Origin of the sequence: Manganibacter manganicus (genome assembly GCF_002075885.1) — a bacterium.
Lineage (GTDB): Bacteria > Pseudomonadota > Alphaproteobacteria > Rhizobiales > Rhizobiaceae > Mesorhizobium > Mesorhizobium manganicum.
In genome coordinates, this window is sequence record NZ_MDET01000045.1 from 1 (window position 1) to 57,215 (window position 57,215).

Consider the following 57,215-nt stretch of genomic DNA (forward strand, 5'->3'; position numbering starts at 1 on the left):
CCCTTGATGAGGTGGAACGGCCCGCTCCGACAGCATCGAAGTGCTAAAAGGTGGTCGTTGTCGCAAACGCCACAAGGAGGGACCGTTCCGTGAAAGATGTTACCACTATTGGACTGGACTTGGCGAAGCACGTTTTCCAGGCTTTTGGCGCGGATGCCGAGGGCACTCCGCTATTCAACCGGAAGCTTCGTCGCGCCGAGGTGCTGCGTTTCTTCGAGAGATTGCCACGGTGCCTGGTCGGGATGGAAGCCTGCGCCAGTGCGCACTACTGGGCGCGTGAGATCTCGGCCTTCGGCCACGATGTCAGGCTGCTACCGCCTCAATACGTCAAGCCGTTCGTCAAGCGCGGCAAGACCGACGCCGCCGACGCAGAAGCCATCGCTGAGGCGGTGACGCGAAAGACGATGCGGTTCGTCCCGGTTAAGACGGCTGAGCAGCAGGCTGCGGTGATGGTGCTCAAAACGCGGGCCCTACTGGTGCGTCAGAGGACACAAGCGATCAATGCATTGCGCGCCCATTTGGGAGAGCTGGGTATCATCGCTCCGACCGGCATCGCCAACGTCAAAGCATTGGCGCCAATCATCCGGGATGAGGAAGACACCCGACTTCCTCCGGCTGCGCGCTTTGCCCTGACCGAAATCATCAATCAGATCGAGATGCTCGCCACACAGATCGACAAACTCGAACGTGAGATCGTCATCCAGGCCAAGCAGGATGATGAGATGCGGCGCCTCGCGACCATCCCTGGCGTTGGCGCCATTATCGCCATGGCCGTAAAGGCATTCGTTCCCGATCCCGCCGGCTTCAAATCCGCTCGCCACTTTGCAGCCTGGATCGGGCTCACCCCGAAAGCGCATTCCAGCGGCGGCAAAGAACGGTTAGGGCGAATATCGAAGATGGGCAATCCGGTGCTGCGATCATTGCTGACGACGGGGGCGGCATCGGTGCTACGTCATGTGCAGTATCGCGACCGAGTTTGGCCGTGGCTGAAGAACATGCTCACGCGGCGACCCTTCAAGGTCGTGGCGGTGGCGCTCGCCAATAAGATCGCCCGGATGATCTGGGTATTGCTGACCAGAGGTGGAATCTACCGAGATCCAACAGGAATCGAGGCAGGACCTGTCGCCGCATAAGCGCAGGACCGCCGAGACGAGCTGCCCGGCGACCCCCGGCAGGTGAGGTGCACAACAGACGATGAACCACGGGACGAAATCCCGAAACAGGACAGGCCGAAACCCGTGACGCGCACAAAGCGCGCCCCCTTGATCCAGCCACCTGCTTCGCGGACTTCATCGAGGCCAGCGGTCATGACCGCACCAGTAGGCCGGACATATGACCGCACCGTCCTCATGTGGTGAAATCGACTGAAAAGCATCCTTGCACCGCGGGCCGTTCCACATATTACGGGTTGATGGCGTCAGGCCCGCGGCCGGACCAAGGATCAGCGCAATGGGGTGTGGTCGTTTTCGCTTCAGGAGCCGTGGGCGTCCTGACGTGCATGATCAAAGACCGTTTGAGCGAGTTCACGCACAATGTCGCAGGCATCATCCGCAAATCCCGCCGGCCAGGCTCGCGGACCGCCGCGCTGAAATCCGCCGCGCTGAAAATACGGATGAAGCTGATCGACAACGAGCGCGAGTCGGGATGGCAGGTTCAGACCGGCGCGTTCGGCGTATCGGGCTGCCCGATCGAGATTGTGACCGATCTGCGCACGGTTCCAGGCGTCGGTGCTTGCGGTGCGGAGCAGATGAGATTTGAGCAACAACTCGGTGGCGATGGCGATCGAGTGAAGGGCTAGGCTATCGATGGATTTCTTGGCCGCCCAGACGGCGCAGTCGAGTTGAGACATGGCGTTTCGCCGGAACGTCTCGGAGAGATGAAGGTCCGGCGCGAAGTCATCTGGGAATGGTAGAAGGTCCGGCATCGCGCCAAGATGCCAAGATATCAGAAATATCCAACCCGGTTGCTGCGCCTGATTTGCATTGATTTACACGAGGCATGGCGGAGTTCCGACCTTCGGGCACGTCGACGTCGGTTGGAGGCAACAGCCGAGGGCGGCGCTTACGCGCCGCCCGATCCGAACCGATAGACCGGAATACCCAGCTTGCGGGCCTTGTCGGCGAGATTGTCCTGAATGCCCGTTCCGGGGAAGATCACGACGCCGATCGGCATGACGGTCAGCATCTGATCGTTGCGCTTGAAGGGCGCGGCCTTGCCGTGCTTCGTCCAGTCGGGCTTGAAGGCGATCTGCGGCACTTTGCGGCTGTCGGCCCAGCGGGCGGCGATCTTCTCGGCGCCTTTGGGCGTACCGCCGTGCATCAGCACCATGTCGGGGTGCTTGGCGTGGATCTGGTCGAGCTTGGTCCAGATGGCCTGGTGGTCGGTGGTGTCGCCGCCGGAGAAGGCGATCTTCGGCCCGGCCGGAACCAGCAGCTCGGTTTCCGCGCGTCGCTTGGCGGCGAGGAAGTCGCGGCTGTCGATCATCGCGGCGGTGAGATGGCGATGGTTGACCCGTGATCCGGTCCGGGGCGACCACGGCGAGCCGGTGACGCGAAGGTAATGCTCGGCGGCGCTTTCGCGGAAGACTTCCAGGCTGTCGCGGCGTTCGATCAGGCTCTTGCCCATGTCGATCAGGTTCTCGAGCTGCAGCGACTTGACCTCGGATCCGTCCTGTTCGCGCTGGAGGCGCTTCTGGCCCTGTTCGTTGTCGTCGAGCGTATCTTCGACGCGGCTGACGGCGCGGTGGAACATATTGACGGTCGACCAGAGCAGTTCGTTGAGGTCGTGATCGAGGCTGGTGTCGGCCAGGGTGGCGATGAGGGCGTCGAAGATGTCTGCGACGGCTCCTTCGATGACGCGGTCTTCCGGAACCGGGCGGGGATCGGGTTCGTCCTCGGAGGGGCGGTAGCCGTAGAGCTGGAGTTCCTGCAGCATGTCGTTGGTGGGAGACGAGTCGTGGTGCGGTTCGAAGTCGTCGTGCTCGTTCATGGGATGCTCCGTCGGTTGGACCGCGACCGTCGCGGCCTTCATGGCGACGAAGCCGTCGGGCGGGTCGGACCTGCACCCGGAGCAAGGCGCAGGGCCGAAGCGTCAGCGGAGGATCGCGTAGGCCGCCGATTTTGTTTCGCGATGGAAAGGCGCGGGTTCGGGGTCCCCGCGCGGCCTGCCGCGTGGGGTGGACATGCGCCGCCGGAAAATCGTCGGCCGCAGCCATTGCCGATCCGGCCCGGCTGACGGCCGATCGCCCTCTCGAAGGCCGAGGCGTGATCCCTCTGACGGGTCCAGCAGCCAGGGAGCAAGGCGGCGCCGGGCCGCCTCGCTTTCAGATACCGGCTATGCTGCGATCGCCATGAAGCGAGCGACGTCCTGGGGGGCGAGCTGCACGCGGATTCCCGACCGGAGCGCATCGAGTCCAAGCAGGCGCAGATCTTCGTTGCAGTCCCCGAGCACCGGCGAAAGCACGATCGCTTCGATCCCGGCCGCATTGGCGCGTTCGATCAGATTGTCCCGCGCGCCGTCTCCTGCCGGATCGTTGTCGCGGACGATGTAGAGCCTGCGAAGCGTCAACGGGAACAGGATGGCGGCAAGGTGCGCCGCCGAGAGCGCGGGCGCGATCGCCATGTCGGGCATGACCTGACGCAACGACAGCATGGTTTCGATGCCTTCGCCGGCCGCCATCACATCGCCGGGCACGCCGATGCGGACGGCATGACCGAGCAGATCGCCCATTGCCTTGCGCTGCGTGTCGATCGGCGCCTTGTCGGAGCCGTCGGGCGAGAGCCAGGTACGATGGGCTCCGGTGATCGTGCCGCCCAGATCGGTGACCGCGGCGATCATCGCCGGCCAGGTTTCGGTCGGGCCGTCATCCTCGGGCCGGTAATAGCATCTCGGATGAAAGCGCAGGCTGCCGGTTCCGTGCAAAGCCGTAATCCCGCGTTTACGGAGATACGTTTCCACGATGGTGCCCGCGATCGGCTGCGACATGGCGAAGAGGCGGCGCGCCGCCTCAGACGATCCCGATGGGGCTGGCGCTCTGCCCTGTCGTGATGGCGCCGGTCGTGGTTCGGGTTGCGGCATGCTGAGGAAGCTGCGCGCTTCTTCGACGACATCGGTGAAGTCGATGAGGCCGAGCGATTCCCGGATCACGTCGAGCAGGTCGCCATGCTCGTCCGTGGCCGCATCGTTCCATTTGCCCGCTGGGCCCTTCGGCGTATCGCGGAGCCGCACGAACATCGAGCGGCCCTTGGCGTTGCGAACGTCGCCAACCTGCCAATAGCCGCCCTGACGGCGACCGTTGGAAAGGTAGTGGCGGCAGACCGCCTCGGCCTGCCGGCCGAGACGGTGCGCCAGATCGGAGGCGTCGATCCGTGCCATCATGCCGCCTCCCGCTCGGAGATGCGCGACAGCGGATAGGTGTCGAGCAGCTTTCCGAGGATGGTCGGGCCGGTAGCGTCGACGGGCACGAAGAAGCGCAGCTTCCACGAGATGATCTCGCTATACAGCCCGTAGCTCCGCAGCCGGTCGCGCATCGCGTCCGTGAATCCGGAGAGTTCGATGCGGTTCGCGCCCATGACACGGGCACGGCGAAGCTGAAGGCCTTCGGCAAGGTCGAGAATGGTGCGGCCGTCGATCAGGGCCGCATGGGCGTCCTCCACGCCGAGGTTGGTCGCGCCGGTCGAGGCAGCGTTGGCGGCCCAGGCCGGTGAGACGCGTCGGCCGATGATGCGCTCGCCGTCATCGGTCTGAAGGCGATAGACGCGCGTCGACTCGTTGGGCAGGCGCTTCCAGACGGGCAGCAACAGGCCGCTGACCATATGGATCGTGCTCTCGGCGAAAGTCGGGACCTCCGACACCTCGCGCTGCCAGATGGCGGCGAAGGCCTCGCGATCGACCTCCCGCCAGTGGCTGTCGGCCATCATTTTCAGCGAGGCGTGATGCTGCTCCATCGGCCGGATCAGCCGCACGCGGCTTTCAATCTCGCCATCATCGAGCATGAGCGACGGCGCCGGAATCTGTACGGCGGCTCGGCCAGAGCGCTCATTCACGAGCAGCCGGGCATGCGGATCGTCCAGCCAAGCCAGCGCGCTCTCCGTCGACGTCGGCCGATTGCGGCGGCGCTCGACAAGGCTGAGAAGACGCGCTTCCGCCCCCGTCGCGGGATGGGTGTAGATGGTGGTCCGCTTGGTGACGACGAAGCTCTCCGCCGTCAGCGTCTCCAGTCCGATGTCATAGACACCACTGGCGATCGCGCCCGCCACCTTCGCCTCGAGCAGAAGTTCGAAGGCGGTGAACAGGATGCCTTGCAGCTCGATGGTGAGGGCGAGCAGCCGGTTGAGGAAGGTCGTAATCGGCGGCAACTCATCCTTGATGCCGTTGGCATCCATCAGTTTCAGGCCGGTGGCGTCCTCGAAACGCTGGAGCGAGCAGCCCTCGACCTTGCCCCGCACGATCTGGAGATAGAGCTGGCGAAGGGCATCGCGCGCGTAGGTCGATTCCAGATTGTCCTCGGGCCGGAACAGGCCCTGTCCGCCGGTCTGGCGCTGGCCGCGCGTGATCGCGCCCAGCGTGTCGAGGCGGCGGGCGATAGTGGAGAGGAAGCGCTTCTCCGCTTGCACATCCGTGGCGATCGGTCGGAACAGCGGTGGCTGCGCCTGGTTGGTGCGGTTGGTGCGACCGAGGCCCTGAATGGCGGCGTCCGCCTTCCAGCCCGGTTCCAATAGATAGTGAACGCGCAGGCGCTGATTCCGCGCGGAGAGTGCGGCGTGATAGCTACGCCCGGTGCCGCCCGCGTCCGAGAAGACGAGGATGCGCTTCTGATCGTCCATGAAGGCGCTGGTCTCGGCGAGGTTCGCCGATGGCGCGCGGTTCTCGACGACGAGGCGATGGCCCTTGCGCACGATGCGCCGCGATCGGCCCGTCACCTCCGCGACCGTCTCCGTTCCGAAACGCTGCACGATCTGGTCGAGCGCGCCAGGGACTGGCGGGAGCGATGCGAGCCGTTCGATCAGATCGTTGCGACGGGCGACGGCTTCCCTGCTCTCGACAGGCTGGCCATCCCGATAGACGGGACGCGACGACAGATTGCCCTCCGAGTCGGTGAAGGGCTCGTAGAGCTGCACCGGGAAGGAATGGGCGAGATAGTCCAGGACGTATTCCCGCGGCGTGATGTCCACGCGCACGTCGTTCCATTCATCGGTCGGAATCTCCGCCAGCCGACGTTCCATCAAGGCTTCGCCGGTCGAGACGATCTGAATGACGGCAGCATGGCCCGCATCGAGATCGCCTTCGATCGAACGGATTAGCGTCGGCGTCTTCATCGACGTGAGCAGATGGCCGAAGAAGCGCTGCTTGGCGGACTCGAATGCCGAGCGAGCGGCGGACTTGGCCTGCTTGTTCAGCGTGCCGTCGCTGCCGGTGATGTTGGCGGCCTGCATCGCCGCATCGAGATTGTTATGGATGACCGCGAAGGCTCCGGCGTAGGCGTCGTAGATGCCGCGCTGTTCGCCGGTGAGCTGGTGTTCGATCAGCTCGTATTCGACGCCGTCATAGGAGAGCGACCGGGCGGTGTAGAGCCCGAGTGAACGCAGATCGCGCGCGAGCACCTCCATGGCCGCCACGCCGCCGTCCTCGATGGCTTCGACGAATTCGGCGCGGGTGGCGAAGGGGAAGTCCTCGCCGCCCCAGAGGCCGAGGCGCTGCGCATAGGCGAGGTTGTGGACCGTGGTGGCGCCGGTGGCGGAGACATAGGTCACGCGCGCGTTCGGCAAGGCGTGCTGGAGGCGCAAGCCTGCGCGGCCCTGCTGCGAGGCGGCGACATCGCCGCGTTCTCCCTTGCCGCCAGCGGCGTTCTGCATGGCGTGCGCCTCGTCGAAGATGATGGCTCCATCGAAATCGGAGCCCAACCAATCGACGATCTGCCGGACGCGCGAAACCTTCTCGCCGCGGTCGTCGGAGCGTAGCGTGGCGTAGGTCGTAAATAGGATGCCTTCCGACAGGGTGATGGGCTTGCCCTGCGGGAAGCGCGAGAGGGGCGTGACCAGCAGCCGTTCCATGCCGAGCGCTGACCAGTCGCGCTGCGCGTCCTCGATCAGCTTGTCCGATTTCGAGACCCAGACCGCCTTGCGGCGGCCGCGCAGCCAGTTGTCGAGGATGATGCCCGCTGATTGGCGGCCCTTACCGGCGCCGGTCCCGTCGCCGAGCATGTAGCCGCGCCGGAAGCGCAAGGCGTTTTCGGCGTCGGGGGGAGCAGCCTTCACCAGATCGAAGGTCTCATCGACCGTCCATGATCCGGCGAGGAAGTCGGAATGGGCTTCGCCGGCGAAGATGACGGTTTCGAGCTGGGCGTCGGACAGGAGATCGCAGATGTTCGCCGGCAGCATCGGCCGGTAGCTCGGCTTGGGCGGCGCGATGCTGGCCATGGCCGCCGACTGCACGAGCTTGGTCGGATGCGCCTGTGCGCCGGGGATGCGGATCGACTGCAACCCGTATTCTTCGTAGATCGCCTCGGTGAGACGCGCGCCCTCGGGCGGCGTCCAGTCGACGGTCTCATAGGCGAGTTCGGCCCCCTCCGGCTCAATGGCGAGCGACGCGGCTGGGCGAGCCGCCGAGGCGCGCGCGAGATAGCCGCGCACAATGCGCGGTGGAGCGGCCGGACCGGCAGGCGGGGCTGACGGCGTAGCGGCAGCGAGGCGTGAGGGGACCTGAGCCTCGACCCAGCCGAGCAGAGTCGCGACATCGGGCGCAACGCCCGCAGAGGCCGGGAAGACGGCCGGATCGTCAGCCGGGAGCTTGTCGATGACGGTCAGCCGGGTCTCGATCGTCGTGCCGTGCCGAGCGTAGACCGAGCCGTCGATCGCTGCGGTGAAGACGACGCGGCCACACTTCTGGAGCCGCCTGAAAGCGTCGGTCCAGGCCGGGATTTCGGGCCCGAAGTTCGCGCCGGTGATGGCGACCAGCCGGCCGCCGTCGGCGAGACGCGCCAGGGCCGAGGCGACATGCCGATAGGCGGCATCACTCATGCGGCCGGAGACATGGGCCATGGCCGAGAACGGCGGGTTCATGATGACGACGGCGGGCGCGTGGGTCGGCGGGAGATGATCGTCGATCTGGGCCGCGTCGAAACGCGAGACGGCGATGGCTGGGAAGAGAGCGGCGAGCAGATTGGCGCGGGCGTCGGACAGCTCGTTGAGGAGAAGTTCGCCGCCGCTGATCTGGGCGAGGATTGCGAGCAGCCCGGTGCCGGCCGACGGCTCAAGCACGAGGTCGCCCGGCGCAATGGCGGCCGCGGTCACGGCGGCGAGCCCAAGCGGCGTCGGCGTCGAAAATTGCTGCAATGCCTGACTTTCCTCGGAGCGGCGCGTGTGCGTCGGCAGGAGGCCGGTGATTTTCGTGATGGCGGAAAGCCGTGCAGCCGGAGAAGCGGCTTTGCGGAAAAGCGCCTTGCCGTATTTCTGAAGGAAGAGGACGGTCGCAGCCTCGCAGGCGTCATAAGCCGTCTTCCAGATCCAGGCGCCGGTCGTGTCCGACGCGCCGAACGCTGCTTCCATCGCGCTGCGTAGCGCAGCGGCGTCGATGCGCTCGCCTCGCTCGAGGTGGGTCAGAAGACGCAGGGCCGCGCCGAACGCGGCGACCTCTGCTGCAGGAACGGGAACGACAGGAGGGGATGCGGCGGCGTCGGCCGCCGCTGATGTCAAAGCCAGGGTCATGGGAAATGCCTCGGGAGAGCGGATACGGGAAGCCCGCGCGGCGCTCTCTCTCAACCGCCCGGACTCGCCCCGTTCCGGCCGCCCTCTTCCTCTCAAGGGACTCGCAATGGCTGACATGAAAAAAGCGCCCAACCGCGAAGGCTGGGCGCTTTGGGTATCAACCGAACCGGCGACCGGCCTCGGTGAAGGTGTAGTCGTTGGCGGCGATGGATTCGTCGATCGCCTCGTCGGAGGTCAGATGCTCATACTCGCGTTCGAGCTGGCGATAGAGCCACCGGGCGAGATCGCGCAGCGCCTCGGTGACGGCGTCTTCCGCGCCGTCGGTCAGGGGCTGCCAGGTCGGACTGTCGCGCTCCACGGAAACCGACATGCAGTATTCATGGTAGTAGCGCCCGTGATGCGTGGTTTCGGCGCGGAGCTGGAAGAAATTGCGCTGTTGCACGGCTTGCAGCGCGTCGGCGATGCGATGCAGGGTCTCGTCCTGAGGGGCGTAATCGCACAGCGCCTTCGGCGCGCCCTTGCGATAGCGATAATAGGCCTCGAAACAGGCGCCGTCGCCCTGGCTCCAGAAACCGGAAAACCAGATGCGAGGCTCCTGACGGTTGCCGCCACCATAGAGCCGGACCGGCCGGGTCTTGAAGGACAGGCCGAGCAGCTCCCCGATGCGGACGAAATCGTCATAGACGCACTCGAACCAATCGTGCTCGACGCCGTTCTCGCGATACCATGATCGCGCTGTCTCCTTGGCCGGTTCGGAGAGTTCGCCGAGCCGATAGACGGTGGTTTCGATGACCTCAGGCATCGGGATCGCCTCCGTCGAGCACGTCGGCGAGCCAGCCGCTGGTGTAGGTCCAGGCCACCGTCTCGCCGGTGGCGAGGTCGAGCACATGCGCGCCACCGCCGAAGGCGTCGACGCGCGGTCTTGAGCAGGTGTTGGCGTATTGGAAGCCCCAGCGCCCGGTCAGTGTGAACTCGGCGGCGCAGCGCTTCACGAACTGGATCAGGCGTTCGGGATCGCCGGTGACGTCGTCGCGCATCCAGAGCTTGCTCCCGCCATGCTCGGGCTGGATCGAGAGCAGGAAGCCATCGGACGGGGGCTCCTCCGACGCGCCCTCTTCGGAGAGCGTGTTGTAGAGGTCGAGTGCCCGCGCGGCATTGTCGGGGGTGCCGACGTCGAGCAGGCAGGAAAAATGTGTGAAAAAGTCGGCCATGGCAGGCTCCTGAAACGACAAAGCCCGGCGCGAGGCCGGGCTGATTGAAGGAATGGGACGGGGTCAGGCCGCCTGCGGCAGCCGGAGAAGATCGGTGGCGATTTCGCGCCACAGCGGATCGACCAGACGCGCTTCAAGGCGGGAGGCTTGGTAGCGAAGGTCGCGCGCCGATCCGTGATCGCCGCGTCCGGAGGCGGCGAAGGCCAGGCCCCGAATCCGGCTCGCTTCGGCGACGATGCGGCAGGCTTCGCGGTCGCTGGCGACGGGGTGCTGCCAGAGGATGACGCCGGCGCGGATGTCACCGGCGAGGACCAGGCCCAGCGCGTTATCCTGCACGACGATCAACCGTGGCCGGAAATGAAGCGTGTCATCCGGGCCGATAAGGATGTCGTTGCGCGCGACGCGCATGGCGGCAAAGGTCATGGCGTCTTCAGGGGACGCCGCGTCGCCGAGCGGAATGGTCCGGTCACGGCAGTCGGCGTCGGTGGCCCCGGCATAGCTGATCGTGCCGAGGCAGGAGACGCGTAGCGGGAGTTTCTGCGCGCGGTGAAGTGGCGGCAGCACCTTCTCCGCGAGGATCTGACCGATCGAGACAAAGGGGGCAGTACTGGCATGGGTCATCGGGAATACTCCGCGACGGGCGACGGAGGCCTCTCCTCCACCTGCTATCCCGTCACGGCAGACCGGCCCAAACTCTCCCTCTCATCGCCGGTGCTGAAGCCGATCCCGTCAGTAGCCGAAGGACCAGGAGGGCCACGCCTGACCGTCGTCGGAGGCAATGACCGCCGCGGCCAGATAGGTCGCGTCCCCTTCGACGACGGCGGGATCGCGCACCGGGGTTTCGTCGATCACGGTGACGCGGGTGACAAGGCCGTCCTCCACCTCGACATGGACGGGGACGAGATACTGGAACACGACGCGGCGCGTCGTCAGCGCGTTGATAACGGGCATGATGATCTCCTTGAAGAAATACGGGGAGCGGCCGAGACCGCTCCCCGTTGTCGTGTTCACTCGGCTGCGACCAGGCCGGCTTCCTCGTCCTCGGCATCGGCGCCATCGTCCTCCTCGCCATCCTCGGCGAGGAAGTCCGGCAGCGCCGTGTCATCGCCGCCGTCCGTCTGCTCCCCGGCATCGTTGGCCTGTTCGCCGTCGAGCGAGGCGAGCCGCAACGGCTCGGGCAACCAGCCGGTGTCGGCCAGCAGGCGCTCGGCTTCCTTGGCCATGTCGCCCTTCTTCAGGTGGTCGATGAGCTGCGCGGCCCTCTCGCCGGCGCCTTCGCGAACGGCTTCGAGGATACGCGGCTTGGTGACACGGCCGAGATAGTTGCCCACGGTCGGCCGCCAGCCCGCCGCGACCATGTCGAGGCCGGTTTCGCGAGCGAGCCGGTCCGCCTGCGCCATTCGCACGTCGAGGCCATGGCGGCTCACGCCCGAACCTGAATGCGGATTCGGCCGCTCGAAGAGCGCGTTGACGCCGTAGCTGACACACAGGGCCAGCAGGTCCATACGTGATCCATCGTCGAGATGGGTCAGCCAGGCCCACAGCGCCTCGTCGTCGGCCGGGACGTGATCGCCCCAGCGTTCATGCCGCTCGTTGACCGCGCGGGCGGAGTCGCTCTCCTTCAACTCGTCGGATTGAGCCGGAAAGAAGATGTGCCGGACACTGGCCTCGAGGCAGCCCGTTGGCGCGGTGTGGCGGAAGGTGTCGCTGACCAGCTTGTGCAGCAACATGGTCATGGCGACCTGCGGATTTTCCGCCACCGCATTGCGCAGCGCCACCGTGCGATGGGCCGTCAGCTCGATCACGAGGCGTTCGGGCAAGGGTTTGAGGCTGTCGTCGTCGTCCTCCTCGGGCTCGGCGGGCTGGCCTCCGATGGTGATGACCGCGCGCTGGACAGCGGGCGCATTGCTGCCATCGGCGTCGGTCTGATCGTCATCGCCGTCGGACTCGACCGGCGCCTCGTCCTCAGGCCGCACATAGCCGCGCTCGACCAGCAGCGAGCCGTCGCTGTCGAGACTGACGAAAACGCCGGCGATGCGGATATCGGCCGGATCGTAGGTGACGGGCCGCCGTTCGAAGGCTTCCAGTGCCTGCTCGATCTCGCCAAGGCGCTGATCGATGTCGTCGGGCAGCTCGTCGGCCTCGGAATATTCCTCCTCGATCCGATCATACTCGGCTCGCAAGGCTTCGCGGGTTGCGCGCTCCTCTTCGGTCAGATCGACGATCGTGCCAGAAAGTTCGCGAAGGCCATGATCGTGGCCGTAGGGAAAGCTCATGGCCACATCGACCCATTTCCAGCCCTCAGCGGCGATCTCGTCGGCGCAGGTCTTGAGCTTCTCGGCGACGAGTCGATCGAGCAGAACGGGGTCCTGAAGCCAGCCGCCGTCGTCGTCCTGGAACAGGTCGCGCAGGATGCAGCCGCCTGCGGCCTGGTAGGCGTCGATACTGACGAAGACCGCGCGCTTGTCGGAGGCGCGGACCGTGGTCTCGGTCAGCATGCGGCGGATCTGATAGGGTTCCTTCGACCAGCTATGGCTGATCGCTTCCCACACCTGCTCCTGACGCGCGTGGTCTTCCGAGATCGAGAAGGCCATGAGCTGTTCGAGGGTCATGCCGTCTTCGGCATAGACGTCGAGGAGCGCGGGCGAGACGGTGACGAGCCGCAGGCGCTGCTTCACCACCTGGAGCGGGACGAAGAAGGCGGCCGCGATGGCCTCGTCGGTCATGCCCTTGTCGCGCATGGCTTGGAAGGCGCGGAACTGATCGAGCGGATGCAACGGCGCACGCTCGATATTCTCGGCCAACGACACCTCGTCGATCAACACATCGGCCTTGGAGTCAGAGACGACGCAGGGGACCGGTGCGGTTTTGGCGAGGCGCTTCTGCTTCACGAGCAATTCGAGGGCGCGGTAGCGGCGGCCGCCGGCGGGGACTTCGAACATGCCGGTCTCCGCACCTTCGGCGTTCACCACGGGACGGACATGGATGCTCTGGATGAGGCCGCGGCGGACGATGGACTCCGCCAGTTCGTCGATGGAGACGCCGGCTTTCACGCGCCGGACGTTGGACTGACTCAGCACCAGCTTGTTGAAGGGGATGTCGCGTGAGGACGACAAGGTGATCTTCTGAACGGCAGTAGCCATCGGGATGTACTCCGCGACGGGCGGCCGAAAGCCTCTCTCTCGGCCTCCAACCCGTCACGAAAATCCCGTTCCCCCTCTTACTCTCTCACCCCGAACCGCGAACGCTTCAGGAAAGCCTATCGCCGCGTGGAAGCGCAAAGCCTCAAAGCCGACTTCACGCCTTCACGTATTTGCGCGTCAATGGCCGCCGTGCCGTGACCGAGCGGCCTGATAGAGAATGCGCTCTGCCGCCCGGATGCTGCCGGCCTGCCGCGCGGCTTCCACCCAAACGGAGAGCGGGAAATCCCCCGTGAAGAGGATGTCCCGTTCGATCCCCATGCCGAACGGCAGGCGGAGCGACGACATCTCCTGCAGCGAGAAGGAGCCAAGCTCAGGGTTACCGAGATCGGCCAGCCCGAAGAACGTGTCGCCATCCTCGTCCAGTTCGGTGGCGAGCCAGACGCCTTCACCCAGCGGGTTGAAGAATTTTACGAGCGGCACATGGTCGGTATCGCGCCGGCGGCCATTGGCGAGTAGCGGCTTACGCAGTTCGTCGGTCAGGAGGATCATGCCGCCCTCCTGTCGCAATCGGGAATGCTCGCCTCGAGGCGATCTCCGGCGTCCGCTTCGGGAAGGTGTGCGAGCAGCCAGTCGGCGGCCTTGCTCGCCTGACTTGCGGCGCGCACGATGGCGCGATTGTCCTCGCGCAGAACCTCGAGCCAGGAGCCTATATAATCGGCGTGGCGGACGGTCGGGACGATGCCGAGTGAGGCGCAGCAAAAGGCGGCGTTCATCTCGGCGATATATCCTGACAGTCCAGCCTAAAATTCAACGCTGCGTGAATTTATGGACGGTGGAAACTACCTGTTCGGCGGCTCGAACAGTTCGATGGGGTTTCCTGCCGGGTCGTCGACGAGGATTTGTTTGCCACCCACGCCAGTCACGATGTCATTGCGAAATCTGACGCCGGCAGTCCGCAAGCGTTCGACCTGATCTTCAAGGTTGGCGACCTCGATCTGGATGCGATTCCACCCGCCGGGTTCAGGCTTGCGACCATCCGGCATGGGCTGCGACGCTCCGCCTGGTCCCGTCGTTCCGTTGAGCAGAAGGCGCAGATCGCCTCTGGCCAGCATTGCGAAACTCGGAGCCGGATGCATAGAGACGGTGAATCCGAGGGACCGTGTGTAGAATGCAATCGCCGCATCAACATCATCGACGATGTAACGAACGCTGACAGTAGCCATATCAATTCCTCCTTCAGATCAGGCTGAGTGCGGTGGCAGTAGCGGCCAACAGCACGACAACGATCCATGGTGGGGTCTTCCACACGGTGAGCAGCAAGAAGCCGGCAAGCGCGAGCGCGAAGTCGCGCGGTGCGAGGACGGCACTGGTCCACACCGGACTGTAGAGGGCGGCTCCAAGGATACCGACAACAGCCGCGTTAGCTCCCCGCATTGCTGCTTGTGCTACCGGTCGCATGCGGAACATGTCCCAGAAGGGCAATGCGCCGATCAGAAGGAGGAAGCCGGGCAGGAAAATCGCAACGAGCGCGATCGCAGCACCGGCGACGCCGTTCGGTTGCGGCCCCATTACCGTTCCGAGGTATGCAGCAAAGGTGAAAAGCGGCCCCGGCACGGCCTGTGCCGCACCATATCCGGCCAGGAAAGCGTTGTCGCCGACCCAGCCTGAAGGGACGACTTCGGCCTGCAACAGCGGCAGCACGACATGACCTCCGCCGAAAACGAGAGAACCGGCGCGGAAGAATGAATCGAACAGTGCAACCCCTTGCGACGTGCCCGCGAGAATCGGCAGCATCACAAGCAGCACGAAAAACAGCGCAAGCGCAGCGACACCGACAGATTTGGACACTCTGAAACGCAAATGCCCGCCTGTGGGGACGGTTCCTCCTTTGCACAGCCATAATCCGGCGACCCCGCCGGCAACGATCGCCGCAATCTGCCCGATCGAGCCTGCTGCAAAGATCACGATCAGCACCGCCGCCAGAGCGATGCTGGCGCGTTCACGATCGGGCGTAAGTGTTCTTGCCATGCCCCAGACCGCCTGAGCGACGACGGCAACGGCAACTACTTTGAGGCCGTGAAGAAGCCCCGCTCCGGCTGGTCCCGCGAAGGCGGTCGCACCAAACGCGAACAAGACGAGAAGGGCGGCCGACGGTAACGTGAAAGCAGACCATGCCGCGAGCGCTCCGAGTGGACCGCCACGCAGCAGCCCGAGTGCAAACCCAACTTGGCTGCTTGCGGGTCCGGGAAGGAACTGGCAGAGCGCAACGAGATCGGCGTAACCTTCCTCATCGATCCATTTGCGGCGGATGACGAGCTCATCTCGAAAATAGCCAAGATGGGCGATCGGCCCACCAAATGATGTCACGCCGAGTTTGAGAAAGGCGCGAAAGACTTCGCCCGCGGTTCCGCGATGCGCATTCTCATCGACCGTCATCTGCGGATACGACCTCACGAAACAACTCCCGAATCTTGTCTTGCGCAATGGCTAGGGCTTCGACCCCAAAGGCTGTGGCGCGATAGACGCGACGATGCGATCGGCCGGCGCGCTCCGTGCGCGATTCGAGATAGCCCTTGCGCTCCATGGCATGGAGCATCGGATAAAGCGTGCCTGGGCTGACGCGATAACCGTGCCGCGCCAGTTCTTCGATCATCCATTGCCCGTAAAGATCGCCTTCGGCGGCATGATGCAGGACATGCAGTCGTATGAATCCCGACAACAGTTCCTGATGTTCCATGTTCTGGCTGTCCCAAAATCATCTCAAACTCGAACTTCGATATCGGGAACCGATTATATGGTTCATTGGTTAGGTTCACAACCCGCGCCCGATGACGGGCGGGTGAATCGCAACCCAACCAATGGAGCATTCTCATGATCAGTGAACAGGACCGCGATCCCCGCCATCACACCCAGAACATGCAAGCTCGACTTCAGGAAACGATGGACCATCTGCGGGAGGACATTGAAAAAGTGGACGAGCCACAGCTCAAGGCGATGTTCGAAACTGCAGCCGAGGTGTTGGGCGGCCTGAAGAAGGCGTTTGGCGACTACGAAAAGAAAAACGAGGCCGCATGGCAGTAAAGCATCTCGAACGGGGGGATGCTGGTACCCACGAGCAACCCCGCCAACACAAGCGGCACGACGGCTGATCGCTGACTGGATAAGTATCGAGCGCGCTTCCAACTGCCCGAAGAAGCTAGGCGCAGGATGCTGGTCATGCTGCGATCTCCTCACTCTGGGGCTGCTGGGCATGCATCCAGTCGGCTGCCTGTTGTGCTTTGCTGGCGGCGGTAAAGATGGCCTTGGGGTCGTCCTTCAGGACCTTGAGCCACGAGGCGACATACGCGGCATGATCGGGACGCGGATGGTGGGCGATACCCAGATCAGCCAGGACCAGACCGCTAAGAATCTCAACGGAGCATTCTTCGGCGGCATAGGCCGCCGATCCGAAGCGTCCGGAAAGATCGCGGTCGAGCCTGTGCTTGGCGCCACTGGCGTGACCGGTCTCGTGCAGCCAGACACCGTAGAATGACGCAGCGTCGCGGAACAAGGTGAACGGCGGCATGGACACGGTGTCGGTCGACGGGCGGTAATAGGCTTCCGACCCGGCGAACTCAGTCTTGATGCCCAGGTTCGCGATGAAAGCCTCTGCATGAGCGAGGCGTTCGGCCTCGGGCAGCATCGGAGTTACCGGGCGCTCGTAGCCATCAACCTGAGCAACGTTGAAGACGCAAAATGCGCGGGCGAACATCCGCCGATGCCCGTCATCATCGTCTTCGTTGTCGGCTTGCCGGGAAACCTGAATCTCCCTCCACAACACCACTGTGGTGGAGCGTTCTCCTTCACGCACCTGCGCGCCGGCATCCTGCCATTGCTTGTAGGTGCCCCAGAGGCCGTCGCCATATCCGGCTGCGAAGCCCGCGGCCCAGAGCGCCAGCGTGTTTATGCCGCGATAGCGCTTGCCGGATGAGACGTTGGTCGGACGCGCGACGCTGGTGCCGTTGTGGAACCAGGGTGCACGCCATTCGCCGGCGCCTTGCTCGATCGCGGAAATGATCTCGGCCGTGACGCGGGAATAGACGTCGGCGCGCTGGACAGATGTAGATGTGCTGGACATTGGGGAATCTCCGTTGCCGGCGGCGCGAGCTTCTCTCGCCCCTTCAACCGACCCCCCGACTCCAGCCGTCCCCTTCCTCTCCTGCCGCCCGCTCGGGCGGCTGTTGCTGATTTTTTGTCTTGTCATGATCATTGCTCCTTCTCCGCCGGGGCCTGTCCCGGCGTCGGAGCAGCGGATTGCGATGCCTCAGGTGCGGTCGCGCACTCGCAGAGCCGAAGCGTAAGCGGAGGACGGCGATCAGCCGTTGCGCGGATGCGCCGGGCATCGCGCGCTCCGACCACGCCGGGCGGGCCACCGGCGCAGGAGCACACCAGGCTCCCCTCAGGAGCCGCGGGAGGATTGGTCCTTGTCTATGCTGTTGAGGACCTTCCTCGCCCGCTCAAGGTCCTGCTGAAGGATGCTTCGTTGTAGCTGGGACAACCGCTTCTCCTTCAACAGGCTTGCGGCTTCCTGCGCGGAACGAGCCCATGCTGGCCGGTGTCTCGCGGTGATGCAGGCATTTGGACAAAGGGTCGGCTGGCAGAGCGCGGTCAGCGGGCCTTTGGCTCCGGTGGCCCGCTTCAGGCAGGCAGCCGTGCCGGGATCGAAGAAGCAATCGGCCAGCACCCCGACATGGAATGTCCGCGCGAGGCTCGCGAGCATCGTGCGGAGCCGGGCACGATCAGCGATCATGGCCGGAAGCGGACCGAAATCGTCCGATATGTTGTCGAGCGTCTTCGCTATACGCGCCGCTGCAGGTCCGGACAGCGTGGCTCCGGTCTGGCGCTCGTCGAAATAGGTCAACAGATCATCGAGTTGGCCGAGACTACGCTGGTTCTCGACTTCCGCCCGGAAGCCGGACCGGCTGGAGCCGGCATAGCCTTCGAAAGCGGCGACGGAGGCATGCTTGTACTGGATCATACCGGCGATGGTGCCGAAGGGACGGTTGGCGATGTGCCATGCGATCGTGCGTCTGAACTGCCGCGTCGTGATCCGCCAGGGACGGTCACCAGGTCCGTTCGGGATCGCCGGCCTGTCCGGTGTGCCGAACAGGTCGTTGAGATGATCACGGAAGCGGTTGATCTGACGGACGATCTCGGCCGAGAGATGGTCCTTACAATATGACTTCGCTGCCAATACCGGCCAAAGGGTCGTGAGAGCACGAGCCGATGCCGAGGGAAATGACAGGCGTTCCAGAACCTCGACAGCTCTGGCGACGGGCTCGATGGTGATCCACTCGGCAGGTTCACCCTGGGCGGATTTGCCTTTATAGGCGACGGACCGAACGCGATGGCGCATGATCATGCCGTCTTCGCTGCGCGTCAGGGAAAGACACCCACGCTGCATCGCCTGGACTTCGCAGTCCCGCATGCCGGTCAGATAGGCGCACAGGATATAGGCCGCTGATTGCAGCATGCGCTCTTCCGCCGCGAGGGTCTTGGCGTCGAAGCGGGGTCGCCAGGGCTTACCGGTCTCGGGCAGAATGGAGATGGATGTATCCATGCCTCCGGTCTCGACACCGAGTTCGAGCACCGCACCTCTGATCTGGCGTGGAGCGCCGTCCGTGAGTTGAATGTGCATCTTCGGCTCGACGAGCGTGTTGATGCCGATGTGCAGATGAAGCAAGTGGGAATTGACGGGTGGCGATAGGTCTCCTGTCTCGGGGTGCCGGAGGAATATGCCGTTATGCGCGGTGCCCCAGATCGGCACCCCGCGACCTTCATTGCGAAGCCGCCCGAAATAGTCCTCAAGCCGGTTACGCTGCTGGCGCCGTCGGTCTTGACGTTCGAGGACACTGTCCTGCTCGATGAGCATGGCGCAATGAGCTTCGAGACAATCCATCTCCTCGCGGGCTGCGAAGATATCGGCGGCAAACTCGGTGACATACCGGATCGACCAGGCCAGCAGCGGCGATATGATCGCCTCGGGAATGCGCGGTGTCCGGTTCTCGTGAACCTGACGATAACCCGCGACGTGCGCTGGAGGTCTTCCGGCCCATGGCTGGAATGATAACCCTCCGGAAGGAAGATCATCGCGATAGGCATAGAGATCGAACGGGACCTCCAGCAGCTGGGTGACAATGACCGGCCGACGAGCACGGTCGGCCTTGAGGTGGCGGGCATACCGGTCAAGAAGTGGCTGGTCGACACGGCGGAGATCGACCACACCGAGTTCATCACGCACGAACTCGAAGAAGCGTCGTGCGCGGTTGAAGACCTGTCGGACACTACCGGGAGAAAGAATCTTGCGGTGACCCGGCAGGTCGACGTTCAGCCGGGCATAGAGAAGTTCGCGCAACGCCTCGCGGACACTCACATCCTCGACGCCCCCGAAATGTACGGTGACATGACAGCGGCGGGCGCTCTCGCGAAACACGGCCGGTCCAAGATCCCAGCTCGGATCGCTGTAGCGCGAAAGTGCTTCCCGCGAGAACCCCGGCTTTAACGGGGCGGACGCAAGAACCGGGCGCAGATCGAGTTGCCGGGAGGTGGAAGCTGCTGGCGACAATCCCCTCATTGCCGGGCCTCGGGCGGCAGATAAAGGGTATGCGCTTCCGCCTCATGGCGGGCTGCGGCAACCATACTCTCGGGAAATGCAGGCAGAACCTGCCCGGCGATGCGAGCATGGGCGCGGCCAAACTTCATCGCCCAGTCTGAGGCGGAGAGACTGGCCCGCTGCTCCTCGATAAAGTGCTGGAACGCGATGATCGCCGGCAGTTTGCGCGCGGTGATGACAGCATTGCGGCATTCGAGACAGCCCCAGAACGGTTGCGGGCAAGGCGCTCCTGGCTCTCCGAACGGGCTGCGGTCAAAACCAGAGCATGCCGCCAGCCAAACGTCCTGTTCACCACGCAGGATACTGTCGCGGTCCTCGCATCCTTCGGCCGGGCCATCGCGTTGCCGCCAGGAATCTTCATCAGCAGGCGCCAAGACGATCGGACCGGCGGCGGCCGCGACTTCGGAAAATGCCTCAGCAACGGTGGCTTCGTGCAGCGGTCGCAGCGAGGGGATGTCAGCGTAGTGGCGCGCGGCGATCTCAGGCGTATGCCCAACGGCGAAACGGGCCATATGACCCTCGGTCTTCAGATACCAGAGTGCCTTGTGGGTCTTGCGCAAGCGGGAAAGGACGAGGCGGAGCGGCTCACCATCGTCATCGACGAGATTATGCCCCTTTATCCATCTGGCCACGAGTTCCTGCTGATGCTCCAAGCCTGCACGAAGCTGCTTCCGCCCGGTGTAATAATAAAGCCAAAGGTTCTCGCTTGGGACAAACTGCCGTGTGAATGCAGTCGCCTCGATCAGCTTGCGTATCAGACCGCCCGGTGTTCCGATCCCGCCGTCACGGACGCGAATGTGCTTGTGCTCGGCGCCGCGGGCACGCCGCTTGACATACGCGATCTCGATCGTGCCGGGTCCGGGGTTCTGAAGGCAGTCGATCGTCAACGCCTTGCAGCATTCGAGCTCCAGGCCGGTCTCCAGAGATAGGAAGGTCAGAAGTGGTGGGATATCCATTGCACGTAGATGGAAACGTGCGTGTAGATCTTCAGCCAGGTCTGAAACGGGCAGATTGCGCCGCAGCCTCATGAAATAGAGGCGATGGAAGGCGCGATCGCCGGAGCTGACTCTGCCGGAGGCGACAATCCGTGCATTGGCTTCATCGGTCACCCGGCAGAGATTGGCATCGCCATCGTCACTCTCGAGCGGCTTCCCGATCCGCCGGAATATCCTGGCGATGTCGCCACGGGCAGCGTCCCGAAGCTGCCGTGCGACGAAGGGGCTATAAGCGTCACGTGGTCGGGATCGGCCAACGGATTGTCTGCTGGTGTAGCTCAGGCGTCGACGGACGCCCTCATGCAGAAGGCCGGGCTGGTTGGCGTCGATCGAGCGCAATGCGAGGATGGCTTTGGCGAAAACAGTGTGCCGGTGGATCGGGGTCATCCCGCCGGCTTCGAGGAAATCCTCATAACCATCGATGTCATCAGCACGCAGATTGGCGGGCGTCTTTGCCGTGGAGTGCTCGCGCAGATATGCGAAAAACCGGAGGTAAGCCTGAAAGTGCTGTTTAATGGTGCCTCGCGCACCTAGCGGACCACCAAGCTCGGACTGCCGGCGCAGAGCCCCTGCAAAAGCGATGGCGAAGGGTCGCGGATGCACAGCGGTGAGGTCAACCTCAAGCGTCCCGCCATAGCGCGCCTCGATATTGAAGCGCAGACCGAGCACCCGATCGCTGGCGTGCGGGGGAACAACGCCATCGGCTGGCGCAAAACGCACCGCGGTTCCCTTGCGTGGGCGTCCCGTCACAGGGTGGTCTCCGAGGGGAGCAATCCCAGGAGCTCCTCGACGGCCGCATCGACAGTATCGGCGCGCGTCGCGATATGGTCGAGGTAGATGTATGTCGTCGTCAGGCTGGCATGGCCGAGAAGCCGTTGCACCTGCTGGAGAGGATCACCAAGCACCTGCCGGTATCCCTCCATCGGCCCGGCAGGCAAAGCAGCATCGCGGAGACGGTGCTGAATGAGCATCGCCAGCATGTGAACGGCGAAGGTGTGACGGAGCTGGTGCGGACTGATGCTGATATCGAAACCGAAGGATCTGCACCGGCTGGAGGCACGGGCGAAAACGACTTCCCAGGAGTTCGGCTGCACCGGCATGCCGATCTCCGAAAGCCACAATACCGCCGGTTCGCTCGGTGTGCCGTCGCTGTCGCAGACAATGATCCGGCCGCGTTCTTCCGGGTTGAGCCGGTCAAGCGCGACATCGCCGCCATCAAGCAATCGCAGCCGGGCAGCGTGCCGCTCCGGGTGAACGAAGATCGGTCGGTCGATCGATTGCCACGCCGAGCGCTGCTGGAGCTTCGCGACGGCATGAGCACGTTCGACATCGACATAGGCGCGCACCTGTTCAAGCAGTCGAGCGGGAACGAGAATCTGGCGGCCACGATCGCCCTTGGTCTGGGCATCCGGCAAATCCAGCCAGACCTGACGGCCCTGACGCTGATCGGCGAAAACGAGATCGGAGGTGAAGAGAGATGACGCTTCTTCCAGCCGAAGCCCTGTGGTCACCAGGAGATCGGAGAACAGCGCATTGCGAATGCCGTTGCGATCTCGGGCGCCCGGGCGTGTTCGGCCGTCAGGAAGGAGCCCTCTAAGGCCGATATCTCGAAACCGCCGATAGTCGTCGAGCGTGACGAAACTGACGTCCGCTCGACGCGCGGCGGGTTCATAGGCATCGTTCCGTGCCGCAATCTGCGCTCGCCGCCCAGCGTACCCCTGCCTCCAGACCGAGCGATGCGTGAAGGGTGCTTCCGCAATCAGTCCTTCCTGCACACCCCAGCGATATAGCCGATCGAGGCAGGCGACCGCGCGATTCCAGGAAGCAGCGGAGATGCGTTGTCCGGCGTCGGCGCGGCGGCGGATGCGGTGATAGACAAGGACATCATGCCGGTCGGCTTGCCATATCGTCTTCGCGCAGGCTTCCGAAAGAAAACGAGCCCAGACGAGAACGTCGTAGCCATAAGCACGAAGGGAATGGCGGGAGCGAACGCCGTTGAGAGGAAGGTCGCGGAAAAAGCGATCCAGATCAGGATCGTATAGCGCCCCGTCCCGGAGGATCATTGGGACATGGGCGTCAAGGCCCTCCGCTGATCTGCGCTCCTGAATGGTGATGCTTGAAGCTGCGATTACATTGTCCACAAGTTGTTCAACCTTCCCCCGGACCCCCATCCGGGGAGCCAGCTTCAACGAAGGAGTTCAACTTGCCCGGCGCTATCCAGGCCGGCCTCCGCCAGCTATGTGGGAGCGCTGCGGCCGGCCTGGATAACGCCTCCGTCAGTCCTGTTGCATCGACGTCAGCAGGACACTGGGAGTCGGTGCAGACTGTCAAGATAAGGCCACCAATTCCTCGAACGCGTACTTTTTCGTTCCGAACGCGCCGGAGAAATCACGTCCGAGGCGGGAAGCATGGCCTGTGGCGTGGCCGAGTTCATGCAGCGCGGTCCGGTGCCAATTGATCGGCTCGAAATAGGCCTGGGGCGGCGGCACCTGCACATAGTTGTGGGCGGGAACGTAGAAGGCACGGCTCCCGCCGATGCGGAAGTCGATTCCCGTTGCCCGGATCAGCGCCTCGACCCTTGGCTCGATCATGCCCGACGCCGGGGGCGGCGCTTCGACGGCAAGATTCTCGGGCAGCCCCTCGCACTGCGCCGCATTGAAGACCGTGAACCGCTTCAGAAATGGAATGGCGGTCGCCTCTTCGCCGGCCTCGCGCGCGCGGCGCTTTTCATCGTCAGGCACAAAGCGGTCGGCGTAGACGACGGTCGTGCCATGCTCGCCCTTCCGGACGTTCCCGCCGAGCGAGAGCGCCTGGCGAAAGGTGAGCCACTGCTGGGAAGGAAAACCGTGCTGGATGACGGCGCCCCAGAGGATCAGGACGTTGATGCCGGAATACTGGCGCGAGGTCGCCGCGTTCCTCGGCATGGCGAGCGGCGCCTTGGCCGCGGCCGTGCCCCAAGGCTGGACCCAGGGAAGCCGACCATCCTCCAGCTCGGCGATGATCTTGTTGGTGACGTCGTCATAGAAATTGGTGCGGTCGCCGGTACGACGCGCGGCGCGATCCATTCTGGCCATCGGGATAAACTCCACGACGGGCGCCGGGAGCCTCTCTCCCAGCCCTCAACCCGTCACGGAAGATCCGTCCGCACTCTCACTCTCGGGGCGTTGCGGGGTGTCCCCGCAGAAGGGGTCGGCCGAGACCGTGGCTCGGCCGCAGGGGAAGGCTTTCCCCCTTCAATCGATCCCTCGTGGCGACCGGAGCTACGAAGGACGGTTGGGTTGAGTTTGAAAGCTTTGTGGCCGTTGAAAAATGTCAGAAACTCGCATATATTTCTGACAGGAGAATGATGGTGCAACGTCTGACCGAACAGATCCTGGCGCTCGCCGAGACGCTGCCGGAAGGAACGCCGCTGGCGGCAAAGAGCCTTCTCCACCTCGGCAGCCGCGCTGGGGTGGACCAGGCTTTGTCGCGTCTTGCAGAACGAGGGCATCTGATCCGTGCCGGGCGCGGCGTGTATCTGCGTCCGATCAAGAGCCGGTTTGGAGCACGCGCGCCTTCGGTGGAACAGGCCATCGAGGCGCTGGCGGTGCAGCGCGGGGAAGTCATCGTGCCGAACGGCGCGGCTGCCGCAAATGCGCTGGGGCTGACGACGCAGGTGCCGGTTCGCTCTGTTTATCTGACGTCGGGCCGGAGCCGCACTATGACCTTGGGCAAGCAGCTCGTGGAATTGCGCCATGCGCCACGCTGGCAGCTTGCGCTCGCCGATCGCCCCTCAGGCCAAGCGGTTCGCGCTCTAGCCTGGCTTGGGCCGGAGAAAGCGGAATCGGCGCTGAAGGCTCTGAAACGAAAGCTCCCACCGTCGGCGTTCGGCGAACTGGTGGCCGCCGCGCCGCAGTTTCCGACCTGGCTTGCCCGAAGCGTCGGCAAGGCGGCCCATGGCTGATCCCTTTCTGTCCCTGTCGGCGGCGGACCGTCGTGACGCGCTGGGCGTGGCCGCCGATCGTTCAGGGCGGCCCGCCCATCTGCTCGAGAAGGACGTTTGGGTCGTCTGGGCCCTTCAAACCGTTTTCGGCTCCGCGCTCGGCGACCATCTCGTTTTCAAGGGCGGGACATCGCTTTCAAAAGCCTACGGCGTCATTCAGCGCTTCTCGGAAGATGTCGATCTGACCTACGACATCCGAGCGATCGCGCCCGATCTGGTGGGCGACAATGGCGAGGCCCTGCCGGCAACGCGCAGCGAAGAGAAGCGCTGGTCGAAAGCGGTGCGCCACCGCCTGCCGGAGTGGATTTCGGGCACGGTGCAGCCCCTGCTCATCGACGCCATTGGAGCGCAGGGCGTGTCGGCCGCGACCCGGGTCGACGGCGAGAAACTCTTCATCGACTATGAAGCGACCTCTACCGGCTCCGGTTATGTCGCGCCAAGCGTCATGCTGGAATTCGGCGCCCGCTCGACCGGCGAACCGGCCAGCGTGCGTGATGTGGTCTGCGATGCGACGGGCCTGGTCGAGGGCGTGACGTTCCCCGCGGCGTCGCCGCGCGTGATGCACGCCGAGCGGACCTTTTGGGAAAAGGCAACCGCGATCCACGTCTTCTGCTTGCAGGAACGGCTTCGCGGGGAGCGGTTCGCTCGCCATTGGCATGACGTGGTCCGCCTGGATGACGCCGGGATTGCCGACGCGGCCGCGGCTGATCGAGATCTCGCCCTGGCGGTAGCACGGCACAAAAGCATGTTCTTCGCGGAGAAGGCGGCGGACGGCGCGCCCGTCGACTATGAGGCCGCCGTCAACGGATTGTTGCGGCTCGTGCCGAGCGGCGAGGCGCGCACGGCGCTGGCCTCGGATTACGAACATATGGTGGAAGACGGGCTGCTACTTAAGGACGCCGAGCCCTTTGAGAGGCTGATCGAGCGATGCGCAGACATCGCCGACCGGGTAAATCGCGCAGCAAAATAAAGAAGTGGGGGGAAGCATGGGGCTGTATGAGCGGTGGTGCGAATCCACCAAGGAAAAAGACAAGCGCAAACACTACTGGACCTATGTCGAGAAGGATGGCGGCCGCGACGAGATCAGCGGCGACCTCGCCGAGACCATTCGTTCCCACTATGATCGTCTCGAGCGTATCGCCGAGGATGTCGAGCGCCTCGGATACACGGTTGCCGCCAAGATTCTGAGCGAGGCGATGCCTCAGACGGCCAAGGGCCGCTCCGGAGACCTGGGGGAGATTCTCGCGACCGAGCTGGTGGAGGAAGAGATCGGCCTGCGCGTCCCCGTGCGCCGGCTTCGCTACAAGGACGGCCGCAACATGGCCATGCGCGGCGATGATTTCATCGGCGCCGGCTATGGCGGCCAGGACGAGAAATTGTGGCTTCTGAAGGGGGAAGCCAAAAGCAACATGAAGCTCGGCAAATCCACCGTGACAAGCGCTCGCAAGGTGCTTGATCGCGACAATGGCCGCTGCACGCCGGACTCGCTGCTGTTCGTCGCCAACCGTCTCCTGGAGAGCAACGATCCCGACGAAAACGCGCTGGGCCGCGACCTCCGCGATGAGGTGGGTTTGAGGTCGCTGCGCGCCGATCGCATCGACCACATGCTTTTCACCGTTTCCGGCAACGGCCCCCATGCCTCGCTGAAGGAAGATCTCGAGACCGCCGGGACCAATCGCGACCACTACGTCGTGAACATCCACGTCGAAGATCATCAGGACTTCATCGCGGCCATGTACGAAGGGGCGCACGATCTTGGAGACGCCTGATGAACTGACCGCCTTCCTAGCCACCGCGACCGTCGACGGCATCCTTGGCCGATTGCTCTATCGTGGCGCTGCATGGTCGCTGATGCGGGAAGCGGGCGTATTGCCTCAGACTTCCCCGCCCTTGGGCGCCACAATCGAAACCGACCTCGCCGAACACGGCTTTGCCTTGCTTCGGGGCGCCATGGCCTTGCGTGCCCAGACCGGCGCGTCAGACCTGACGAACAAGGCTTTCGAACGGGCGGCCAACGCCTTTGAGGCGCTGGTGAGAAACGGTGATCCCGAGGCACCCGATCGCGGCTTCCGCCGCACCATCGCGGCTGCCGCCTATCACCTGGCCGGCTTCTCGGCCGTCGCCTATTCGCTGTTCAACGAGACGGTTGAAGATCTCAACGCATCGCCCGGCGAAACGGCGATCCGTCATCTCATCCTGCGCGATCTCGATCAGTTGCGCGGCTTCGTTCGCGACTGGCTTGGCGACGAGGCCCACGGCGACGAGCAGATGGGCGAAGCGCTGGGCGGCGATGAGCCCGACATCGACGACGTATTGTCGACCATTCTGAATACGACGATTTGTCGGGCTCTGGCCTACTTCGACTTCGCGCTGGAAACAGGGGAAGAGGAGCCGATCGACGCCGCGCGCGATCTACTGGCCACTGCGGTCAGCCTAGCCGGCAACGCCGGGAATGTACCGTTGTGGTGGATCTCGAATCTTTGCCGCCATCTGATCGACGACCTCTGGCAGCATTCATTGCACCGGAGCCTGCCGACGGAGCCACCCGCTGGAACGGAGGAGCGATACCCCGACCTCCGGCGGCTGTTCATCGGTTCGCTGTACGCGCGCAAAACCTCCGAAGTGGAGCTATGGCCTTCTCAGCGCGAGGCCGCGCAGCGGTCGACCGATGTCACCGACGACCTGGTCGTGGCGCTCCCCACGAGCGCGGGGAAGACGCGCGTTGCGGAAATCGCCGCGTTGATGACCTTGTCATCGGCGCGTCGGGTATTGATTGTCACGCCGCTGCGCGCGTTGTCGGCCCAGACAGAACGCTCTTTCCGCAAGACCTTCGCGCCCCTCGGGTTCAGCGTCTCCTCGCTTTACGGCGCCAGCGGCCTTTCGGCAGGCGACGAGGATGCCCTGCGCACCCGCGAGATCATCATCGCCACACCAGAGAAGCTCGACTTCGCGCTTCGAAGCGACGCTTCCCTGATCGATGATGTCGGGCTGATCGTTCTCGACGAAGGGCATATGATCGGGCCCAGCGAGCGTGAGATCCGCTACGAGACGCTAGTGCAGCGTCTGCTGCGCCGCCCCGACGCGGCCAACCGCCGGATCGTCTGCCTCTCCGCGATCCTGCCGAGCGGCGACGAGTTGGATGACCTCACCGCCTGGATACGTTCCGACGAACCCGGCGAGCCCGTGCGTTCCGACTGGCGCCCCACGGGTCAGAGGTTCGGCGCCCTAACCTGGCGCGGCAAGGATGCGCTGCTGCGGCTCGACCTCGACGATGGCGGTCCCTTCCTCGACAAGTTCGTCGAGGAGAAGCCTGCACGCGGAAGGGAAAAGAAGCCGTACCCGCGCAAGAACTCACACCTGGCCCTCTTCGCGGCGTGGGAATTCGCCGGCCAGGGGAAGCGCACCCTGATCTTCTCCACCCAGGCCAACTGGGTCGAGAGCTATGGCAAGCAGGTCGTTGATTTATGCAAGCGCGGCTATCTCAGCTCTCTGCTGGACGACGAGGCGCCGATCGCGCGGGCGCTGGAGGTCGGCAAGGAATGGCTGGGAGAGGACCATCCGGCGGTCGCTAGCCTTAAGGCCGGCGTCGCCATCCACCACGGCCGTCTGCCGAGCCCGTTCCTGCGCGAGCTGGAGGTACTGCTCTCGGAGGGCGTTCTCAAAGTGATCGTCGCCTCGCCGACGCTCTCCCAAGGGCTCAACCTGAACGCCGCTGTCCTGCTCGTGCCCGCGCTCTATCGCGCCGGTGAGAAGATCAAGGGCGAGGAGTTTGCGAATGTCGCAGGCCGGGCCGGGCGCGCCTTCGTCGATGTCGAGGGCCTGATCGTCCATGTCATGTTCGACAAGACCGATTGGCGAAAGAAGGAGTGGAGGAAGCTGGTTGCCTCCGCCAAGGCCCGCACGTTGAAAAGCGGCCTCATCCAGATCGTCGCCGAGATCCTCGAGCGCCTGTCGCGAGAGGGTGTGCTCGATCGCGATGACGCCTGGGAGTATCTCGCCAATTCCCGGGAGGCGTGGCGATCGCCCGACGAGGAGGCCGAAGTGGCTGAACGCCTTGCCGCCGCCGTGGAATACGACGCCGACGGCGACGAGAACGATGACGAGGACGAGAGCGAGGCTGACGAAGAGGAAACGATCGACGAAGAGCCGTTGTCGCAGATTGTCGAGCGCCTCGATGCGACCGTGTTCGGCCTGATCGAAGCGCTGGATGCGGATCGCGCCGATCTCCCGAAGTTGCTGGACGAGGCCCTCAAGGGATCACTCTGGGCTCGTCAGATTGCGCGCGAGGAAGAGGACGTCGCACCCCTGCACAAGAAGGTCTTCGAAGCACGCGCCGACCTTATTTGGAAGACCACGACCGAGCAGGCGCGCCGCGGTCATTTCGCAATGGGCGTTGGGCTCGAAGCGGGGCTCTCCATCGACGCGATGGCCGACGTGCTGGCCGAGCTGGTCGACCGGGCCGATGGCGCTGCCCTGAGCGGCGACGTCGACGAACTCGCCGACGCTCTCGGCGGTCTGGGCGAACGTCTGCTGTTCATGCGCCCCTTCATCCCCGACAAGAAGAACGCGCTGCCAGCCAATTGGAAAGCCATCCTGCGCGCCTGGATTTCCGGGGAGGAAGTCTCCAAGATCGGGCCACAGAATATGCGGGCGGTCGAAGAGGCCTTCACTTATCGCCTGGTTTGGGCGCTCGAAGCCATTCGCACCCGGCGAATGTCTCTCGGCTGGTCGCCGGAGACGGTGGCGGGCGGCGCGGCGGCAGTAGTCGAAACGGGCGTACCGCAATTCATGATGGCGATGCTGATTCGCGCCGGTCTACCTTCGAGGACAGCAGCCATGGCCTCCATCAACGAAACCAAGCCAATGTTTGTGACTCCGGCGGAAATGCGCGCATGGCTTGAATCCGATGAAATCACAGCCTTCACGGATTTGGGCGATTGGCCAACGCCCGAAACGGCGGCATTGTGGGCCCGTTTCAGGACTGAGGCGCTCAGTGGTGGGATTCAGAAATGGTCAATCTATCGCAACCGACGTTTGCTCGATGTTCCCGTTGAATCAGCACCTCGCGCAGGGCTTTACCGAATTATCACTGATGAAGGAGATGGGAGGACTTGGCTAGCGACGCCCGACTATCAGCGGCTCGCTGCGTTTAGGAAGCATGCTGTTGATCCGAAGCCTAGCTTGCTTTCAGGTAGGCTTCCAGAGGGCGTCAATCTTGTCGACGTCTTGCGCGTTGGCCGGGGTAAAATGCGATGGCCACCCGCGAATGCTTGAGGTGGTGAATTGCTCTGGTGCAAACAGGCAAGAGAAAAATGCGGGATCTGTGGGTCAGTAGCCAAAGAAACGCCCGCCGCAACAGAAGAGTAGCAAGACATTCCGGACGCATTCGATAAAAAATAGTCTAGAGGACGCCGGAATGTGAAGGCATTATAAAAGTGGGGGCGGCATGATGAAACATTGGGAGGAAGCCGTCGATGCGCAGGAAACGACAGCTTCGAACCGATCAGGAGTAGTAATAAACGGACTGCGCAAACGACGCCTTAGCGGCGAACTTTACGAACGCGACCCAAAGATAGAAGCGCTCATCGCCGAATTGGCGGTCCTGCCGCGCGACGAGTTGATCGCCAGGGCAGGAATCATGAAGCGCTCGGACCCGACCTACGTCCCTAGCGAATGTCTCGTGTACTTCATTCGCGCGAGCCGTCGCGACAACAACGAGGCGTGGTTCGAGCGCCTCTATCGGATTCTGATTGAACGGGTGCTACGCTGTTTACCCAGGCCGGAAAGCTCCGACGGCAAAACTGAATCGCTGACGCGCGGGGTTGTGCGAGACAAGGTTTTCAGCAGGTTCGTCGAGCTCCTTTCAGCGGATCGCGCCACCTATATCGACAAGCTCGACTACTTCGAGGTGCGCTTTGACGGCGCGGTTGCCAGCCTGCGGCGCGACGCGCAGGAGCAGGCTTGGCGCGACGAGAACCGTTCTCAGGCCCTCGAATATGACGACAGCGGTGAGCTATCCCCCGAAGTCGAGGCGGCCGCAGGGGCACACGACCCCTTCGCCGCGTCGGATTTGGACGATGCGGCTTACCGGTTGCGCCTGGATGCAGCGATTGAGGCTCTACCGACAGAACAAAGCAGGATCATTCAGATGATGAGACAGGGCTTCCCCATCGACTCCAAGGAGCCGGACGTCATGACCATCTCCAAAGTCTTAGGCCGCTCCGAAAAGACCGTCCGAACCTACCGCGACAAGGCCTTCGCCGCCCTTCGCGCCGCCATGGGCGACGGAGAAGAACGGTGAACCCCGCCGGCGAACGTCCATCACGCGAGTCCGTGCTCGACGCGTTTGCGGTCGAGAACGACCCTGGCCGGTCGACCCTTGAACGCTATTTGGGACTTTACCCGGAATATGCCGGGGAGCTCATAGACCTGTCGCGCGAACTCAGCCGCGAAGTATTTGACGACACAGCTCCGCTTTCCGATGCCGATCAGGCCTTGATCGATGCTGCTTGGTTGCAACACTCAAAGGCGGTGCCGGGAGCGACAGCCGACCCTTTCGCGGCACTGACGGTCGATGACTGGCGCACCGTCGCCCAGCGTCTGGACCTGCCCCGGCAGGTTGTGACTGCGCTGCGCGAGAGACGGATTTCTCTCGCTAGTATCCCGCGACGCTTCCTGGCGATGTTGGCAGAGGCGATGCGCAGCTCTGTCGCGCAGTTGGAGTCGTCCTGGGGCTCGGCCCAGTTGGCCGGGGCGCGCAGCTATAAGGCTGACGATAAGCCGACCGCCGGCGGGCAGGTCACCTTCGAGGAAGTGTTAATCGACGCCGGCGTCCCGGCCGACAAGCGCGCCCGGCTGTTGGCGGAGGCAGACTGACATGGACGGGGTGGAGCTCGCCAGGCAGGTCGCCGCCGAGCTTCATGCTCGTCTCGTCGCCTCGGGTGCCGATCCTTGGTCGCCCTATGACTTTGCTGTCGCCGAAGCCAAGCGGCGTGGGATCGATGTCGAACCGACGGCCGTCGGCGCGGCCGTCCTCAACGGCGGCCGCGCGACCTTCGTCGCCGCCGACGATCTGATCCTTCACGAGAGTGCGGGGTCTCGCTTCGAGCAGGCCTTCCTCGTGGCGCACGAGATCGGACATGTCGAGCTCGGCGACGATCCCGATAGCGAGGCGGCGCCAATGATCGATCTGGCCCGCGCGGCCGAGCCATCGCCGGTTGGCATGGATCGGGTGGTCGATTACGGACGCCGGCAGCGTCGCGAGGTCCAGATGGACCTGTTCGCGCGCGAGCTCTTGCTTCCCCGCAACGTCGCGCGAGCGCTGCATGTCGACCAAGGGTTATCCGCCTCGGCGATCGCCGCGAAGCTCGGCGCGCCGTTCGAGGTTGTCGCCCAGCAGATGTTTGACGCCCTGCTCCTCCCAATCGTGCCGCCCGTCACGGCCGCGACGCATGCAGAGCGGCCGCTCAACCCACTCCAAGCCGCGGCCGCGGCGCACCGCGGCGAAGCCTATCTGCTCGAGGCGGGCCCCGGCACCGGCAAGACGCAGACGCTGATCGCGCGTGTCGAAGGCCTTCTGGAGGAGGGTGTCGACCCGCGGCGCATCCTGCTGTTGACTTTCTCGAACAAGGCGGCGGGTGAGATGGCTGAGCGGATTGCGCGCAAGCGGCCCGAGGCCGCGGCTGCAATGTGGATCGGCACCTTCCACGCCTTCGGCCTCGACATTATCCGTCGTTTCCATGCGGAGCTCGGCTTGCCGAAAGACCCGCGGATGATGGATCGAACCGAGGCCGTCGAGCTCCTCGAGGAGGAGTTCCCGCGCCTGAGGCTCGCCCACTACCGTAATCTCTACGATCCGACTCAGATCATCGCCGAGATGCTGGCCGCCGTCTCGCGGGCGAAGGACGAGGTGGTCAACGCCGAAACCTACGCAGCGCTTGCCGACGCCATGCTTGCCAAGGGGGCGGACTCCGGTACACGCGAGGCCGCCGAACGTGCCGGAGAGGTGTCCCGCGTCTATGCCGCCTATGAACAGCTCAAGCGCAACGCGCATTGCGTCGACTTCGGAGATCTTGTCGCCTTGCCCGTCAAGCTGCTTGAGGCTGAGGCGGCCATCCGCGCAACGCTGCAGGCGCAGTATGACCACGTCCTGGTCGATGAGTACCAGGACGTGAACCGCAGCAGCGTGCGCTTGCTGAGCGCGCTGCGGCCAGACGGGCGCAATCTCTGGATGGTCGGCGACGCCAAGCAGTCGATCTATCGGTTTCGGGGTGCGTCATCTTTTAATATGACCCGGTTCGGGAAGGAGGACTTTCCCGGCGGTAAGCGTGGGCGATTGAAGCGCAACTATCGCTCGGTGCCGGAGATCGTCGCCAACTTTTCCAGTTTCGCGACCACGATGCGCGCGGGCGACGCGGACAGCGGTCTTGAAGCCGATCGCAACGGCAATGGCCAGAAGCCCGAGCTGCGCACGGTGCAGCGCGCCGAGCAGCAGCAAGTGGCCCTGGCCGACGCGATCGAGGCGCTTCGCCGCGAGGGACATGCCTATCGTGACCAGGCGGTGCTCTGCACCGGCAATGAGAAGCTTTCGACCATCGGGCAGGACCTCGAACGGCTCGGCGTGCCCGTGCTGTTTCTGGGCAGCCTGTTTGAGCGGGCTGAGGTCAAGGATCTCCTGGCGTTGCTCTCCGTCCTTGTCGATCGGCGCGCCATGGGCCTAGTGCGCATCGCCTGCTGGCCCGATTTCAGGATGTCCTTCGCGGACGTAGCGACGATCTTCGAGTATCTGCGGGCGGCCGACCAACCTTCAGGCGGTTGGCTCCAGCACATCGAGTCGATCCCCGGCGTCAGCGACGCCGGGCGCCAGGCCCTCGTCAAGCTCGCGGCCGCACTCAGCGGCTTCGACCAAACGGCGTCGCCCTGGACCGTGCTCGCGACACTGCTGCTTGATCGCACCCGTGTCGCAGCGCGCCTTGGCGTGTCGGAGGATCTCGCCGATCGCACGCGCGGCATCGCGATCTGGCTGTTCCTCAACTTCCTGCGGGTCCAGCCGGCCGGCCGCGGCCTGCCGATCACGCGTGTGCTCGATCGCGTGCGCAGGCTTGTCCGTCTCGGCGATGATCGCGACCTGCGCCAGTTGCCCGCGGCCGCCCAGCATCTCGACGCCGTGCGTTTGATGACGATCCATGGCGCCAAGGGCCTGGAGTTCGGCGGCGTCCATCTTCCAGGGCTCAACAGCGACACCATCCCGCGCACGCCGCCGGCGCCACCCTGTCCGGCGCCCGATGGCATGATCGCGGGCGCCGGAGGCAGTGCGCTGGAGGCCTTTCGCGCGGGCCAAGCCGAGGAGCAGGAGTGCCTGTTCTATGTGGCTCAGTCTCGCGCCCGCGACCGCCTGATCCTTTATGCGCCGACCGAGAAGAGCAACGGCCACAATCGACCGCTGTCGCCCTTCCTCGACCGTCTCGGAGCCACCCTGACGCGGGGCTCGGTCGTGCCGGCGCGGCCGCTTCCGATGGCGGCGGAAGCCCACGGCATCGAGTTGATCGTCGACGGACGGCTGCAGTTCGGGGCACCACAGATCGCCCTTTATGAGTCCTGCCCGCGCCGCTTCTTCTACACGCATGTCTTGCAGGTCGGCGGGCGCCGGACCGCGACCGCCTTCATGCACCTGCACGAGGCGGTTCGCGTGATGGTCGAAGGGGTGATCGCCTCTGATAGCCCCGTAACCGAGCGGGACCTGGAGGATCGCACCGACGTGGCGCTTGCCGGTCAGGGGCTCGGCGACCATGGCTATCGCGCGGAATTCCGCGATCTGGCCCTGGCGATGCTGCGCTTCCTCCTGGCCAATCGCGCCGACGCGGTCGCCGAGGCGCCGGTCGCGCTCAGCCTCAATTTCGGCGGCGAAGAGATCATCGTTCGGCCGGATGAGGTGCTGGTGCGGCCGGACGGGGTCCGGACCGTCCGCCGTATCCGCACGGGCCATAGGCGGTCGGCCGAGAGCAAGGATGTCGGCGCGGCGGCGCTGATGCTGGCGGTCCAGCAGGCCTTTCCAGGCGCCGTCGCGGAGCTCGTCCATCTTTCCGATGGCGAGACGCATGCGCTCGCCTTGTCGGATCGGGAGTTGAAGGGGCGCAAGGACAAGCTCGCCAAGTTTCTCGGCGACATCCGCGCTGGGCGGTTTCCGGCAGAGGTGTCGTCGCGCACCTGCCCGAATTGCCCGGCCTTCTTCATCTGCGGGCAGACCCCCGACGGCCCTCTGCGAAAAAAGTTCGCCTGACCTTACCGGTCGGCGGATCTCGCCCCGATTGGACCCTTAGAGCCGCTGCATCGCCGCGGCAGAACCTAAGGACCCAATCTTATGAACACCGAAGAGCTTCTTGAATACGACGACCTCGGCGACGCCCTGCGCGAAGGCCGGGCGCTGCGTCCGGCGCGGGGGTATCGCTTCCTCCTCGCGCAGGGCGACCTCAACTTCCAGTCCCGTCAGGTGAGCGACCCCATGCCGCTCGGCCGTCAGTTGCTCGAGGCCGGCGCCCTGGACCCGCGGGAAGGCTACAGCCTGTTCGCGATCCTGCCCTCGGGCGACTTCGAGGACGTGCGGCTGAACGAGCCCTTCGACCTGCGCGAGCACGGCGCCGAGCGGTTCGTCGCCTTCCTGACGGATCGCGACTTCAAGCTCACCTTGAACGACGGCGAGTTGCGCTGGGGCAAGCCGGTCATCAGCGGCGCGGTGCTCTACGGGCTCGCCAAGGCGGGCGAGGGGGAAGGCGTTTTCCTCGAGGTCCCCGGCGGCGAAGATCGCCTGATCGAGCATGGCGAGCTGATCGATCTGGCCGAGCCCGGCATCGAGCGGTTTATCACCGCGCGGCTGACGTTCGAGATTATCGTCAATTCGCGGCCGCGCACGGTGAACGCCCGCACGGTCACGTTCGAGCAGATCGTCCAGCTCGCCTTCCCGGGCCAGCATGAGCCGAACGTCGTCTTCTCGATGACCTATCGGCATGCGGCTTCGACGCCGCACGCGGGCGAACTCGGTGCCGGCGGCTCGGTCGACGTCAAGAAGAAAGGCACGGTGTTCAATGTCACGCGAACTGTTCAGTCGTAATCCCGACCTCAAGCGGCTGCGGGACGAAGGCTATTTCGTCCTGCGGCAGGGCGGGCATCTCGTCATGCGGGAGGTGCCCTATGTCGATGCGCGTCGCGAGGTGCGCATCGGCACCCTCATCTCGAGCCTCACGCTGGCCGGCGATGCGACGCGCAGGCCCGACACCCATGTTGTCCATTGGGACGGCGACTTTCCGTGCCGCGCCGATGGGACGCCTATCCAGGGGATCTCGCATCAGGCCGGCGCCTTCGACCTCGGTCACGGTTTGAAAGCCACGCACAGCTTCTCGAGCAAGCCGGATGGCGGCTACACGGACTACCACCACAAGATGACGAGCTACGCGAACATCATCGCGGGCCCGGCCGCGGTGCTGAAGCCCGGCATGACCCCCCGCACCTTCCGCGAGCCGGAAGAGGAGGAGGACAGCGTCTTCAACTATGTTGAGACCGCCTCCGACCGTGTCGGTATCGGCATCCTGACCGAGCGGCTCGTCAACGAGCGGGTCGCCATCATCGGCTGTGGTGGCACCGGCGGTTACATCCTGGACTTCGTCGCCAAGACGCCGGTCCGCGAGATTCGGCTCTTCGACAGCGACGAGTTCCTGACCCACAACGCCTTTCGGGCGCCGGGCGCGCCGACCCTGGAGGGGCTGCGCGAGGCACCGAAGAAGGTTGACTATCTGAAGCGCATCTACAGCCGGATGCACCGCAACATCGTGGCGCACGATGTCGAGCTCGGGGCCGACAACCTGCACCTTCTCGAGGGCGTCACCTTCGCGTTCCTGTCGCTCGACGCCGGCGAAGCGAAGCGGTTGATCGTCGAGAAGCTCGAGGCGAGCGGCGCCGCATTCGTCGATGTCGGCATGGGCCTCGAACTCGACGAGGGATCGCTCGGCGGTATCCTGCGGGTGACCGCCAGCACGCCGGAGAAACGGGATCATGCGCGCCAGCGCATCTCCTTCGTCGGCGGTGGCGCCAAGGACATTTACGCATCCAACATACAGGTCGCGGATCTCAACGCTTTGAATGCTGTCCTCGCGGTCGTGAAGTGGAAGAAGATTCGTGGCTTCTACCGTGACCTCGAGCGCGAGCATCACTGCACCTACACCACCGACGGCAACATGCTCATCAATGGGGACCTCGCGTGATGAGGCACAAGCGACTCGATCATCGTTTCGTCGAACACATCCCTGAGCGCCTGGACCCAGGCATTCTCTATGTTTCGATGGAATATGCGACATCAGCCCATAGCTGCTGCTGTGGTTGCGGCGAGGAGGTTGTCGCGCCCTTCACGCCGACGGATTGGAAGATGACGTTCGATGGCGAAACTATCTCGCTTCGGCCGTCGATCGGCAATTGGACCTTGCAGTGCCGGTCACACTACTTGATCGACCGCGGCAAGGTGATCGAAGCCGGCCCTTGGAGCGACGAGCAGGTTGAAGCTGAGCGTCGTCGTGATCGCGTTGCCAAAGCGCGATATTATGGACAGTCGCCGACGGTCGAGCCTCCTATTCAGGCCGCTCCGACCAGCGCAACACCAAACTTCTGGCGCCGTGTCCGGGACTGGTTGTCTCGTAAGTTATAGCGCCAAGCCCGGCGGCGGACATGCCGTCGGGCTTAGCGCGTTTCTGGTGTTAAGCTTGCCCCGGCCGATGGCACGAGCCGGAAAAGTAACTAGGGTTTGGAGGTCGGATGCGGTGATTGCGAACGCTAGGCAGCTAAGGGAATGTCCTCTCGTTGCATTTCCGCGCCCTTGGCCGCATTGTTCAGGAAGCGTGCAAGTGCTTGCTTCCGAGAATCTCGATCAAGAGCGTACGCGGTCTGCTTGAACTCGACTCCATCAAGCAAGCCTTGAATGTAGCCGGAGATCGTATCAGCTGCCATGATCAGAGCCGTGTCGAGCGTATGTATGTACTTGCTCGTGACCGAGCCTTTCGCGTGTCCGACGAGTGCCGCGATGGTCACCTCGGTGAAGCCCAGATCGTTGGCGATGCTCGCGAAGCTATGGCGCAGGACATGCGGCGTAACGTCGGCGAGCGGCGAGTCCTTGAATAGCTGCTCCCAATGGTTCGGAAAGCTGCCGAAGGCATTGTCCTCGCCTTGGCCGGGGAAGACGTAGGTGCCCTTCGCATTCTCGCGGCGCTGCTCCAGATACTCGACCACGGGAAGACCGATGGGTCGGATGGATTCACCCTCTTTGCTATCCTCCAGTCGCAGGCAACTCGCCTCAGTATCGGCCTCGGACCACATAAGCGAGATCATCTCCGACCGGCGACAGCCGGTCAGGGCGATCTGGCGAACGATCTCGACGGTCATCGCATATTTCTCGTTCTCTGCCGCTTCGCGCAGCATGTTGCCAAGAGTGTGATACTCCGCCTCGGAAAGCCTGCGCTTGCGGACATTGTCCTTCGGTTTCTTGATGCCGTGCGCCGGGTTGCGATCGATGATGCCGGCATCGACGGCGTAGGTGAGGATGCCGCCGAGGAGGCCTACCGTGCGTGTCGCCGTGCCGGCGCCGCCGCGCACGATGGCTTTGCCCCTTAGCTTCTTCGTCTTGACCGACACTCGCGTCTTGCCGGCCATGATGTCCTTGAGCACCTTGTTGATGTCGGCTTTTGTCAGGTCCTTCACCCGCCGCGCGCCGATCAACGGAATGATATGGCGTTCGATGCGGCCAGTGTCGGTAACGATGGTGGTCGCCTTCTTGGGGCGACCGCCTTTGCCGAGGATCAGGCCTGCCTTGAGGTCTTTGAGATAGAGCGTGCATAGCTCCTTGACCGTCATGGCCTGGTGATCGAGCTGGCGTTCCTCAGACGGGTTGTCGCCGCGAGCGACGCGCCCGAGCTGGGCCTTCGCTTCCTGTCGTGCGGTTTCTGGCGTCCAGATTCCGTGCAGGCCGATGGTGTAGCGACGGGTTCGACCGAGCGCGCGATATTGGATGAGATAGCTGCGCTTGCCTGATGCGAAGACGCGGAGGCCGAAGCCAGGAAGCTCATCGTCCCAGATAAAGTAGTCCTTTTCCCGGACGTCGGCGGCGTCGACCACTCGTTTCGTGAGCTTTGTCATCAGGCGATCCCCCCGTGATGGAGGGGCTGTTTCCGCGGAAGCACCACGGAAGCAGCCGGGCGAATATTGGAGCGAACTTGCGGATATGGATTTCGGCGGAAAAATCCGAATAGTCTAGCGGTTTCAGTAGGTTGTAGTGTCATGGCGTGCCCTAGCGTGCTTTTAGGACGGGGTGCCTAAATTGCTCCGAAGGCAGAGGTCACAGGTTCGAATCCTGTCGGGTGCGCCATTCTCGAACAAAAGAAAGAACGGCAGGTGGGGTTCCACAGCCCGACAAGGCGCTCACGCATGGCTGGATCGTCAGCATCCATCAGGCCCTTCTCGACCAGGGCAAGAAGTCGAGCAATTCCAGCCTCTGCCTCCTTGTGATCCTGGCGCATCCGGCTGATGTGTTCCCGGTCCCGATCAGCGCGCTGACCAGCAAACTTGAGATAGGCTTCCAGGAGTTGGTACAAGCGGCCCGGCTGCAGGACATGCGCTGTGACCTCACTGATCACGATCTCATCAAGTTTGTCCATGCGGATTCCGCAGCACCTGCCCCTCGATCTCGAGATCGGAGTCATCGCGAGTGCGACCCGGCGCCGGCTATAGGAATCATCGTCATGCGCCCGCAACTCGAAAGGCCACGAATCCGCCAGCCACAGCGCCGCGCTGAAGCATGTTTTGCTCGCCCGCCTGGAGTCAGGCGCAGTAGCCCGGCTGATCGAGGTCGACGACTAGGCTTGGGCCTGTCGGCTCCCAGACCAGGACCGAACGGGTGTGAGCACTGGAGGCGGATAGTTCCGCGCCCGCAAAGTGAGCGAACCAGCCGAAGTGGTCGCGATCTCTCGGCTCGACCGGCAGTCCGAAGTGACGGCCGATCAGTTCCGCGATCTGCTTGAATGGCACGGCTTCATCCGCGACCGCATGATAGACGGGTTCGGTCACACCCTGCTCAAGAGCAAGCCGATAAACTTTCGCAGCGTCCAGCCTATGGACACCCGACCAGTTGTTCTGAAGACCGGCGATATAGGCGGATACGCCCGTCTCGCGGGCCATGCGGACGAGAATCGGCACAAAGCCCCAATCGCCTATCCCGTGGACGGACGATGCAAGGCGTACCGTCGCGGCCCTGACGCCACGTTCGGCAAGTGCTCGTGCCGTCGGTTCCGATTTGCGCGGCCCCGGACCGGGAGCGTCCTTCTCGGTCGCGCCAGGCGGTAGCCCCAACAAGCCGGAGGTAACGAGCAAAGGTCGGTCAGATCCCTCTAAGGCGCTCCCAAGCATCTCGATCGCATGCTGGTCTTGCGCGGCAGCTTCCATGAACTTCGAAAAATCGTGGTTGAAGGCGGTGTGAATCACGGCATCGGCGGACGATGCCGCCTGGCGCAAAACATCGAGGTCGTCGAGCGTGCCTTCGACAGCCCGCGCGCCGGCTGCAGCGAGCGCAGCCGCCTTGTTCCGGTCTCGGGCGAGGCCCGTGACCTCATGGCCAGCTTTCAAGAGCTCGTCGGTGACGGCTGAGCCCACCCAGCCGGTGGCTCCCGTTATGAATACGTGCATGGTTTTCTCCCAAAGGGTTCGATGTCGAGGTCTGGCGCGTGGCTTGGCCGTTCAACCCGCCCGCATGGACAGTTCGACGTCCTCCGCGAACGGCACGGACGTGTAGCCGCCGCCCGGCGCACGCACGCGCTCCAGATATTCCGGGCAATAATCCGCATTGTCCGCGACGATGAGCGCCCCGGGCCTGAGACGGCTTTCCACCAGGTCGAGAATCTCGGGATAGAGAGCCTTTGCGCCGTCGAGCAACAGCAGATCAATCGTATCGGGGAGATCGGCACTCAGCGTCCTGAGAGCATCGCCTTCCCGAACCTCGACCAGATCGATGAGCCCGCCTTCGGTCAGGTGCGCGCGTGCTCGCGCAACCTTGAAAGGCTCGAACTCGCTGGTGATCAGGTGTCCGCCGCCATTGTCGCGAAGTGCGGCCGCCAGATGCAAGGTCGAGATGCCGAACGAAGTGCCGAACTCGATAATGCTACGCGCACCTGTGCTGCGGGCCAATATATAGAGCAACAGGCCAGTCTCTCGCGAGACCGGCAGCCACAGGTCCTTCATGCGTTGGTAGAGATCGAGATACTCCGTCTTGCTGCGCATCAGCCGATTGCGTTCTTCGTGAGAGAGCGCAGCCACGTCAGGGCTGGTGGCTGCATCGGCCTCCGCAAACAGGCGATCCAGAAGAGGCGCGAGCGGTGCACTGGTCAGAGTGGTCATGAATAGGTCCAATCGAAAGCGTTGCTTCGTCTTGGAGTATGAAATACGACGAATTCGTCGCATTTTGTATTCGCATTGGCGGAACACCTGATGACCAATCAGCCAACACCCCTGATTTCCTCACGAAAACGACCCAAACAGGCCCGCTCTACCGAGCTCGTTTCGGCGATATTGGAAGCGGCTGTTCAGGTTTTGGCGATGGAAGGGGCGCAGCGCTTCACAACGGCACGCGTGGCGGAGAAGGCCGGCGTCAGCGTCGGGTCGCTCTACCAGTATTTCCCGAACAAGGCGGCCATCCTGTTTCGGCTGCAAAGCGACGAATGGCGGCAGACAACCGGACAGTGGGGCGCGATCCTCGGCGACGTCACGAAGCCGCCTCCCGAACGATTGCGAAACCTCGTCCACGCCTTCATCCGCTCCGAGATCGAGGAAGCGGCCGTTCGTATGGCCCTTGACGATGCAGCGCCACTCTATCGTGATGCCCCGGAAGCACGGGAGATCCATGCCGAAGGTGACCGCATCATCGAGAGGTTCATGCGCGAAGCGCTTCCGTCAGCCTCGGATGCCACCCGCGAACTGGTCGGCGATCTGATCAGCACCACAATCACCGCAGTTGGAAAGGAGCTCTCGGAGGCGCCCGGAACGGAAGCCGAGATCAACGCCTATGCTGACGCGATGGCCGATATGATCTGCGCCTATCTATCCAAATGCAGTCTGGATGCCCGTGGCAAGGGGGTGTTCTGAGATGCTTCATGGGATGGTGTCGGTCATCGAAACTGCTGATTTCTGACTTCCATGGCACCGACACTGTCGCTTCATTCTGGAGGGATATGCTCGCACTATATCTCCCGCCCTCGATCATTAGCAGAGTGTTTTCTAGTGCCTTGCCAGCGAGACTGATGTCGTGATCGAATATTTCGCTCTCGCGTTTTAGTTCTCGGTTGGAAAGATCGACAAAATCGGGGTAAGAAGGGTCCAGCTTAAAGTGCTTGAGCTTGTTGAAGCACCGCTCGATGGTGTTGCGGACCTTGGGGCAGGAAGTTCGGCCCCGCCTATGCGTGCGGCCTGGCCGCAAGCAGCCATCCCGCAATGATGGCGTGACAAGCCCGGTCTTCGACGTCGCGCAGGCTCAGCGCAATCGATAATAAAGCCACACCGCGTGGGCGATGACCTAGGCCGGAGAACGATGGCGTGGGTAGCGGCGCATCCGGTCGGCGATTGAAGCTTTGTCATCGCCGCCGGGATACCCCCCCCCCCCGATCAATTCAAATTCGTTAAGGCGACGCCACCACTCAACGGCCAAGTGTCCAAATCCAGGATCGTGCTCGATCGCCTTCCAGAAACCGGAGAGCAACAAGGTCAGCGGGGTTTATCGTCATCCGAAGAGTCCATCCGTGCACGCCCTCGTGCGGAAAGATGCGCGATAGGCAAATGCCAATCGTATCTGATCGCCATGAAGCGGAGACCGAAGCACACAATCCCCCCGGCCAGTGCCGAGATGCCATAAGATACACCCAGCAGATGGCCGATGACGACGATTGATGCCGCGGCCAGGGCTGCGACGGCATAGAGATCCGAGCGCAGCACCTGCGGGATTTCAGTGAGGAGAACGTCGCGCATCATGCCGCCGCCGATGCCGGTCAACATGCCAAGAAGCGCCGACATTACCGGGCTCAACCCGAACGCGATGGCTTTCTCGGCACCGGCAACTGCAAAAAACGACAGTCCGACTGCATCGAACATCAGCACGGGCGCGTGCAGCTTGTTGACACCGGCATAAAGGAAGAAGGTGACGAGCCCGGCCAGAACGGAAACCAGCAGGTATCGACCATCGGTCAAGGCGGCCGGCGGCACCGCGCCGATCAGCATGTCGCGGGTGATCCCGCCGAAATTGCCGGCGACGAAGGACAGGACGAGAATACCGAAAATGTCGAGCCGGCGATTGACTGCGGCAACCGCTCCGCTGATCGCGAAAACGAAGGTGCCGCCCGGGTCAAGAATATGCACGAAGGTTTCAATGGCGATCATGACGGCTCCGCCCGCGTGATCTTACCCGATTGGGCCGGAAGGGGTAACCGGGGTTGACCCGTGCCGGCTGAATGAACGCCATCCACAACACACAGATAGACGCAGTCTCGACGTCAGCTTGCGCGAAGCCATGCCAGCGCCCCGACAACCAGCGCCTCGACACCGGTTTCCAGCGTGGGATGCAGGACCGGCGCGAATTGCGGGCTGTGGTTGACCGGCAACTCATTCAGCTTGCCCGCGGCCTTGGCCTCGGCATAGGCCTTAGGATCGTTGCCGCCGACGAACCAGAACACAGACGGCGCCTGCCATGCCCGTGCCGAAGCAGCCGAAATCCTCGCTGGCCGGCGCCGGGCCGGTGTGCTTGACCCGCTCGGGCGAGAAATAGCCGCGAAACGCCTCGGCTATGCGGTTGCTCGCGGTCTCGTCGTTCACGTTGAGCGGATAGCGGTCGAGCGGCGTGATCTCCGGCTTGCGCGGGGCGCCCGAGGCTTCGGCCTCGGCATTGACGATCCGCTCGATGGCTGCAAGCACATGCTTGCGCACGCCGGCATCGAATGTCCGCACATTGAGCTTGATGACGGCGTCGTCGGGAATGACGTTTTCCTTGGTGCCGGCCTGCAACACCCCGACCGTCACCACGGCGGCGTCGGTTGCCGCGACCTCGCGGGACACGATGGTTTGCAGCCGCAGCACGACGGATGCCGCCATGACGACGGGATCGACGCTTGCCTGCGGCATTGAGCCATGCGCGCCACGCCCGAACAGACGGATCTGTAGACTGTCCGCTGCAGACGTGATCGGCCCGGCACTGCCGGCGACAGTGCCTGCGGGACCGACCATGACGTGCTGGCCCAACACGACATCAGGCGTGGGGAAGCGTTTGAGGAGGCCGTCGTCGATCATGGCCTGCGCGCCTTGCGCGGTTTCCTCGCCCGGCTGGAAGACGGCCATCAAGGTGCCCTTCCAGCCATCACGCGCCTTCGATAGCAATGTCGCAGCACCTACCAGCCAGGCGACGTGCATGTCGTGACCGCACATATGGCCTACCGGCACAGTGTTGCCCTCAGCATCCTTCGCCGTGACCTTGCTGGCATAGGCGAGCCCGGTGCTCTCTTCGATGGGCAACGCGTCCATGTCGGCGCGCAGCATCACAGTCGCTCCCTCGCCGTTGCGAAGCAGTCCCACCACGCCCGTCTTGCCGACGCCGGTCGTCACCTCGAAGCCGGCTTTTTCGAGCCTGTCGGCGGCAATGCCTGCCGTCCGCGTTTCCTGCATCGACAGTTCGGGATGGGCGTGAACGTCCTTATAGAGCGCTTCAAGTTCGGGCAGCAGTTTGCCGATATCCCGCAGTACCGCAGCCGCGTCCTTGGTAAGGGGATGTGCAGCCATAACCGAAACTCTCCTGTCGCAGTTTCGAAAGCCGCTTGTGGCGAGCGACGCCTACCGAGTGGCCGGGCCACAAACAAATCGTCGGCCTTGTGGTATACCCGGCAGGCGACAGTCACAATCGTCGTCATTCACCGCGGCGGCAGTAAGGCCGGCCAGAGCCATCAATTGAACGTGAGTTCGCCCGCATCGGCTGCTTCTCCATACAATCCAGGTGACAATCGGCTTCTACAGGCAAACAATGTACCGGCGGTGGTGGCTTTGAACCGGACGACCGCCGAGTATTCAGGAGGAACCCATGACCACGCACAAGGTTGGCTACCTCATTGGCAGCCTCGCCAAGGGATCGATCAATCGCAAGCTCGCCAAGGCATTGGTGCGGCTCGCCCCGCCGGAACTTGCAATGTCGGAGATATCCTTCAAGGACCTGCCGCTCTACAGCTACGACTATGACGCCGACTACCCGCCGGCCGGCAAGGCATTCAAGGCGGCGATCGCGGCCGTCGACGCCGTTCTCTTCGTCACGCCTGAGTATAACCGTTCGATCCCGGGCGGATTGAAGAATGCGATCGACTGGGCGAGCCGCCCTTACGGCACCAACTCGTTCACGCGCAAGCCTTCGGCGGTGATCGGCACGTCGCCGGGCGCGATCGGCACCGCCGTTGCCCAGCAGAACCTGCGCAGCGTGCTCGGCTTCTGCAACTCGCCACAGATGAACGCCCCGGAAGCCTATATCCAGTTCACGCCGGGGCTGATCACCGATGACGGCGAAGTCACCAATGACGGCACCGCCGAGTTCCTGCGTACCTTCATGCAGGACTTCCATGTCTTCGTTGCCAGGGTGCGCTCGGTGCTGCCGAAGGATGCGTAGGGCACGCCCGTCGCGTGATTTTGTAACCCGGACATACAACGGGAAAGATTTGAAATTCAGGCTCACGGGCGAATGATTGCAGCGGCCCAAGCGGCCGCTGCATCTCCAGGGCTCTATTCACAATCTTCAAGGGAGCAACAATGTCCAACGCGGAACGGTATGATGCCGTTGTCATCGGCAGCGGCGAAGGTGGCAAATATCTCGCATGGCATCTTGCCCAGGCGGGAGAGAAGACCGCGGTGGTCGAACGCCGCTGGATTGGCGGTTCCTGCCCCAACATCAACTGCCTTCCCAGCAAGAACGAAATCTGGAGCGCTGGGGTCGCCAGGATCGCAGCCCGCGCCGGAGAGTTCGGCGTGACCACCGGCCCTGTGTCGGTCGAGATGAGACAAGTCCTCCAGCGTAAACGGGACATGGTCGACGGCCTCGTCGCCTTTCACCTAGACCGGTACAAGGCAACCGGGGCGGAACTTATCATGGGAACCGCTCGCCTCGTTGAGCCCCAAACGGTCGAAGTATCGCTGAACGGCGGCGGAACGCGGCGGCTGGTCGCCGACAAGCTGTTTCTCAATCTGGGCACGCAAGCGAGCGTGCCTCCCGTTCCCGGCCTTGCCGAGGCTAAGCCGCTCACCCACATCGAGGCGCTCGAACTCGACCGGCTTCCGGACCATCTGGTCGTTCTCGGCGGCGGGTATGTCGGTCTGGAATTCGCGCAGGCCTACCGACGCTTCGGCAGCCGCATCACCATCATCGAACGTGGGCCGCGCCTGGCCAAGCGCGAGGATGAGGACGTCTCCAGGGAGATTCAGCGCATTCTGGAGGCGGAAGGCATCGAGTTGCTACTCTCTACCGAAGTCGAGCGGGTGGAAGGGCAGTCCGTCGATGATGTGCGTGTCCTGATTGACACTCCGGATGGCCGCAAGACGATCGAAGGCACGGATATACTGGTCGCCGCCGGCCGTACGCCCAACACCCGAGGAATCGGCCTGGAAGAGGCAGGCATTGAGCTAACGGGTCGCGGCTATATCCGCGTCAACGATCGACTCGAGACAACCGCGCCGAACACCTGGGCAATCGGAGAGTGCGCGGGAAGTCCGCAATTCACCCATATGTCTCTCGATGATTTCCGCGTGATCCGCGACAATCTAAGCGGCGGCAACCGATCGACCAAAGATCGGATGACGCCCTATTGCATGTTCATCGACCCGCCGCTTGCCCGGATCGGGATGAGTGAGGAACAGGCGCGCGCCAAGGGAGTGACGGCGCGTGTGGCGAAGCTGCCGACGAAGGCGGTCCTGCGGACGCGGACGACGTCGGAGTCCGCGGGGTTCATGAAGGCGCTTGTCGATGCCGACGACCGGATCCTCGGCTTCACCATGATCGGCTCGGAAGCCGGCGAGGTCATGGCCGTCGTGCAGACGGCGATGCTCGCCGGGCTTCCCTACATGGCGCTCCGAGACGCCATTCTCGCCCATCCTACAATGGCGGAAGGCTTGAACGCGCTGTTCAGCAACGTTCCGGCCAAGAGCGGATGACGACGTCGAAGAGACGACGGCATTGACGCCTGAGCAGCCTCCCTGGCTAGGCACCGGCGCATCGTGTCAGGGCCGGCGGTTGGGTTCGCCCAGAGAGGTCTGGATGTTTTGTGCCGAAATGGCCGCCGTCACATCCTCGGGCGTGATGCCGAGCGAGGCCATGCGCTCGGAACTCATCCAGACGCACATGGAATATTTGGAAGTGCCGAGCGCCGACGCTTCATCGGCGCCAGGGGCACGGGGAATGCCGGTTGGAACCGATTGTTCTGCCGACCATGGAACGGAAGCCGTCGCCGGCTGTTGTGTTCAGGCTTGCAAGTCGTGCGGTGATCCTGCACCTTATGCGGAGAACTCTGCGATCGCTGCCTTAGCAACAAACAAGGAGCTGGCGATGAGAGAAATCATCCTTGCGGGGGCATTTGCGCTCTCGACCGCAACCTGCCTCGCCCAGACCAACCAGCCATCACAGCAGGTGCCTTCCGAAGCCACGTCGGGCGCCGGTCAGCCAGCCGCCTCGCAACAAGGCGCGGCCAATCTGTGCCGGGACCTCCTCGGTTTCATGAAGGCACCTCCACCGGAAGCGGCGGGGGCACCCGCCGCAGCGAAACCGGCCATGGCCGAAAAACAGGCGGCGCCCGCAAAGCCGGCGTCGGACCAGCAGGGCTCGTCCACGTCGGCAGGCACGTCGGCTGCCGACAAGAATGCCTCGGGAGACAGCGCTACGGGTTCGGCGCAGGCGGTCACCGGACAGGACGGTGTCGCCACCGACGCCCCCGACCCGGCCAAGGACAAGGCCGCTTCCGGCTCCGTCGCAAACGCGCCCCAGAAAGAATCGAGGGCCGCGCCGGTCCCGCCTGCGGACGTGACCAGCACACCGAAGGAAGCGGTGCTGACCATCGATGCGGCCCAGAAGCTTGCCGACGCCAACGATATCGCGCAATGCCAGAAAGCGGCCCGTGAAATGAGAGTGGCCGGTGTCGCCATGCCGCCCCCGCTCATCGCACTGGCGGCGTTGGATCTACAATATCAGCAGAAATCGGGCGCGGCGGCCGCACCCGCTGGTTCGGCAGCAGATCAGTAGGCGCCGGCATCGCGCCATGAAGGACAATTCGGCGACAAACCGGTCAAGGTCTGCCCCGATAGGCAACAGAAACGAAGGAGGCCGGGATGGGCATGATCTTGACGGGAATCGTCGTTACGGGCGCCATTGCGTTTGGCGCCGGCTTCTACCTTTTGAATGTTCAGCCGGAGCCGCCGGCCTGGCAGGTCTTCAGCACCGAAAGCACGAGAGTGGGCGATCCGGGCCACAATCTCGTCGGGCAGAACTGGTCGGGCAATCCCGGCAACGTTTCTGCGGAGAGCGGCGAGAAGGCGGCTTCCTGAAGCGTCCCCGCGTCCTTCGAACGGGTATGAGGGGTGCTCGGCACTCTTTGGATTGACACTATAGAGCCGGTGTGAGGTTGGCTTGGAAACGACAGCCATCGGCCAAGACCGGCCACGCCAAGTCGGATGACCGCGTTGAAAAACGGCCGCACCGGCAAGTTGTGGCCGTTTTCGGACCTATGGCACTCTACAGCCTGACGCGTAGGTTATTACCTGCGCCCGCGCTGACACAGCGGCTGTTCCGGCGAGCACGATCGCGCGCTCGAATTCTGTTTTCTCAGCCGCGCTCTTACGGAGCCAGACGGAGCGGCTATTCCGCCGGCTCGGCCGCGGCATGGGACGGCGGCCGGCCGTCGATCTTGCCTTTGGCCTGCTGTTTATCCACCCATGCGCTGTGGTGTTCCCTGGCCCAGTTCAGGTCCACCGAACCGGAGCCCATGGCTTCGTAGGCGCCCTCCATGCCGAGCGTGCCGATATAGATATGCGCTATGATGACCGCGACCATGAGGACGCCGATGATGGCATGGACATATTGCGCCGTCTGCATGCCGCTAACGTCGGTGAAGGCGAACGGAAACAGCATGTAGATGCCGGAAACGGAGAGCAGGCCACCGCCCAGCACGACCGACCAGAAGACGAGCTTTTGCCCTGTGTTGAAGCGCCCGGCCGGCGGATGCGTCCTGTTCGATTTGTCTAAAAGCCCGCCAGCCGACTTTATCCAGTTCGCATCGTAGCGGTCCGGGAGATTGTGCCAGACCCACACCACCAGCATCACCAGTATGCCGAGCATGAACACCCAGGATACGAAGTGATGCGCGTATTTACCCCAGCTCGACCAGGTCGAAAATGCCTCCGGTCCGATCAGCGGCAGCAGCAGACGCCGCCCGAAGATAAGGTTCAGGCCGGTGATCGCAAGGACGATGAAAGCCGTTGCGGTCGTCCAATGCATGAGGCGTTCGAATGCATTGAACCGGAGGATCTTTTGCCCCGATTCCCCCGCCTGTGTCCGCACCCGGCCCCTGATGAAGAAGAAAAGCGCAATTGCCAGCAGCATGCCGATGATGGCGATGGCGCCCACCCACGGCAACGTGCTTCGCTGGAAGCTCTGGTAGTCACGGCCCTGGGGCTGTTGCAGGGTCGCGGCTTTCTGGTCCGGTATAGTGATGCGGCCCTTTATCTTGCCGAACTCATCCAGAAGCTGCTGTTCGCTCACCGCCTGCTGGGCGGGGTCGTTGGCCGTCGTGGTCTGCGCCCACGCAGGAGCCGCCAGCAAGCCAAAAACCAGAATGAAGGCCGCGACAACCGGCGAAATCAGTCGATCAACGCTCCAGATCCGCATTTGCTCCGTCCTCCCGAACTTGTTTCGCTGCGGACCGATCAATGCCCGCTTTCCCGATGAAACGGCGCACGGCCTCCTACACGCCGACCGTTTCCCGATAGGCCGTCTGCCAACCCCACGCACCGGAGCCGTAGCCGCGTTGCGTTACCCGCTCCTTGTAAATCGCGGCGATGATCTCGCCGTCGCCGGCAAGCAGCGATTTGGTCGAGCACATCTCGGCGCAAAGCGGCAGCTTGCCTTCGGCCAGCCGGTTGGCGCCGTATTTGTCATATTCGACCTCGGTTGAATCGGTGTCCGGTCCGCCCGAGCAGAACGTGCATTTGTCCATCTTGCCGCGCGAGCCGAAATTGCCGGTGCGCGGATATTGCGGCGCGCCGAACGGGCAGGCGTAGAAGCAGTAGCCGCAGCCAATGCACAAATCCTTTGAATGCAGCACCACCGCGTCTTCCGTGGTATAGAAACAGTCGACGGGGCACACCGCCGCGCAGGGCGCGTCGGTGCAGTGCATGCAGGCCATCGAGACGGAGCGCTCGCCCGGCTTGCCGTCGTTAATAGTGACGACGCGGCGCCGGTTGATGCCCCACGGCACGTCGTTCTCGTTCTTGCAGGCGGTGACACAGGCGTTGCACTCGATGCAGCGCTCGGCGTCGCACAGGAATTTCATCCGGGCCATTGTCGTTCCTCCCCTACACCGCCGCGATCTGGCAAAGCGTCACCTTCGGCTCCTGCATGCCCGTCGCCGGATCGTAGCCATAGGTGGTAATGCTGTTAGCGCTTTCGCCAAGAACGTAGGGATCGGCCCCTTGGGGATAATTGGCCCGCAGGTCCTCACCCTGGAACCAGCCGCCGAAGTGGAAGGGCATGAACGCCACCCCCTTGCCAACCCTCTCGGTGACCAGCGCCTTTACCTTGGCCTTGACGTTGTTTTCCGCACCGCTGACCCAGACCCAGCGCCCGTCGCTGATGCCGCGTTGGGCGGCGTCGTCGGGGTTGATTTCGACGAACATGTCCTGCTGCAGTTCGGCCAGCCACCGGTTGGAGCGGGTTTCCTCGCCGCCGCCTTCATATTCGACGAGGCGGCCGGTCGTCAGGATGATCGGGAACGACTTGGCGATGCCCTTGTCCACGGCCGCCTTCTGAACGCTAAAGCCGATATTCGGCAGGCGGAACTGTTTGGCGTCCGGATAGGTCGGATACTTGGCCACGAGGTCCACCTTGGGCGTGTAGATCGGCTCGCGGTGGACCGGGACGGGGTCTGGCAGGTTCCAGGCCAGCGCCCTTGCCTTGCCGTTGCCGTAGGGATGGCAGCCATGGCTGAGCGCCACGCGCTGAATGCCGCCGGACAGGTCGGTCGACCACGACACTTTGCCGATGTCGCCCATGTCGTCGCCGATCGTCTGGATGATGCCGTGTTCCTCCGGCGTCAGGTCCCGGTCCCAGCCGAGCTTCTGGAGCACCGCCATGGTGAATTCCGGATAGCCGTCGGTAAGTTCGGAGCCTTTCGTATAGGAGCCTTCCGCCAGAAGCGTTTCGCCGTTGCGTTCGACGCCGAAGCGGGCGCGGAACGGGCTGCCGCCGTCCATCACGTGCAGCCCGGTGCTGTAGAGGTTCGAGGTTCCGGGGTGGCGGATCTCCGGCTTGCCCCAGCAGGGCCAGGGCAGGCCGTAATAATCGCCGCCGACTTCCGGGTCGTCCTTGGGTGCGCGCAGGGTGACCAGGTCGAACTTCGCCTGGTTCTTCATATGCGCCTTGAGCCGTTCGGGCGACTGGCCGCAATAGCCGGTCGACCAGCTGCCGCGGTTCATCTCGCGCAGCACGTCCTCCGGCACGGGCCGGTCGCCTTCGACCTTGATGTTCTTGAACATCCAGTCGGCAAGGCCGAGCTTCTTCGAAAGCAGGTAGAGGACCTGGTAGTCGTCCTTCTGCTCGAAGCTAGGCGGTACGATCTGCTCGCCCCACTGGAGAGCGCGGTTGGAGGCAACCCGCGACCCCGAGGTCTCGAATTGCGTGCAGACCGGCAACAGATAAGTGTTGTCCTTGCGCCCCGCCTTGACCGCGAGCGAGGCCCAAGTCGTGGGATGGGGATCGGCCACGACGAGCAGTTCGAGCCCGGCGAGCCCCTTGATCGATTCCGGTATGCGCGTGATCGAGTTGCTGGCGTGGCCCTGCACGAACATCGAGCGCATGATGTCGGGCTGCGCGATGTCTTCCTTCGGCAGTGAAACCGCATCGAACCAGCGTGTCAGCGGGATGCCGGGCGTTTCCATCAGTTCCTTGGAAGAGAACTGGCCCACCAGGTCGTTATAGGGAATCTCCCAGACGCGGCCCCAGTGTTTCCAGGCGCCTTCCGTCAGCCCGTAGTAGAAAGGCAGGGTAACCACGTCGAGCCCGATGTCGGTCGCGCCCTGAACGTTGTCGTGGCCGCGGAAAATATTGGCGCCGGTGCCCGGCTTGCCGACATTGCCGGTGGCGAGGCACAGGATGCAACTCGCGCGCGTATTGGCCGTCCCGACCGTGTGGTGTGTCTGGCCCATGCACCAGATGATCGTCGACGGCTTCTGGGTCGCGAAGGTCTGGGCGATGCGCTTCAGCTGCTCGCCCGGCACGCCGGTGATCGTTTCCACCTCATCCGGAGTGTACTTGGCGACCTCCTTGCGGACGTCGTCCATCCCATAGACGCGCTGGGCGATGAATTCCTTGTCTTCCCAGCCATTCTCGAAAATGTGCCAAAGCATCCCCCACAAAAGCGCGATGTCGGTGCCGGAGCGGAAACGGGCGTATTCCGTGGCATGGGCGGCCGTGCGGGTGAAGCGCGGGTCCATGACGATCAGGTTGCCGTTGTTGAGCTCCTTGCCCTCGAGCAGGTGCTGCATGGCGACCGGATGCGCCTCGGCGGGGTTTCCGCCCAGGACAAGCATCGTCTTGGAGTTTCGGATATCGTTGTAGGAGTTGGTCATCGCCCCGTAGCCCCAGGTGTTGGCTACGCCGGCAACCGTCGTCGAATGGCAGATGCGCGCCTGGTGATCCTGGTTATTCGTCCCCCACAGGGCGGCAAGTTTTCGGAACAGATAGGTGCCTTCGTTGGAGAATTTCGCCGATCCCATCCAATAGGTGGATTCCGGCCCGGACTTCTTGCGGATTTCGAGAAGCTTGTCGCCGATGCTGTTTATCGCCTCGTCCCAGGTGGTGCGCTCCCATTGGCCGTCGACGAGCTTCATGGGGTATTTCAGGCGACGGTCGCTGTGCACGAGTTCGCGCACGCTGGCGCCCTTGGCGCAATGCGAGCCACGGTTGAAGGGGCTGTCCCAGGAGGGCTCCTGGCCTGTCCATACGCCGTTCTGGACCTCAGCGGTTACCGTGCAGCCCACCGAGCAATGAGTGCAGATGCTCTTCTTGAGTTCGATCGGCGCGCCCGGCTCCGGATGGCTGATCGCGGTGGCCTTCCTGACCGTGCCGAGTTGGAAGGTGCCCAATGCCGCCAGCCCGCCGGCCACCAGTCCGGAACGGCGCAGGAACGTGCGCCGGTCCACGGGGGCTGCAGCCAGGCCCCCGGCGAGAGCCTGTAGTCGCGTGCGGCTTGCCTGTCCACTCTTGCGCTTCGTCAGCATGGCAACCTCACTTGTGCTCGGGATAACGATTGACGCGATAGAAGGCCTTGATGTGCTCCGTTTCCTTGTAACGGGCACGCATCTCCTCCGTGCCGGGGTCGTAAGCCAGCGCCTCGGTGGGGGTGAGTGCGACGGTCGCGGCGGCAGCGGTGGAGGCGCCGCCGAATGCCCGAAGGAAGTTGCGGCGGCTCAGTGCCGTCTGTTTTTCGTCCTGCATCTTCCGTCCTCCTCCTTGCTGGGCACTGCGTTCCTGGCATGCGTCCAGGGTCAGGACCCATCAATCTGGTCGAAATGGTGTGAGGCCATCTGTTCGGATAGGCGGAGCGAAGGGGCAGGAAACCGTTCGGTTTTCAAGCCCTTCGCGACAATGTAGCCGGGCAGATGGACCACATCCTGTGGACGCCAAAACGGCTGTGATCTGCTGCGTCGAACCGCTCGACCGGGGGAACAACCCCGCTCTTCGCGTCTCTCCTTGCATCTCTTTGCCGTTTCCGGCGCCATTTCGATCATATTAATGAGTCCTGACCCTAGGCGCTTCGCCGCGCCTCCATAGCGAAGGCCTCGCTTTCGATGTCGATGAAAAGCCGCCCGATCGTGCCGACCGACCGGTAGAACCTGGCCGCCTTCGCGTCCTCCAGATCGCGGAAGAAACGCCCGGCCCACGGTTCGACATGACGTTCGAAGAAATCCTGTTCCTCGCCGCCGGAAACCGTGAAATGCTTGCCGGCGAAGCCGCTCATCATTTCGCACAGGCTGCCGAGATGATCCTCGGGCTCGCAATGGCCTGCGGCGCGCTCGATGCCAAAACGGATCATGTCGGCGCGCAGGCGCGCCAGCGGCCGTTCGTTGAGGAACCCGGTGAGATAATAGGACGCATAGGGAAGAAGCTCGCCGCGCCCCACGCCGATGAACAGCTCGAAATATTCGCGCTGGACCGCATCGGCGGTGCTTGATGCCGCTGCGCGCGCAAGAGCAGCGTGCGCGCGCCCAAGCGGCGTGTCACTGCTGTCCTGCAAGCGTGAAAGCCGGCCAAGCAAATCGCCGTCGGGCGGCGCGACCAGCAACGAGGCAAGAAGTGCGTATTCGTCCGCCCGGGCCTGATCGATCTCGTCGAGTAGAGCGGTTCCTGCGCCGAAGATTGCAGCGTCCGCTTCATCTGGCCTTTCTCGTGCCTGACCTGGAGGCAAGTCTGGGTTCATTAACTGACCTTGACCGCGTTGCCTGAGATTGGGTGAACCCATAGTAGCCCCGCAGCGAATGAATGCAAGAGTCTATCCTGCAGCTTATTGCATATGGCTGCATTTGACGTTTCTTTTCCATTCTTGGCTTAAGGGAGGTTTCGGCGCGCGGATTAGCGTGGCATCGCCCCGCCATGACGGGGCCGGGCGACGGCCTCGACGGGCCGGGAAGAATTGCTATCATCGGGCGAAGCCGAATGCGCTCTGCCTTCTGCCGGCGGGCTTGTCTTCGTTTCCGCGGCGAGGGTTGGCGTGTCGGCCCCGGACGACTCGTCTGCGGGCTTTTGCGGCGACGGAGCTTCCGTCTCCTCGCCGGCGGGCGTCGTATCCGCCGAGGCATCGGCGGATTGTTCCGGTGGCGGTTCGGCTGGCTGGCCAGCTTCCGCCGGCTCCGTAGCAATATCGACGGCGCGCACCGCTTTCGACAGGAAGCCGACGACAGCTTCCTTTGCCTCGATCGGTCCGAACCCGGTCATCGCGCCCGGCTGGTTGAAGTCCCAGGCATATTCCGAAGGGCCGACATAGTCGCGGATTCCGGGGTCGATCGACCATACCCTGCGCAGCGCCGCGCGCTTCAACACCGCCGGGACGCCTTTCTTCAGGAAGGCGGAGATGTCGCTTTCGGCGGTCAGTTCTTCGATCCGCGGAAGCGACGCCACCACTTCCGCCTCGTCAGACTCCGCTGCGTCCTCTTCGGATGCATCGGGTTCCGGCACCGAAGCGTCGCCATCGTCGGCAATCTCGTCGGGCGCTTGTTCTTTTTCTCGGTCGCTTTCGGCAACGGCAGGCGCTTCCGAACGCGCCGCCAGCTTGCGGCGCGACCATCGGGCGAGAATATTGTCACCGTTGCCGCTCATCCCTCTTCGTCCCTGCGGTCCACGTGAGGACCCCGCCAGGCCATCGCTTCCGGGTCCGCCCGGTCGCGCTTGCGCTTGACAAACGGATGTTCGACGTGATGGGCTGCCACGAATGCCGCAAGCTGTTTCTGTATCTCTACCGGCATCGGGACGGCGTCTATGATGTCCGTATCGGTCTCCGTCAGAGCTTCGGCTTCGGACGAATCCGCCGTCACCAGATGCACCACGACCCCGGGCGCCGCATCCGTGGGCCGCAGCACGACCCAGAGGCTGGGCTGCCCAGAACGCAGGTTTTCCCTGTACATCGTCGTATCCGTCCCGAAGAACTCGACCTCGAACGATCCTGCATAATACCGCACGAGCTTAGCTGTCTGTTTCAGGACCGTCCACGGCGTCGCGGCCGGCTCCCCAGCCAGCACGGCGACAGGCACCCAGGCGTGATCGACCCACGAACTGTTCAGGACTCGCCGTTCCACGACAACACCGATTTCAGCCGTTTCCCGCACCATCGCAGCGCTCCTGGCCCTAGCTCGCCGGGGCCGTGGCGCGGAGCGGCAGACCGGCGATGAGGTTTTGCGGTTTCATGCGGATCGTTTTATCCGGCGTCATCGCCAGAATCAGCCAGATCGGATGCGCTCCTACTTCCGGCCTGACTTCACCCATGTCGGAAAAACCGAGCCGGAACAGGGCGACGATCCGTTCCGCCGCCTCGGGGTCGAGGTCCTCGCCCCGCCACAGCGCATTGCCGATGCGCGTCGCCTCCGCGTCGAGACCGACGAACCACGCCCAACTGTCGTCCTCGATCCGCTCGACCGGCTCGATCGTCACCCTGACGGCAAGCAAATGGCGTATCCAGGCTTCCATCGTGGTGGCGAGGCCGCGTCTTGCGGCGCTGTCGGCGCCGCCGAGGCGCAGCACCATGTCGAAGGCGTCGCTTCTCTCGAAATACGCATCGGCGTTTTCGGCCTCGAGGATATCCAGTTCGGTGACGGCCGGTCCGCCGAGCATGGCGAGCAGCGGCGAGGCGTGGCGGTTCTGCTCATGGATCTCGATGGTTTCGGCGTCGGCGAGCAGCAGCGTTTCCTCATGGAAGCTTACCCGCTGCGGGCGATAGAACAGTTCGGCCGCGCGCAGCACGGCGGGATCGCTCCCGCCGTCGAGTGCGTTGCGCAGCACCACCTGTGCCAACTGGTTCATGAACAGCGGCGGCGTGTCGGCAAACGAGCCGCGCGCCAGTTGCAGGTAGGCGGCCTCGAGCGAGGGCGCGGCGAGAAGCCGGTCGCGGAAGGCGATCATGAACGCCCAGTTCTCGCGCGCATCCGCATCGTCAATCGCGGCGATCTCGTCCTGTCCGACGGGACGGCGCGGATGATGCATCAGAAGTTCGTGATGCAGCCGCAGTTCCGCCTCGCAGGCTTCCTGCGGCGGAAGCAGTTCGGGACGCGCGAGATAGGCCTTGAGGAAGGCGTCGGTTACCGTAAGCCGGCCTGCCGCATCCCGGTCGAGAAGATGGTGGCCCGATGAAACCCAGAAATCCTTCACTGATGCTTTCCCCCCAACGCCCGGATATCGAATTCCTCCACGGGGCCATCCTCCTCGTCGACCTCTATGATGCGGAATGCCGTTGCCATATCGAGCCGGCTCACCTTCTGGTGGAGGGTGCGAAACGATTCCCGGATGCCAGTCCGCTCGCCGGCGCGGTGGAGGGCAAGCAGTGTGTTCGGCGGGTGGCTGCAAAGCGATTGCGCGAACGCAATCTCTTCTTCGGCGGCCGGGCGTGCGGTTTCGAGGTCGGGCGCCCCGCAATGCGCGACAAGCTGTTCGGCCAGATGCTCGACGGCTGTCACGCGTTCTTCGGCG

General features: G+C 63.7%; 50 protein-coding genes and 3 pseudogenes (1 of these 53 running past the window's edge). 18 read left to right on the top strand and 35 right to left on the bottom strand.

Annotated elements, in window-relative coordinates:
* Positions 1-89 precede the first annotated feature (89 nt).
* A complete protein-coding gene (locus BFN67_RS19210; protein ID WP_080918558.1) occupies positions 90-1,133 on the top strand; it encodes an IS110 family RNA-guided transposase in 1,044 nt (347 codons plus the stop codon).
* 365 nt (positions 1,134-1,498) lie between these two features.
* Positions 1,499-1,798, top strand: coding sequence for a hypothetical protein (locus BFN67_RS19215; protein WP_012561391.1), 300 nt, complete (start codon positions 1,499-1,501; stop codon positions 1,796-1,798).
* A gap of 263 nt (positions 1,799-2,061) precedes the next feature.
* Here the strand turns inward: BFN67_RS19215 and BFN67_RS19220 are convergent, their stop codons facing one another.
* The 13 genes and pseudogenes from BFN67_RS19220 to BFN67_RS19280 all read right to left on the bottom strand — a co-directional run bounded on the left by BFN67_RS19220 (position 2,062) and on the right by BFN67_RS19280 (position 15,796).
* The gene (locus BFN67_RS19220) at positions 2,062-2,988 is read right to left on the bottom strand and encodes a DUF2493 domain-containing protein (RefSeq protein WP_012561392.1); all 927 of its coding nucleotides are present in this window, start codon (positions 2,986-2,988) and stop codon (positions 2,062-2,064) included.
* A gap of 345 nt (positions 2,989-3,333) precedes the next feature.
* Positions 3,334-4,374 carry a DUF7146 domain-containing protein gene (locus BFN67_RS19225; RefSeq protein ID WP_012561394.1) on the bottom strand — a complete coding sequence of 347 codons (1,041 nt, stop codon included), beginning with the start codon at positions 4,372-4,374 and terminating at the stop codon, positions 3,334-3,336.
* On the bottom strand, positions 4,374-8,705 hold the full coding sequence (locus tag BFN67_RS19230; RefSeq protein ID WP_080921123.1) for a bifunctional class I SAM-dependent methyltransferase/DEAD/DEAH box helicase: 4,332 nt from the start codon (positions 8,703-8,705) through the stop codon (positions 4,374-4,376). Before BFN67_RS19230 ends, BFN67_RS19225 begins: the two co-directional genes overlap by 1 nt.
* A gap of 157 nt (positions 8,706-8,862) precedes the next feature.
* Positions 8,863-9,507, bottom strand: a complete 645-nt coding sequence (locus BFN67_RS19235) for a hypothetical protein (protein WP_012561396.1) — start codon at positions 9,505-9,507, stop codon at positions 8,863-8,865.
* Positions 9,500-9,916 carry a hypothetical protein gene (locus BFN67_RS19240; RefSeq protein ID WP_067179938.1) on the bottom strand — a complete coding sequence of 139 codons (417 nt, stop codon included), beginning with the start codon at positions 9,914-9,916 and terminating at the stop codon, positions 9,500-9,502. The genes BFN67_RS19235 and BFN67_RS19240 overlap by 8 nt, the downstream gene beginning before the upstream one ends.
* A gap of 63 nt (positions 9,917-9,979) precedes the next feature.
* On the bottom strand, positions 9,980-10,537 hold the full coding sequence (locus BFN67_RS19245; RefSeq protein ID WP_012561398.1) for a hypothetical protein: 558 nt from the start codon (positions 10,535-10,537) through the stop codon (positions 9,980-9,982).
* Between the two features lie 108 nt (positions 10,538-10,645).
* Positions 10,646-10,867: a hypothetical protein gene (locus tag BFN67_RS19250; protein ID WP_012561399.1), complete on the bottom strand. Its 222-nt coding sequence runs from the start codon at positions 10,865-10,867 to the stop codon at positions 10,646-10,648.
* A gap of 56 nt (positions 10,868-10,923) precedes the next feature.
* Complete coding sequence (locus BFN67_RS19255; protein ID WP_012561400.1) at positions 10,924-13,059, bottom strand: ParB/RepB/Spo0J family partition protein; 2,136 nt, start codon at positions 13,057-13,059, stop codon at positions 10,924-10,926.
* A gap of 177 nt (positions 13,060-13,236) precedes the next feature.
* Complete coding sequence (locus BFN67_RS19260; RefSeq protein WP_012561401.1) at positions 13,237-13,608, bottom strand: DUF2958 domain-containing protein; 372 nt, start codon at positions 13,606-13,608, stop codon at positions 13,237-13,239.
* A pseudogene (locus tag BFN67_RS19265) lies at positions 13,605-13,841 on the bottom strand (zincin-like metallopeptidase domain-containing protein); the annotation flags it as partial. The pseudogene BFN67_RS19265 and the gene BFN67_RS19260, both read right to left, overlap by 4 nt.
* A 57-nt stretch (positions 13,842-13,898) precedes the next feature.
* A complete protein-coding gene (locus tag BFN67_RS19270; protein ID WP_080921125.1) occupies positions 13,899-14,282 on the bottom strand; it encodes a VOC family protein in 384 nt (127 codons plus the stop codon).
* A 13-nt stretch (positions 14,283-14,295) separates the two neighbouring features.
* Positions 14,296-15,495 carry a chromate efflux transporter gene (chrA, locus tag BFN67_RS19275; RefSeq protein WP_080921126.1) on the bottom strand — a complete coding sequence of 400 codons (1,200 nt, stop codon included), beginning with the start codon at positions 15,493-15,495 and terminating at the stop codon, positions 14,296-14,298.
* Positions 15,482-15,796 carry a PadR family transcriptional regulator gene (locus BFN67_RS19280; RefSeq protein ID WP_080921127.1) on the bottom strand — a complete coding sequence of 105 codons (315 nt, stop codon included), beginning with the start codon at positions 15,794-15,796 and terminating at the stop codon, positions 15,482-15,484. The genes chrA and BFN67_RS19280 overlap by 14 nt, the downstream gene beginning before the upstream one ends.
* Before the next feature lie 134 nt (positions 15,797-15,930).
* Between BFN67_RS19280 and BFN67_RS19285 the strand changes: the two genes are divergently transcribed.
* Positions 15,931-16,140: a hypothetical protein gene (locus tag BFN67_RS19285; RefSeq protein ID WP_080921128.1), complete on the top strand. Its 210-nt coding sequence runs from the start codon at positions 15,931-15,933 to the stop codon at positions 16,138-16,140.
* A gap of 133 nt (positions 16,141-16,273) precedes the next feature.
* Here BFN67_RS19285 and BFN67_RS19290 read toward each other — a convergent pair whose 3' ends face one another.
* From BFN67_RS19290 to BFN67_RS19310, 5 genes and pseudogenes are all read right to left on the bottom strand, one after another.
* Entirely contained in the window at positions 16,274-17,176 is a 903-nt protein-coding gene (locus tag BFN67_RS19290; protein ID WP_080921129.1) for an ArdC family protein, read from the bottom strand.
* A 321-nt stretch (positions 17,177-17,497) separates the two neighbouring features.
* Positions 17,498-19,672: an integrase gene (locus BFN67_RS19295; protein ID WP_080921130.1), complete on the bottom strand. Its 2,175-nt coding sequence runs from the start codon at positions 19,670-19,672 to the stop codon at positions 17,498-17,500.
* Positions 19,669-21,426 (bottom strand): hypothetical protein, encoded by a 1,758-nt coding sequence (locus BFN67_RS19300; protein WP_080921265.1) that lies wholly within the window; start codon positions 21,424-21,426, stop codon positions 19,669-19,671. Before BFN67_RS19300 ends, BFN67_RS19295 begins: the two co-directional genes overlap by 4 nt.
* Before the next feature lie 26 nt (positions 21,427-21,452).
* Complete coding sequence (locus BFN67_RS19305; protein WP_080921131.1) at positions 21,453-22,877, bottom strand: tyrosine-type recombinase/integrase; 1,425 nt, start codon at positions 22,875-22,877, stop codon at positions 21,453-21,455.
* Between the two features lie 165 nt (positions 22,878-23,042).
* A pseudogene (locus BFN67_RS19310) lies at positions 23,043-23,780 on the bottom strand (ArdC family protein); the annotation flags it as partial.
* Positions 23,781-24,055: 275 nt separating this feature from the next.
* Between BFN67_RS19310 and BFN67_RS19315 the strand changes: the two are divergent.
* From BFN67_RS19315 to BFN67_RS19360, 10 genes are all read left to right on the top strand, one after another.
* Complete coding sequence (locus BFN67_RS19315) at positions 24,056-24,649, top strand: DUF6088 family protein (protein WP_026782238.1); 594 nt, start codon at positions 24,056-24,058, stop codon at positions 24,647-24,649.
* Positions 24,642-25,658 carry a nucleotidyl transferase AbiEii/AbiGii toxin family protein gene (locus BFN67_RS19320; RefSeq protein WP_012561404.1) on the top strand — a complete coding sequence of 339 codons (1,017 nt, stop codon included), beginning with the start codon at positions 24,642-24,644 and terminating at the stop codon, positions 25,656-25,658. The genes BFN67_RS19315 and BFN67_RS19320 overlap by 8 nt, the downstream gene beginning before the upstream one ends.
* A 16-nt stretch (positions 25,659-25,674) precedes the next feature.
* A complete protein-coding gene (locus BFN67_RS19325) occupies positions 25,675-26,457 on the top strand; it encodes a HamA C-terminal domain-containing protein (protein WP_067179946.1) in 783 nt (260 codons plus the stop codon).
* Positions 26,444-29,962: a DEAD/DEAH box helicase gene (locus tag BFN67_RS19330; protein ID WP_080921133.1), complete on the top strand. Its 3,519-nt coding sequence runs from the start codon at positions 26,444-26,446 to the stop codon at positions 29,960-29,962. Before BFN67_RS19325 ends, BFN67_RS19330 begins: the two co-directional genes overlap by 14 nt.
* A 172-nt stretch (positions 29,963-30,134) precedes the next feature.
* Positions 30,135-30,989, top strand: coding sequence for an RNA polymerase sigma factor (locus BFN67_RS19335; RefSeq protein WP_425349808.1), 855 nt, complete (start codon positions 30,135-30,137; stop codon positions 30,987-30,989).
* On the top strand, positions 30,986-31,564 hold the full coding sequence (locus BFN67_RS19340; protein ID WP_067179952.1) for a hypothetical protein: 579 nt from the start codon (positions 30,986-30,988) through the stop codon (positions 31,562-31,564). The genes BFN67_RS19335 and BFN67_RS19340 overlap by 4 nt, the downstream gene beginning before the upstream one ends.
* 1 nt (position 31,565) lies before the next feature.
* Positions 31,566-34,967, top strand: coding sequence for a UvrD-helicase domain-containing protein (locus BFN67_RS19345; protein WP_080921134.1), 3,402 nt, complete (start codon positions 31,566-31,568; stop codon positions 34,965-34,967).
* Positions 34,968-35,048: 81 nt separating this feature from the next.
* On the top strand, positions 35,049-35,795 hold the full coding sequence (locus tag BFN67_RS19350; RefSeq protein WP_067179958.1) for a multiubiquitin domain-containing protein: 747 nt from the start codon (positions 35,049-35,051) through the stop codon (positions 35,793-35,795).
* Entirely contained in the window at positions 35,770-36,942 is a 1,173-nt protein-coding gene (locus BFN67_RS19355; protein ID WP_020697697.1) for a ThiF family adenylyltransferase, read from the top strand. Before BFN67_RS19350 ends, BFN67_RS19355 begins: the two co-directional genes overlap by 26 nt.
* A complete protein-coding gene (locus BFN67_RS19360) occupies positions 36,942-37,379 on the top strand; it encodes a ubiquitination-like system serine protease family protein (protein ID WP_237234044.1) in 438 nt (145 codons plus the stop codon). The genes BFN67_RS19355 and BFN67_RS19360 overlap by 1 nt, the downstream gene beginning before the upstream one ends.
* A 125-nt stretch (positions 37,380-37,504) precedes the next feature.
* Here the strand turns inward: BFN67_RS19360 and BFN67_RS19365 are convergent, their stop codons facing one another.
* The 4 genes from BFN67_RS19365 to BFN67_RS19380 all read right to left on the bottom strand — a co-directional run bounded on the left by BFN67_RS19365 (position 37,505) and on the right by BFN67_RS19380 (position 41,110).
* A complete protein-coding gene (locus BFN67_RS19365; RefSeq protein ID WP_020697698.1) occupies positions 37,505-38,860 on the bottom strand; it encodes a tyrosine-type recombinase/integrase in 1,356 nt (451 codons plus the stop codon).
* 176 nt (positions 38,861-39,036) lie between these two features.
* A complete protein-coding gene (locus BFN67_RS19370; RefSeq protein WP_080921136.1) occupies positions 39,037-39,378 on the bottom strand; it encodes a hypothetical protein in 342 nt (113 codons plus the stop codon).
* Positions 39,379-39,541: 163 nt separating this feature from the next.
* A complete protein-coding gene (locus tag BFN67_RS19375) occupies positions 39,542-40,402 on the bottom strand; it encodes an SDR family oxidoreductase (protein WP_080921137.1) in 861 nt (286 codons plus the stop codon).
* Positions 40,403-40,453: 51 nt separating this feature from the next.
* The gene (locus tag BFN67_RS19380; RefSeq protein WP_080921138.1) at positions 40,454-41,110 is read right to left on the bottom strand and encodes an O-methyltransferase; all 657 of its coding nucleotides are present in this window, start codon (positions 41,108-41,110) and stop codon (positions 40,454-40,456) included.
* A 90-nt stretch (positions 41,111-41,200) separates the two neighbouring features.
* On the opposite strand from BFN67_RS19380, the gene BFN67_RS19385 reads away from it, so the two are divergent.
* Positions 41,201-41,854, top strand: a complete 654-nt coding sequence (locus tag BFN67_RS19385; protein WP_080921139.1) for a TetR/AcrR family transcriptional regulator — start codon at positions 41,201-41,203, stop codon at positions 41,852-41,854.
* Between the two features lie 615 nt (positions 41,855-42,469).
* Here the strand turns inward: BFN67_RS19385 and BFN67_RS19390 are convergent.
* The 3 genes from BFN67_RS19390 to BFN67_RS19395 form a co-directional block, all read right to left on the bottom strand.
* On the bottom strand, positions 42,470-43,138 hold the full coding sequence (locus BFN67_RS19390; protein WP_080921140.1) for a trimeric intracellular cation channel family protein: 669 nt from the start codon (positions 43,136-43,138) through the stop codon (positions 42,470-42,472).
* Between the two features lie 113 nt (positions 43,139-43,251).
* Entirely contained in the window at positions 43,252-43,431 is a 180-nt protein-coding gene (locus tag BFN67_RS24965; protein ID WP_245295345.1) for a hypothetical protein, read from the bottom strand.
* A complete protein-coding gene (locus tag BFN67_RS19395; RefSeq protein WP_245295346.1) occupies positions 43,400-44,527 on the bottom strand; it encodes an amidohydrolase in 1,128 nt (375 codons plus the stop codon). The genes BFN67_RS24965 and BFN67_RS19395 overlap by 32 nt, the downstream gene beginning before the upstream one ends.
* A 295-nt stretch (positions 44,528-44,822) precedes the next feature.
* On the opposite strand from BFN67_RS19395, the gene BFN67_RS19400 reads away from it, so the two are divergent.
* The gene (locus BFN67_RS19400; RefSeq protein ID WP_080921141.1) at positions 44,823-45,395 is read left to right on the top strand and encodes an NADPH-dependent FMN reductase; all 573 of its coding nucleotides are present in this window, start codon (positions 44,823-44,825) and stop codon (positions 45,393-45,395) included.
* Positions 45,396-45,535: 140 nt separating this feature from the next.
* Positions 45,536-46,930 carry a mercuric reductase gene (locus tag BFN67_RS19405; RefSeq protein ID WP_080921142.1) on the top strand — a complete coding sequence of 465 codons (1,395 nt, stop codon included), beginning with the start codon at positions 45,536-45,538 and terminating at the stop codon, positions 46,928-46,930.
* A 66-nt stretch (positions 46,931-46,996) separates the two neighbouring features.
* On the opposite strand, the pseudogene BFN67_RS24165 reads toward BFN67_RS19405, so the two are convergent.
* A pseudogene (locus tag BFN67_RS24165) lies at positions 46,997-47,185 on the bottom strand (efflux RND transporter permease subunit); the annotation flags it as partial.
* A 136-nt stretch (positions 47,186-47,321) separates the two neighbouring features.
* Between BFN67_RS24165 and BFN67_RS19410 the strand changes: the two are divergent.
* Both BFN67_RS19410 and BFN67_RS19415 read left to right on the top strand, forming a co-directional pair.
* Positions 47,322-48,011, top strand: coding sequence for a hypothetical protein (locus BFN67_RS19410; protein WP_080921267.1), 690 nt, complete (start codon positions 47,322-47,324; stop codon positions 48,009-48,011).
* 86 nt (positions 48,012-48,097) lie between these two features.
* Positions 48,098-48,313: a hypothetical protein gene (locus tag BFN67_RS19415; RefSeq protein ID WP_080921143.1), complete on the top strand. Its 216-nt coding sequence runs from the start codon at positions 48,098-48,100 to the stop codon at positions 48,311-48,313.
* 310 nt (positions 48,314-48,623) lie between these two features.
* Here BFN67_RS19415 and BFN67_RS19420 read toward each other — a convergent pair whose 3' ends face one another.
* From BFN67_RS19420 to BFN67_RS19460, 9 genes are all read right to left on the bottom strand, one after another.
* Positions 48,624-49,652, bottom strand: coding sequence for a formate dehydrogenase subunit gamma (locus BFN67_RS19420; RefSeq protein ID WP_080921144.1), 1,029 nt, complete (start codon positions 49,650-49,652; stop codon positions 48,624-48,626).
* Positions 49,653-49,728: 76 nt separating this feature from the next.
* Positions 49,729-50,325 (bottom strand): formate dehydrogenase FDH3 subunit beta, encoded by a 597-nt coding sequence (gene fdh3B / locus BFN67_RS19425; protein ID WP_080921145.1) that lies wholly within the window; start codon positions 50,323-50,325, stop codon positions 49,729-49,731.
* 13 nt (positions 50,326-50,338) lie between these two features.
* Positions 50,339-53,260 (bottom strand): formate dehydrogenase subunit alpha, encoded by a 2,922-nt coding sequence (locus BFN67_RS19430; protein ID WP_080921146.1) that lies wholly within the window; start codon positions 53,258-53,260, stop codon positions 50,339-50,341.
* A 7-nt stretch (positions 53,261-53,267) separates the two neighbouring features.
* Positions 53,268-53,477 carry a formate dehydrogenase gene (locus tag BFN67_RS19435; RefSeq protein WP_080921147.1) on the bottom strand — a complete coding sequence of 70 codons (210 nt, stop codon included), beginning with the start codon at positions 53,475-53,477 and terminating at the stop codon, positions 53,268-53,270.
* Positions 53,478-53,787: 310 nt separating this feature from the next.
* Entirely contained in the window at positions 53,788-54,459 is a 672-nt protein-coding gene (locus BFN67_RS19440; protein ID WP_080921148.1) for a TorD/DmsD family molecular chaperone, read from the bottom strand.
* A 152-nt stretch (positions 54,460-54,611) separates the two neighbouring features.
* A complete protein-coding gene (locus BFN67_RS19445; RefSeq protein ID WP_080921149.1) occupies positions 54,612-55,355 on the bottom strand; it encodes a DUF3306 domain-containing protein in 744 nt (247 codons plus the stop codon).
* Positions 55,352-55,864: a DUF3305 domain-containing protein gene (locus BFN67_RS19450; RefSeq protein ID WP_080921150.1), complete on the bottom strand. Its 513-nt coding sequence runs from the start codon at positions 55,862-55,864 to the stop codon at positions 55,352-55,354. Before BFN67_RS19450 ends, BFN67_RS19445 begins: the two co-directional genes overlap by 4 nt.
* A 16-nt stretch (positions 55,865-55,880) precedes the next feature.
* Positions 55,881-56,897 (bottom strand): DUF6352 family protein, encoded by a 1,017-nt coding sequence (locus tag BFN67_RS19455; RefSeq protein WP_080921151.1) that lies wholly within the window; start codon positions 56,895-56,897, stop codon positions 55,881-55,883.
* Positions 56,894-57,215, bottom strand: partial view of a DUF6505 family protein gene (locus BFN67_RS19460; protein WP_080921152.1) — the 3' portion only. It continues 221 nt past the right edge of the window; only the last 322 of its 543 coding nucleotides appear in the window; its start codon lies beyond the right edge, outside the window — the gene reads right to left on this strand; its stop codon occupies positions 56,894-56,896. Before BFN67_RS19460 ends, BFN67_RS19455 begins: the two co-directional genes overlap by 4 nt.

Coding starts and splice junctions, on each gene's coding strand:
- BFN67_RS19285 (WP_080921128.1), top strand. CDS start 15,931: ATGATCAGTGAACAGGACCGCGATCCCCGCCATCACACCCAGAACATG.
- BFN67_RS19375 (WP_080921137.1), bottom strand. CDS start 40,402: ATGCACGTATTCATAACGGGAGCCACCGGCTGGGTGGGCTCAGCCGTC.
- fdh3B (WP_080921145.1), bottom strand. CDS start 50,325: ATGGCCCGGATGAAATTCCTGTGCGACGCCGAGCGCTGCATCGAGTGC.
- BFN67_RS19400 (WP_080921141.1), top strand. CDS start 44,823: ATGACCACGCACAAGGTTGGCTACCTCATTGGCAGCCTCGCCAAGGGA.
- BFN67_RS19385 (WP_080921139.1), top strand. CDS start 41,201: ATGACCAATCAGCCAACACCCCTGATTTCCTCACGAAAACGACCCAAA.
- BFN67_RS19440 (WP_080921148.1), bottom strand. CDS start 54,459: ATGAACCCAGACTTGCCTCCAGGTCAGGCACGAGAAAGGCCAGATGAA.
- BFN67_RS19270 (WP_080921125.1), bottom strand. CDS start 14,282: ATGGCTACTGTCAGCGTTCGTTACATCGTCGATGATGTTGATGCGGCG.
- BFN67_RS19370 (WP_080921136.1), bottom strand. CDS start 39,378: ATGGACAAACTTGATGAGATCGTGATCAGTGAGGTCACAGCGCATGTC.
- BFN67_RS19420 (WP_080921144.1), bottom strand. CDS start 49,652: ATGCGGATCTGGAGCGTTGATCGACTGATTTCGCCGGTTGTCGCGGCC.
- BFN67_RS19245 (WP_012561398.1), bottom strand. CDS start 10,537: ATGACCCATGCCAGTACTGCCCCCTTTGTCTCGATCGGTCAGATCCTC.
- BFN67_RS19350 (WP_067179958.1), top strand. CDS start 35,049: ATGAACACCGAAGAGCTTCTTGAATACGACGACCTCGGCGACGCCCTG.
- BFN67_RS19380 (WP_080921138.1), bottom strand. CDS start 41,110: ATGACCACTCTGACCAGTGCACCGCTCGCGCCTCTTCTGGATCGCCTG.
- BFN67_RS19405 (WP_080921142.1), top strand. CDS start 45,536: ATGTCCAACGCGGAACGGTATGATGCCGTTGTCATCGGCAGCGGCGAA.
- BFN67_RS19240 (WP_067179938.1), bottom strand. CDS start 9,916: ATGGCCGACTTTTTCACACATTTTTCCTGCCTGCTCGACGTCGGCACC.
- BFN67_RS19360 (WP_237234044.1), top strand. CDS start 36,942: ATGAGGCACAAGCGACTCGATCATCGTTTCGTCGAACACATCCCTGAG.
- BFN67_RS19365 (WP_020697698.1), bottom strand. CDS start 38,860: ATGACAAAGCTCACGAAACGAGTGGTCGACGCCGCCGACGTCCGGGAA.
- BFN67_RS19325 (WP_067179946.1), top strand. CDS start 25,675: ATGGGGCTGTATGAGCGGTGGTGCGAATCCACCAAGGAAAAAGACAAG.
- BFN67_RS19390 (WP_080921140.1), bottom strand. CDS start 43,138: ATGATCGCCATTGAAACCTTCGTGCATATTCTTGACCCGGGCGGCACC.
- BFN67_RS19415 (WP_080921143.1), top strand. CDS start 48,098: ATGGGCATGATCTTGACGGGAATCGTCGTTACGGGCGCCATTGCGTTT.
- BFN67_RS19225 (WP_012561394.1), bottom strand. CDS start 4,374: ATGGCACGGATCGACGCCTCCGATCTGGCGCACCGTCTCGGCCGGCAG.
- BFN67_RS19250 (WP_012561399.1), bottom strand. CDS start 10,867: ATGCCCGTTATCAACGCGCTGACGACGCGCCGCGTCGTGTTCCAGTAT.
- BFN67_RS19255 (WP_012561400.1), bottom strand. CDS start 13,059: ATGGCTACTGCCGTTCAGAAGATCACCTTGTCGTCCTCACGCGACATC.
- BFN67_RS19430 (WP_080921146.1), bottom strand. CDS start 53,260: ATGCTGACGAAGCGCAAGAGTGGACAGGCAAGCCGCACGCGACTACAG.
- BFN67_RS19295 (WP_080921130.1), bottom strand. CDS start 19,672: ATGAGGGGATTGTCGCCAGCAGCTTCCACCTCCCGGCAACTCGATCTG.
- BFN67_RS19335 (WP_425349808.1), top strand. CDS start 30,135: ATGATGAAACATTGGGAGGAAGCCGTCGATGCGCAGGAAACGACAGCT.
- BFN67_RS19305 (WP_080921131.1), bottom strand. CDS start 22,877: ATGGGGGTCCGGGGGAAGGTTGAACAACTTGTGGACAATGTAATCGCA.
- BFN67_RS19355 (WP_020697697.1), top strand. CDS start 35,770: ATGTCACGCGAACTGTTCAGTCGTAATCCCGACCTCAAGCGGCTGCGG.
- BFN67_RS19290 (WP_080921129.1), bottom strand. CDS start 17,176: ATGTCCAGCACATCTACATCTGTCCAGCGCGCCGACGTCTATTCCCGC.
- BFN67_RS19220 (WP_012561392.1), bottom strand. CDS start 2,988: ATGAACGAGCACGACGACTTCGAACCGCACCACGACTCGTCTCCCACC.
- BFN67_RS19445 (WP_080921149.1), bottom strand. CDS start 55,355: ATGAGCGGCAACGGTGACAATATTCTCGCCCGATGGTCGCGCCGCAAG.
- BFN67_RS19395 (WP_245295346.1), bottom strand. CDS start 44,527: ATGGCTGCACATCCCCTTACCAAGGACGCGGCTGCGGTACTGCGGGAT.
- BFN67_RS19410 (WP_080921267.1), top strand. CDS start 47,322: ATGAGAGAAATCATCCTTGCGGGGGCATTTGCGCTCTCGACCGCAACC.
- BFN67_RS19230 (WP_080921123.1), bottom strand. CDS start 8,705: ATGACCCTGGCTTTGACATCAGCGGCGGCCGACGCCGCCGCATCCCCT.
- BFN67_RS19450 (WP_080921150.1), bottom strand. CDS start 55,864: ATGGTGCGGGAAACGGCTGAAATCGGTGTTGTCGTGGAACGGCGAGTC.
- BFN67_RS19345 (WP_080921134.1), top strand. CDS start 31,566: ATGGACGGGGTGGAGCTCGCCAGGCAGGTCGCCGCCGAGCTTCATGCT.
- BFN67_RS19280 (WP_080921127.1), bottom strand. CDS start 15,796: ATGGAACATCAGGAACTGTTGTCGGGATTCATACGACTGCATGTCCTG.
- BFN67_RS19235 (WP_012561396.1), bottom strand. CDS start 9,507: ATGCCTGAGGTCATCGAAACCACCGTCTATCGGCTCGGCGAACTCTCC.
- BFN67_RS19215 (WP_012561391.1), top strand. CDS start 1,499: ATGATCAAAGACCGTTTGAGCGAGTTCACGCACAATGTCGCAGGCATC.
- BFN67_RS19320 (WP_012561404.1), top strand. CDS start 24,642: ATGGCTGATCCCTTTCTGTCCCTGTCGGCGGCGGACCGTCGTGACGCG.
- BFN67_RS19435 (WP_080921147.1), bottom strand. CDS start 53,477: ATGCAGGACGAAAAACAGACGGCACTGAGCCGCCGCAACTTCCTTCGG.
- BFN67_RS19260 (WP_012561401.1), bottom strand. CDS start 13,608: ATGATCCTCCTGACCGACGAACTGCGTAAGCCGCTACTCGCCAATGGC.
- chrA (WP_080921126.1), bottom strand. CDS start 15,495: ATGACGGTCGATGAGAATGCGCATCGCGGAACCGCGGGCGAAGTCTTT.